Annotated in this window: 52 protein-coding genes and 1 riboswitch (2 of these 53 running past the window's edge); of the genes, 29 read left to right on the forward strand and 23 right to left on the reverse strand. The window is 62.9% G+C overall.

From position 1 onward, the window contains the following. From CIT25_RS09915 to CIT25_RS09940, 6 genes are all read right to left on the reverse strand, one after another. Window positions 1–482, reverse strand: the 5' portion of a protein-coding gene (locus CIT25_RS09915; protein WP_158302535.1) for an outer membrane protein. 193 nt of this gene lie to the left of the window's left edge; 482 of the gene's 675 nt are visible here — the first part of the coding sequence; its start codon is at window positions 480–482; the stop codon falls past the left edge of the window. Between the two features lie 346 nt (window positions 483–828). Next, complete coding sequence (locus CIT25_RS09920) at window positions 829–1215, reverse strand: hypothetical protein (protein WP_095484377.1); 387 nt, start codon at window positions 1213–1215, stop codon at window positions 829–831. A gap of 84 nt (window positions 1216–1299) precedes the next feature. Then, entirely contained in the window at window positions 1300–2280 is a 981-nt protein-coding gene (locus CIT25_RS09925; protein WP_095484378.1) for a 2-hydroxyacid dehydrogenase, read from the reverse strand. After that, window positions 2277–3299, reverse strand: coding sequence for a LacI family DNA-binding transcriptional regulator (locus CIT25_RS09930; RefSeq protein ID WP_095484379.1), 1023 nt, complete (start codon window positions 3297–3299; stop codon window positions 2277–2279). Before CIT25_RS09930 ends, CIT25_RS09925 begins: the two co-directional genes overlap by 4 nt. A 69-nt stretch (window positions 3300–3368) precedes the next feature. Then, the gene (locus tag CIT25_RS09935; protein ID WP_164547055.1) at window positions 3369–4253 is read right to left on the reverse strand and encodes a DMT family transporter; all 885 of its coding nucleotides are present in this window, start codon (window positions 4251–4253) and stop codon (window positions 3369–3371) included. A gap of 151 nt (window positions 4254–4404) precedes the next feature. Then, the gene (locus tag CIT25_RS09940; RefSeq protein ID WP_095484381.1) at window positions 4405–4812 is read right to left on the reverse strand and encodes a DUF2000 family protein; all 408 of its coding nucleotides are present in this window, start codon (window positions 4810–4812) and stop codon (window positions 4405–4407) included. Between the two features lie 32 nt (window positions 4813–4844). Here CIT25_RS09940 and CIT25_RS09945 point away from each other — a divergent pair, with 32 nt between their 5' ends. Next, window positions 4845–5723: an AraC family transcriptional regulator gene (locus CIT25_RS09945; protein WP_095484382.1), complete on the forward strand. Its 879-nt coding sequence runs from the start codon at window positions 4845–4847 to the stop codon at window positions 5721–5723. 16 nt (window positions 5724–5739) lie between these two features. Here CIT25_RS09945 and CIT25_RS09950 read toward each other — a convergent pair whose 3' ends face one another. Together CIT25_RS09950 and CIT25_RS09955 are read right to left on the reverse strand one after the other, a co-directional pair. Then, a complete protein-coding gene (locus CIT25_RS09950; protein WP_095484383.1) occupies window positions 5740–6210 on the reverse strand; it encodes a MarR family winged helix-turn-helix transcriptional regulator in 471 nt (156 codons plus the stop codon). A 220-nt stretch (window positions 6211–6430) separates the two neighbouring features. Then, a complete protein-coding gene (locus CIT25_RS09955; protein ID WP_095484384.1) occupies window positions 6431–7162 on the reverse strand; it encodes an intradiol ring-cleavage dioxygenase in 732 nt (243 codons plus the stop codon). A gap of 175 nt (window positions 7163–7337) precedes the next feature. Here CIT25_RS09955 and CIT25_RS09960 point away from each other — a divergent pair, with 175 nt between their 5' ends. Both CIT25_RS09960 and CIT25_RS09965 read left to right on the forward strand, forming a co-directional pair. After that, window positions 7338–8396, forward strand: a complete 1059-nt coding sequence (locus tag CIT25_RS09960) for a CobW family GTP-binding protein (protein ID WP_095484385.1) — start codon at window positions 7338–7340, stop codon at window positions 8394–8396. A 260-nt stretch (window positions 8397–8656) separates the two neighbouring features. Next, entirely contained in the window at window positions 8657–9631 is a 975-nt protein-coding gene (locus CIT25_RS09965) for a WD40 repeat domain-containing protein (RefSeq protein ID WP_095484386.1), read from the forward strand. A gap of 13 nt (window positions 9632–9644) precedes the next feature. Here CIT25_RS09965 and CIT25_RS09970 read toward each other — a convergent pair whose 3' ends face one another. Further along, complete coding sequence (locus tag CIT25_RS09970; RefSeq protein ID WP_095485051.1) at window positions 9645–10097, reverse strand: hypothetical protein; 453 nt, start codon at window positions 10095–10097, stop codon at window positions 9645–9647. A gap of 167 nt (window positions 10098–10264) precedes the next feature. On the opposite strand from CIT25_RS09970, the gene CIT25_RS09975 reads away from it, so the two are divergent. The 3 genes from CIT25_RS09975 (at window position 10265) to CIT25_RS09985 (ending at window position 13893) form a co-directional block, all read left to right on the forward strand. Continuing rightward, on the forward strand, window positions 10265–11647 hold the full coding sequence (locus CIT25_RS09975) for an aspartate aminotransferase family protein (RefSeq protein WP_095484387.1): 1383 nt from the start codon (window positions 10265–10267) through the stop codon (window positions 11645–11647). A gap of 13 nt (window positions 11648–11660) precedes the next feature. Further along, window positions 11661–13082, forward strand: coding sequence for a glutamine synthetase family protein (locus CIT25_RS09980; protein WP_095484388.1), 1422 nt, complete (start codon window positions 11661–11663; stop codon window positions 13080–13082). 85 nt (window positions 13083–13167) lie between these two features. Further along, entirely contained in the window at window positions 13168–13893 is a 726-nt protein-coding gene (locus tag CIT25_RS09985; protein ID WP_280953363.1) for a UdgX family uracil-DNA binding protein, read from the forward strand. 2 nt (window positions 13894–13895) lie between these two features. Here the strand turns inward: CIT25_RS09985 and CIT25_RS09990 are convergent, their stop codons facing one another. The 4 genes from CIT25_RS09990 to CIT25_RS10005 all read right to left on the reverse strand — a co-directional run bounded on the left by CIT25_RS09990 (window position 13896) and on the right by CIT25_RS10005 (window position 18452). Next, complete coding sequence (locus CIT25_RS09990; RefSeq protein WP_095484390.1) at window positions 13896–15161, reverse strand: glycerate kinase type-2 family protein; 1266 nt, start codon at window positions 15159–15161, stop codon at window positions 13896–13898. A 175-nt stretch (window positions 15162–15336) separates the two neighbouring features. Beyond that, the gene (locus CIT25_RS09995; RefSeq protein WP_095484391.1) at window positions 15337–15843 is read right to left on the reverse strand and encodes a heme-degrading domain-containing protein; all 507 of its coding nucleotides are present in this window, start codon (window positions 15841–15843) and stop codon (window positions 15337–15339) included. Between the two features lie 75 nt (window positions 15844–15918). Continuing rightward, window positions 15919–17232: a guanine deaminase gene (guaD, locus tag CIT25_RS10000; protein ID WP_095484392.1), complete on the reverse strand. Its 1314-nt coding sequence runs from the start codon at window positions 17230–17232 to the stop codon at window positions 15919–15921. A gap of 2 nt (window positions 17233–17234) precedes the next feature. Further along, window positions 17235–18452 (reverse strand): urate hydroxylase PuuD, encoded by a 1218-nt coding sequence (locus CIT25_RS10005; protein ID WP_095484393.1) that lies wholly within the window; start codon window positions 18450–18452, stop codon window positions 17235–17237. A 140-nt stretch (window positions 18453–18592) separates the two neighbouring features. Here CIT25_RS10005 and CIT25_RS10010 point away from each other — a divergent pair, with 140 nt between their 5' ends. From CIT25_RS10010 to CIT25_RS10020, 3 genes are all read left to right on the forward strand, one after another. Beyond that, the gene (locus CIT25_RS10010) at window positions 18593–19513 is read left to right on the forward strand and encodes a LysR family transcriptional regulator (RefSeq protein WP_095484394.1); all 921 of its coding nucleotides are present in this window, start codon (window positions 18593–18595) and stop codon (window positions 19511–19513) included. A gap of 76 nt (window positions 19514–19589) precedes the next feature. Then, on the forward strand, window positions 19590–20606 hold the full coding sequence (locus CIT25_RS10015; protein WP_095484395.1) for an LLM class flavin-dependent oxidoreductase: 1017 nt from the start codon (window positions 19590–19592) through the stop codon (window positions 20604–20606). Beyond that, window positions 20603–21874, forward strand: a complete 1272-nt coding sequence (locus tag CIT25_RS10020; RefSeq protein WP_095484396.1) for an LLM class flavin-dependent oxidoreductase — start codon at window positions 20603–20605, stop codon at window positions 21872–21874. Before CIT25_RS10015 ends, CIT25_RS10020 begins: the two co-directional genes overlap by 4 nt. 58 nt (window positions 21875–21932) lie before the next feature. Here CIT25_RS10020 and xdhC read toward each other — a convergent pair whose 3' ends face one another. The 4 genes from xdhC to uraH all read right to left on the reverse strand — a co-directional run bounded on the left by xdhC (window position 21933) and on the right by uraH (window position 27210). Then, the gene (gene xdhC, locus CIT25_RS10025) at window positions 21933–22928 is read right to left on the reverse strand and encodes a xanthine dehydrogenase accessory protein XdhC (protein WP_095485052.1); all 996 of its coding nucleotides are present in this window, start codon (window positions 22926–22928) and stop codon (window positions 21933–21935) included. 74 nt (window positions 22929–23002) lie between these two features. Beyond that, window positions 23003–25351 carry a xanthine dehydrogenase molybdopterin binding subunit gene (gene xdhB / locus CIT25_RS10030; RefSeq protein ID WP_095484397.1) on the reverse strand — a complete coding sequence of 783 codons (2349 nt, stop codon included), beginning with the start codon at window positions 25349–25351 and terminating at the stop codon, window positions 23003–23005. After that, the gene (xdhA, locus tag CIT25_RS10035; protein ID WP_095484398.1) at window positions 25351–26832 is read right to left on the reverse strand and encodes a xanthine dehydrogenase small subunit; all 1482 of its coding nucleotides are present in this window, start codon (window positions 26830–26832) and stop codon (window positions 25351–25353) included. Before xdhA ends, xdhB begins: the two co-directional genes overlap by 1 nt. 3 nt (window positions 26833–26835) lie before the next feature. After that, window positions 26836–27210, reverse strand: coding sequence for a hydroxyisourate hydrolase (gene uraH, locus CIT25_RS10040; RefSeq protein ID WP_095485053.1), 375 nt, complete (start codon window positions 27208–27210; stop codon window positions 26836–26838). Window positions 27211–27403: 193 nt separating this feature from the next. Here uraH and puuE point away from each other — a divergent pair, with 193 nt between their 5' ends. The 10 genes from puuE (at window position 27404) to CIT25_RS10090 (ending at window position 38948) form a co-directional block, all read left to right on the forward strand. After that, the gene (puuE, locus tag CIT25_RS10045) at window positions 27404–28834 is read left to right on the forward strand and encodes an allantoinase PuuE (protein WP_095484399.1); all 1431 of its coding nucleotides are present in this window, start codon (window positions 27404–27406) and stop codon (window positions 28832–28834) included. A 32-nt stretch (window positions 28835–28866) separates the two neighbouring features. Next, window positions 28867–29730 (forward strand): bifunctional allantoicase/(S)-ureidoglycine aminohydrolase, encoded by an 864-nt coding sequence (locus CIT25_RS10050; protein ID WP_095485054.1) that lies wholly within the window; start codon window positions 28867–28869, stop codon window positions 29728–29730. Then, window positions 29727–30230 (forward strand): ureidoglycolate lyase, encoded by a 504-nt coding sequence (locus CIT25_RS10055; RefSeq protein WP_095484400.1) that lies wholly within the window; start codon window positions 29727–29729, stop codon window positions 30228–30230. Before CIT25_RS10050 ends, CIT25_RS10055 begins: the two co-directional genes overlap by 4 nt. Continuing rightward, on the forward strand, window positions 30230–30823 hold the full coding sequence (locus tag CIT25_RS10060) for a nucleoside deaminase (RefSeq protein ID WP_095484401.1): 594 nt from the start codon (window positions 30230–30232) through the stop codon (window positions 30821–30823). The genes CIT25_RS10055 and CIT25_RS10060 overlap by 1 nt, the downstream gene beginning before the upstream one ends. Before the next feature lie 83 nt (window positions 30824–30906). Beyond that, window positions 30907–32892 (forward strand): CocE/NonD family hydrolase, encoded by a 1986-nt coding sequence (locus tag CIT25_RS10065; protein WP_095484402.1) that lies wholly within the window; start codon window positions 30907–30909, stop codon window positions 32890–32892. A 156-nt stretch (window positions 32893–33048) separates the two neighbouring features. Next, the gene (locus tag CIT25_RS10070) at window positions 33049–34638 is read left to right on the forward strand and encodes an ABC transporter substrate-binding protein (RefSeq protein WP_095484403.1); all 1590 of its coding nucleotides are present in this window, start codon (window positions 33049–33051) and stop codon (window positions 34636–34638) included. Between the two features lie 16 nt (window positions 34639–34654). Then, window positions 34655–35614, forward strand: a complete 960-nt coding sequence (locus tag CIT25_RS10075) for an ABC transporter permease (RefSeq protein WP_095484404.1) — start codon at window positions 34655–34657, stop codon at window positions 35612–35614. A 10-nt stretch (window positions 35615–35624) separates the two neighbouring features. Further along, a complete protein-coding gene (locus tag CIT25_RS10080; RefSeq protein ID WP_095484405.1) occupies window positions 35625–36449 on the forward strand; it encodes an ABC transporter permease in 825 nt (274 codons plus the stop codon). Then, on the forward strand, window positions 36449–38101 hold the full coding sequence (locus CIT25_RS10085) for an ABC transporter ATP-binding protein (protein ID WP_095484406.1): 1653 nt from the start codon (window positions 36449–36451) through the stop codon (window positions 38099–38101). Before CIT25_RS10080 ends, CIT25_RS10085 begins: the two co-directional genes overlap by 1 nt. Before the next feature lie 7 nt (window positions 38102–38108). Beyond that, window positions 38109–38948: an alkaline phosphatase family protein gene (locus CIT25_RS10090; RefSeq protein WP_095484407.1), complete on the forward strand. Its 840-nt coding sequence runs from the start codon at window positions 38109–38111 to the stop codon at window positions 38946–38948. Between the two features lie 64 nt (window positions 38949–39012). On the opposite strand, the gene CIT25_RS10095 is transcribed toward CIT25_RS10090, so the two are convergent. Then, window positions 39013–40017, reverse strand: a complete 1005-nt coding sequence (locus CIT25_RS10095) for a zinc-dependent alcohol dehydrogenase family protein (protein WP_095484408.1) — start codon at window positions 40015–40017, stop codon at window positions 39013–39015. A 486-nt stretch (window positions 40018–40503) separates the two neighbouring features. On the opposite strand from CIT25_RS10095, the gene CIT25_RS10100 reads away from it, so the two are divergent. The 3 genes from CIT25_RS10100 to CIT25_RS10110 are packed head-to-tail and all read left to right on the forward strand — an operon-like array spanning window position 40504 to window position 43197. Next, entirely contained in the window at window positions 40504–41070 is a 567-nt protein-coding gene (locus tag CIT25_RS10100) for a sigma-70 family RNA polymerase sigma factor (RefSeq protein WP_095485055.1), read from the forward strand. Then, window positions 41067–41735, forward strand: coding sequence for an anti-sigma factor (locus CIT25_RS10105; protein ID WP_095484409.1), 669 nt, complete (start codon window positions 41067–41069; stop codon window positions 41733–41735). The genes CIT25_RS10100 and CIT25_RS10105 overlap by 4 nt, the downstream gene beginning before the upstream one ends. Further along, a complete protein-coding gene (locus tag CIT25_RS10110) occupies window positions 41725–43197 on the forward strand; it encodes a S8 family serine peptidase (RefSeq protein ID WP_095484410.1) in 1473 nt (490 codons plus the stop codon). Before CIT25_RS10105 ends, CIT25_RS10110 begins: the two co-directional genes overlap by 11 nt. Window positions 43198–43472: 275 nt before the next feature. Here CIT25_RS10110 and CIT25_RS10115 read toward each other — a convergent pair whose 3' ends face one another. Both CIT25_RS10115 and CIT25_RS10120 read right to left on the reverse strand, forming a co-directional pair. Continuing rightward, window positions 43473–44363, reverse strand: coding sequence for an ankyrin repeat domain-containing protein (locus tag CIT25_RS10115; RefSeq protein WP_095484411.1), 891 nt, complete (start codon window positions 44361–44363; stop codon window positions 43473–43475). 255 nt (window positions 44364–44618) lie between these two features. After that, window positions 44619–45641 (reverse strand): substrate-binding domain-containing protein, encoded by a 1023-nt coding sequence (locus CIT25_RS10120; protein WP_095484412.1) that lies wholly within the window; start codon window positions 45639–45641, stop codon window positions 44619–44621. Window positions 45642–46006: 365 nt separating this feature from the next. Between CIT25_RS10120 and CIT25_RS10125 the strand changes: the two genes are divergently transcribed. From CIT25_RS10125 to CIT25_RS10145, 5 genes are all read left to right on the forward strand, one after another. Continuing rightward, on the forward strand, window positions 46007–47362 hold the full coding sequence (locus tag CIT25_RS10125; protein WP_095484413.1) for an ABC transporter substrate-binding protein: 1356 nt from the start codon (window positions 46007–46009) through the stop codon (window positions 47360–47362). A gap of 241 nt (window positions 47363–47603) precedes the next feature. After that, window positions 47604–48617 (forward strand): carbohydrate ABC transporter permease, encoded by a 1014-nt coding sequence (locus CIT25_RS10130; protein ID WP_095484414.1) that lies wholly within the window; start codon window positions 47604–47606, stop codon window positions 48615–48617. A 1-nt stretch (window position 48618) separates the two neighbouring features. Further along, window positions 48619–49773 carry a carbohydrate ABC transporter permease gene (locus CIT25_RS10135; protein WP_095484415.1) on the forward strand — a complete coding sequence of 385 codons (1155 nt, stop codon included), beginning with the start codon at window positions 48619–48621 and terminating at the stop codon, window positions 49771–49773. Window positions 49774–49777: 4 nt separating this feature from the next. After that, window positions 49778–51442 (forward strand): beta-galactosidase BglA, encoded by a 1665-nt coding sequence (gene bglA, locus CIT25_RS10140; RefSeq protein ID WP_095485056.1) that lies wholly within the window; start codon window positions 49778–49780, stop codon window positions 51440–51442. Between the two features lie 25 nt (window positions 51443–51467). Beyond that, window positions 51468–52580, forward strand: coding sequence for an ABC transporter ATP-binding protein (locus CIT25_RS10145; protein WP_095484416.1), 1113 nt, complete (start codon window positions 51468–51470; stop codon window positions 52578–52580). Between the two features lie 198 nt (window positions 52581–52778). Here CIT25_RS10145 and CIT25_RS10150 read toward each other — a convergent pair whose 3' ends face one another. The 3 genes from CIT25_RS10150 to CIT25_RS10160 form a co-directional block, all read right to left on the reverse strand. Next, window positions 52779–53015 carry a DUF680 domain-containing protein gene (locus CIT25_RS10150; RefSeq protein ID WP_095484417.1) on the reverse strand — a complete coding sequence of 79 codons (237 nt, stop codon included), beginning with the start codon at window positions 53013–53015 and terminating at the stop codon, window positions 52779–52781. 72 nt (window positions 53016–53087) lie between these two features. Further along, entirely contained in the window at window positions 53088–53309 is a 222-nt protein-coding gene (locus CIT25_RS10155; protein ID WP_095484418.1) for a DUF680 domain-containing protein, read from the reverse strand. Window positions 53310–53436: 127 nt separating this feature from the next. Next, window positions 53437–53640 (reverse strand): DUF680 domain-containing protein, encoded by a 204-nt coding sequence (locus tag CIT25_RS10160; RefSeq protein WP_095484419.1) that lies wholly within the window; start codon window positions 53638–53640, stop codon window positions 53437–53439. A 508-nt stretch (window positions 53641–54148) separates the two neighbouring features. Then, window positions 54149–54350, forward strand: a riboswitch (cobalamin riboswitch). A 214-nt stretch (window positions 54351–54564) separates the two neighbouring features. On the opposite strand from CIT25_RS10160, the gene CIT25_RS10165 reads away from it, so the two are divergent. Both CIT25_RS10165 and CIT25_RS10170 read left to right on the forward strand, forming a co-directional pair. Then, window positions 54565–55812 carry an aromatic ring-hydroxylating oxygenase subunit alpha gene (locus CIT25_RS10165; protein ID WP_095484420.1) on the forward strand — a complete coding sequence of 416 codons (1248 nt, stop codon included), beginning with the start codon at window positions 54565–54567 and terminating at the stop codon, window positions 55810–55812. A gap of 24 nt (window positions 55813–55836) precedes the next feature. Continuing rightward, on the forward strand, window positions 55837–56744 hold the 5' portion of the coding sequence (locus CIT25_RS10170; RefSeq protein ID WP_095485057.1) for an FAD-binding oxidoreductase. Its footprint extends 193 nt past the window's final position; the window shows 908 of its 1101 coding nt (coding positions 1–908); the start codon lies at window positions 55837–55839; its stop codon lies beyond the right edge, outside the window.

Consider the following 56744-nt stretch of genomic DNA (forward strand, 5'->3'; position numbering starts at 1 on the left):
GAAGAACTGTCAGTCGTTGTGCCATCGTCATATTTGGTGTCGAAGTGAGCAACCGCGAGACCGCCCGTGGCGTACAGGAGGGCCGGTCCCATCGCGTAGCCGAGACGCGCCCGCAGCGAACCCTGAACGTCGATATCGGTTTTGATCTTGCCGGCAAAGGTCGAATCAACGGAGCCACTCGCTCCCGAGGCTTCGATATCGGCTTCAACACCGAGAACGATCGAATTGAAGGCCTGATTATAGCCGATGTGAATACCGCCTATCACTCCGTCAGTTTTCCAGGAGTCAGCCCAGTCGGAAAAACTGGGGTCCAAGATATCCACGTCGTGACTATCGACGTCGCCCCAGCCGTACCCCAGTTGTGCACCCACATAGAAGCCGCTCCATTCGTAGCCCACCGGAGCCGCGGCAATCGAGTCAGCAGCAAAAGCGCTGCCCGAAACGGCCAAGAGAATAGTCGATGCGAGTAGGATCGATTTCACGTAAGTGCCCCCTAATTGAATGGGGCATAACGATCGCGCTTCGGTTGCAATGCAAGCGCTTACGTGTCCTGAAGCTTCTTTCTAACCTGGCGTTGCAGAAAGGCCACGCTTTTCTGCCGAATGCCGCTCTCCGGCTAGGCCTTTGATGCTCACCTACACGGTTTCCGCCATCGGGATCAGCAGCCGGCGGTCGACTAGCTTGGCCCGAAGCTGCAGATCGAGGCGGCCGCCACCGACGGCACGATCGTCACAGTCGGAGAGCGTCTCGGCAAAGATACTCCGCGCCTTCGGCGATGTGGTACACTAACAAGCTATGGCAAAATCGGGCGCGCTGCCGCGGAATAGTTCAGTTGCTGGCCGCCAGCGACATCAGCGGCAGGGCCGGTGCGTAGGATTCATAACCGTCGCCGTCGGCGATGGCGAAAGTGACGATCGGGTCGATGCCGTTCGCGCTGAAGGCGATCGTGTCGTCATCCTGCTCACGCCAGAATTTCGCGCGCTCGATGCCGGGTAAAATCCGGCGGCAGTTCGCAGCGACCGTCAGCAGCGACAGGCCATCGGAAATTTCGGCACCGCGCTTGACCGCGCAGGACGCTTCGTCGCCATTGGCCACCAGCTTGTAGCTGCCGGACGGCGGCGTTGGCTCACTGGCTGCTTCGCCACCACCGCCGCGAAGCAGCTGAACGCTACCGAACAGCGCGGCGGCCGCCATCAATGCGGCAAGTGCTTTCATCCTGTATTCTCTGCTTATTTGGCGAGAGATACAGAATGATTTCAAAGCGTTAAGCCGACGTTAATAAATATGAAAGGTCACCGCTCAGCTCTGCGCCTTTACCTTTTCCGTCTCCGGCACCGGCGTCAGCGCCTTTCCCCGGGAAAACCAGGAAACCAGATTGTCGACGCACAGATCGGCCATGGCGCGGCGGGTATGTTCCGAGGCCGAGCCGACATGCGGCAAAAGCGAGGTGTTGGGGGCGGCGAGCAGCGCCTGCGGCACGTTCGGCTCGTCGGCGAAGACGTCGAGCCCAGCAGCGGCGATGGTGCCGTCGGCAAGGGCTGCGGCAAGGGCTGCCTCGTCCACCGTGCTGCCACGGCCGATGTTCACGAAGACGCCGTCAGCGCCCAACGCCGACAGGATCTCGGCGTTGACCGCTTTTTCGGTCGAGGCGCCGCCGGGCGCTACCGAGATCAGCGTGTCGACCGCCTCGGCAAGGCCTTTCAGGGTCTGGTGATAGTCGTAGGGCAGGCCTTCGACTTGGCGCCGGTTGTGGTAGGCGATCGGCAGGCCAAAGGCCTCCAGCCGCCGGGCAATGGCGAGACCGATGCGGCCCATGCCGAAGATGCCAACGCTGCGGCCGCGCAAGGTCAGCCGGCTTAGCGGATAGTTGCCTTTGCGCTTCCAACTGCCGTCGCGCAGCCAGGTCTCGGCGCGTGGCAGATCGCGGACGGTGTTGATCAGCAGCCCGAGCGCCGTGTCGGCGACCTCCTCGGTCAGCACGTCAGGCGTGTTGGTCACCATGATGCCGCGCTGCGCGGCGTGACGGACATCGACCGAATCATAGCCGACACCGAAATTGGCGATGATCTCGAGGTTCGGCAACGCATCCATCAGTGCGGCATTTATGCCGCCAAAGGCGGCAATGCCGCGCACCGAGCGGCGCAGCTCATCGGTGACCAGTGACGCATCGGGCCGTTCGATCCCCACGCGGCTAAACGTCCGGTCGATGCGACCGACCGCGTGGTCGTTGAATTGGCCCGGCACCAGAATGGCGACTGTTTGCTGTTCGGCTTCTGTCATGCACGTTCCACCGGTTTGCCGGTCGACTGGCGCACATGCAGTTCGGGCTTGATCAGTTCCTGCGACGGCCGCACCATCTGCCCATTGAGCTTGTCGAGCAGCGCGCTGGCGGCGCGGCGACCGACCTCGCGCTGGCCGTTCCAGACGGTGGTCAGCGCCGGCGTCGCGATCGCGGCCTCCTCGAGATCGTCATAGCCGGTGACGGATATGTCAATGCCCGGCACCAGCCCGGCGCGCGCGATGCCGTTCATCAGGCCGATGGCGACGAGGTCGTTCCAGCAGCAGGCCGCGGTAGGCTTGTCCTTCAGCGCCAGGAACTGCCCAGCGGCTTCGAAGCCGGCCTGCTTGGTGCGCGGACCGGCGATGCGCCAGGACGGCCTGACCTCCAGCCCGGCCGCCTCCATGGCATTGACATAGCCTTGGTAGCGGTCGCGGCCGGTCGAGGTCTGGTCGGTGCCCCCGACCATGGCGATGCGCTTGTGCCCGAGCGAGATCAGATGGTTGGTGGCAAGCGCGGTGCCGTAGGCATCGTCGCCGCGAAACACCGGCACGTCGGCGCCTTCGACGGTGCGCGCGATCAGCACCGCCGGCAAGCCGTTTTCCTCGGCCATCAGGATGTCTTCGGGCGGCGTGCCGATGGCCGGCGACATGATGACGCCGTCGGCGCCGAGTTGCAAAAGCGTGTCGATGAAGGTGCGCTGCTTTTCGAGCTGGTCGTAATGGTTCGACAGGATGAAGGTCTGCCGGCTGCGATCGAGCTCGCTTTCGATCGAGCGCAGTATCTCGGCGAAGAAGGGATTCATGATGTCGTGAACGACAACGCCGACGATGCCCGAGCGCGAGGTGCGCAGGCTGGCGGCGCGGCGATTGTAGATATAGCCGATGGCGCGGGCATGTTCTTTGATGCGGTCACGGGTGGTTCCGGCGACCAGCGGGCTGTCGCGCAGGGCTAGCGAAACCGTGGCCGTGGACACGCTGAGCGCGTCCGCGATCGTTGAAAGCTTGATCTTCTGTGCCAGCGCTCTTCGCTCCCCGAGCTTCTTTAAACTGTTTAAAGGCGGGCTCTTATGCCATCGATCGGGAGCAAATCAAAGTTTTTTTGCCAGCGCTTCCATCTCGACGTCGAGGGCGGCGCGATTGCGCACGCGGAGCCTGTGCTCGCGATGGACGATGTAAAGGCCGCTGGCGACGATGACGGCCGCGCCGACGAGCGTCCACCGATCGGGGAACTGGTTGAAGACAATCCAGCCGGCAATGATCATCCAGATCATCTGCGAATAGGGATAGGGGGCCAGTGCCGTGGTGGTGGCGAGACGATAGGCCTGAACCAGGAGCCAGTGGCCGATTGCGCCGAAGACGCCAAGCATCAGCAAGATGAACCAGTGCCAGCCATCCTGCGGCAGGGAGAGCGAAAACGGCAGCATCGGCAGGAGCAGCACGGCGGGCGCCAGCGCCGAAAAGAGGATGAGGCTCTCCGAGGTTTCCGTGGCCGACATGCGCCGCGTCATGATGACGTAGAAACAGTTCGACAGCATCGAGCCTAGCGCGAAGAGGTGGCCAAGGCCAAAGACGCCAACGCCCGGCCGGGTGATGATGAGGACGCCGATGAAGCCGCTCAGGATCGCCAGCCAGCGCCGCCAGCCGGCCCATTCGCCGAGCAGCGGACCGGCGAGTGCTGTGATCACCATCGGTGCGAAGAAGTAAATCGAGGTGGTTTCGGCCAGTTGCAGGGTCCGCAGCGCCATGACGTTGCAAATGGTCGATCCGAACAGGAAGGCGCCGCGCAGGATATGCGCTGGCAAATTGTTGGCGCGAAAGCGCGCCGGCTCGCGCCATCCGCGGAGAAAGATACCGACAAGCACGACGTGGACGGCGAAGCGAGCCCAGGCGACGATCAACGCCGAGACCCCGGCCAGGACAAGATATTTGCTGCTGGTGTCCAGAAAGGTAAAAAACACATAGACCGAAAGCATGCAAAGGATCGCCGCCGGAGGCGTCGCGCTTTCGTCTTGTGTTGGGGGAGCAGTCAATTTCGGGCCGGATAGTGAGGTAGAGCCCACCTTTGCGGGAATTGCCACCTGCCGGCAAGCCAAAAAGACCGACTACGATTTTCGGGCCGATGCGCTAGGGATGCATACGGGCGCCCTTGGTGATCTTGTCGACAAGCTTCTTTTCGGCGCGCAGCGCGATGCCGACGACCTTGGCGTCGTCGGGCGCGAATTCGGCAAAGACGGCGCGGTTGGCGGCATCGTGTCCAGTCGAAAACATTTCGTCGACGTAGAGCGAAGTTGTCACGCCGCGGTCCAGCGCCCGCCGGTGGATCGCACTAAGCGTCGGGCGGTCGGCCGAAAGCACGATGACCGGCTGGATCGAGAGCGGGTTATAAATATTGCCGGCGCGGTCGCGATAGGGTTCGCCGATGATTTCTGTATACTGCGCGACGATGCCGCTGGTCAGGAAGGCCGTGACATTGAGCTTTTGCCAGACGGGAAGATCGTCCTGCAGCACGATTGCAAACTTGGTGTCGAACATGAGACATTCGCCATTGGTTCGTGGATGAAGCGATGCCACACGATTTAGCGGGCGAGGCCTTTCAGGGTCTTGGACGTTTGTGCGTTGACGTGGCTGAAAACTGCGTCATCTCGGCCCCCGATTCGGTCGGCATGGAGCGTATCGAGGCACGGTTCCACGGCAGCGCCTTCGATCTCCATCGTCACGATACCTACGCGATCGGCGTGACGCTGCATGGCGTGCAGACCTTCCGCTATCGCGGCGCGACGCATCACAGCCTGCCCGGCCAGATTATCGTGCTGCATCCCGACGAATTGCACGACGGCGGTGCCGGCACCGAAGACGGCCTGCGTTACAGGATGCTTTATCTGGAGCCGTCCGTCGTGCTGGACTGCCTCGATACGGTCGGCGCACCGCTGCCTTTCGTCAGGGATGCCGTGGTGACGGATCCAGCTTTCCGCATGAGGCTGCTTTCGGCGCTGGGGCCTTTGGACCAGAAGCTGGACGATCTTTTTGTCGCCGACTTCATTGCGCAGCTGATGCAAAGCCTAACACGGCATGCAGGCCTGCCGGCGAAGCCGATCCCGAGGACAGCGTGGCGGGCAGCCAGCCTGGCACGCGACTATCTGGAAGAAAATGTTTTCCGTATCGTCCGTTCCGAGGAGCTGGAGGCGATCACCGGGCTGGATCGCTACGCCCTATCGCGGCATTTCCGTGCGGCCTTCTCCACCAGCCCGCATCGCTTTCTCTTGATGCGCCGACTTCAACGAGCACGCCGCATGATCGAGGCGAGCGAGCCATTGGCGCAGATCGCAATAGCGGCCGGTTTCAGCGACCAAAGTCATTTCAACAGGCACTTCAAGAAGGCGTTCGGTGTCACGCCGGGCCGCTGGTCGGCATTGGTCCATGGGTCGTCGGCAGCAGCTGCCTGATGCCGTCAGCCGCGGATCATTCGTCGGCGTCGATCTCATCATCGACGAGAACCATCTCTCCATTCGAGAGGTTCGCCTCGACGCGGGCGAGCAGCTTGAACAGCGCCTTCTGGTCCTTTTTGTCGAGACCTTTCAGCGCCTGCTTCTCGGTCTTCTTCACCGATTTCTCGATGGCGTGAATGATTTCGCGGCCGGTGTCGGTCAGGAAGATATGGGCCTGGCGGGCATCGGCGGCCGAGGCGCGCTTTTCCAGGAAACCCTGCGCCTGAAGCCGGTTGATGGTCTTGGTGATGGTCGGCGGGCGAACACCGAGGCGGCCGGCAAGATTGCCGGGCGTCTGCCCGTCCTCGCGATCGAGCGCCAGCATGATCTGGTCCTGGCCGGCATAAAAGCCGTGCCCTAGGAGCCGCGCCGCCAGCGCAGTACGTGCCAGCCGCGCCGCCGAATGCAGCCGGCTCATTGTCGCAGTTTTGTCCGCCTTGGCCATGGTCATCCCTCTTCGGCCGAACCGGTGCGGACAGCATAGAGGCAGCCGCCCGGTTGGCAATCGACGATCAAAAAGATCCGGCTCTGCAAAACAGCTTTGCCGGCAAGCAATGCGATGTCCGCCGTGGCTAATGCCAGATGTTTATTTCAGTTAGATGACAAACGACTTTTCAGTGCAGGTGGGAGCTTTCCGCAGGAGCGCCGCACACACGAAACGAGACTCAATCAGCCTTTACCGCGACGATCATCAACGCCTGGTAGGCGTCCGCCACCTCACGCAGCGCCGCCTGCGACAGCGGCCCGGCGCGCCGGGCGATACCGTCCCTGGCATTCAGCGTATCCCGTCTGCCGGACCGGTCGGTGTAGGGCGCGACAGTGGTGAATATCTGCTCGCTCAGGCTGTCGGGGAAAAACAGCTGGCCGGTCATCACCGAATTGTCGTTGGGGAAGACCTTGAAGTGGATGTGGGTGGTGCGGCCGCGATACCAGCCGGGATAAATGGTGGCGAAGGAAACGATGCCGGTGTCGTCCGTCTTTTGCCAGCCGCGCAGAAAACTCTGGCCTGACGTGTCGACATCCTGGTCGTCACCTTGTCCACGATAGCCCGAATAATGCCCTTGCGCATCGCAATGCCAGATGTCGACGCGCGCGCCGGGAAGCGGCCGGCAGCCCGCGTCGACCACCTGCAGCCGTACATTGAGGGCAATGCCCGCTTTGCCTTCGGTGATATCGGCGCGCCGGAGCTTCGGGTCGAAATAGAACGGTCCCTCGGTCGCTTCCGGCGTGATCGCGCAAACGCCGGCACCGCTATCGAACAGGGCAAGTCCGGCATAGGGCGAGGCCTGCTGAGCCAGCACGATGCCCGGCAGAAAGACGCCGCCGCCCGCGCTGACGGCGATGAGGCCGAGCGCCTGACGCCGGTTCAATGGAAATGAGGACGGTTTGTCGGACATCCGGCGCCTCTTTCATTCTGTCGAGCAACTCACCTTGTTCTTATCTAGGCAGTGAGGCCAGCCCGCACTAATGAAAGTTCGGCAATGTTGGCGCCTGTTTGGCCCATTGGTTTGCTGCGTGCAAAAGCAAGGCGCACATCCTATATGGAGCCAACAATCCTTTTCGAGGCCCAACATGAGCGATGCACAGACGACGCAGATCCCCGTAACCGTTCTCACCGGCTATCTCGGCGCCGGCAAGACGACACTGCTCAACCGCATCCTTTCGGAAAACCACGGCAAGCGCTACGCCGTCATCGTCAATGAATTCGGCGAGATCGGCATCGACAACGAGCTGATCGTGGAATCCGACGAGGAAATCTACGAGATGAACAATGGCTGCGTCTGCTGCACGGTGCGCGGCGACCTGATTCGCGTCGTCGAGGGCCTGATGCGCCGGCCGGGCCGTTTCGACGCCATCGTGATCGAGACGACCGGCCTCGCCGATCCGGTGCCGGTGGCGCAGACCTTCTTCATGGACGACGATGTGCGCTCCAAGACCAGGCTCGACGCAGTGGTGGCGCTGGTCGACGCCAAGCACCTGCCGTTGCGGCTGAAGGATTCCCGCGAAGCCGAGGACCAGATCGCCTTTGCCGATGTCGTCGTGCTCAACAAGACCGATCTCGTCACGCCGGAGGAACTGAGCAAGGTCGAGGCGACGATCCGCGCGATCAACCCGGCGGCCAGGATCCATCGCACCACACGCGCCGGCCTGGCGTTGTCGGAAGTGCTCGACCGCGGCGCCTTCGATCTCTCGCGGGCGCTGGAGAACGACCCGCATTTCCTCGAGGCGCATGACGACCATGACCACGACCATCATGACCATGACGGCCATCATCACCATGATCATGACGGGCATGACCACCATCATCACGCGCACCCGTCCGATATTCATGACGTGACGGTGCAATCGGTGTCGTTGCGCGGCGGCGAGATGGACCCGAAGAAATTCTTCCCGTGGATCGAGAAGATCACCCAGATGGAAGGCCCGAACATCCTGCGGCTGAAAGGCATCATCGCGCTCAAGGGCGATGATGAGCGCTATGTCATCCAGGGCGTGCACATGATCATCGAGGGCGACCACCAGCGCGCCTGGAAGGACGGCGAGAAGCACGAGAGCCGGCTGGTGTTCATCGGCCGCGAGCTCGATGCCGAGCGGCTGAAGAAGAGTTTTGACGCCTGCCAGGCCGCTTGATTTCCAAACCTTATAACGATAGCGCTGGCCCTTCTTCCTTCTCCCCTTGTGGGAGAAGGTGGCCGAGCGAAGCTCGGTCGGATGAAGGGTGTTCCAGCTTGGCACTGACGGCGTTTCGTCCAGCACCCCTCAACCGTCTTGGCGCTGCGCGCCAATCCACCTTCTCCCACAAGGGGAGAAGGTCGCGTCGCACCTAGCCACGCTAACGATTCCTCTGCGGCGGCAAGGCGACCACAACGATCTCTAATGGAACAGCTCGCATGCCCACAGTCGCCCCGCTTGATCTCGATGGCCATTGCATCGCCGCCGTCTTCCTTGACGACGTGCCGCACTTTGCCCTGGCCGACGGCGCCATCCATCGGCTCGACCATGGCCACAAGACTGTGCAGGCCAATGACGGCTTGCTCGCGGCCTTCCACGACGCGGCCAACGACCGGCTGATCACCGGCGGCGAGGACGGCAAGGTCTTTGCCGTCACCGCAGGCGGCAATGCGGCGGAACTGGCAAGCGCCGGCAAAAAATGGATCACCAGCGTTGCCGCCGGGCCGCAAGGTGCTGTCGCCTATGCCTCGGGCAAGATCGCCTTCGTGCGTTTCGCCGACGGCAAGACCAGGGAATTTGCGCATCCGCGTTCGGTCGAGGGGCTAGCGTTCTCGCCCAAGGGGATGCGCTTTGGCGTTGCCCGCTACAATGGCGCGACGCTGCATTTCCCGGCGGCCGACGGCAAGCCTGTCGAGCTCGAATGGGCCGGCGCCCACACCGGCATCACCTTCTCGCCGGACGGCGCCTTCCTCGTCACCACCATGCAGGAGAACGCGCTGCATGGCTGGAAGCTGGCCGACGGCAAGCACATGCGCATGAGCGGCTATCCCGGCAAGGTCAAAAGCCTGTCGTGGAGCGCCAAGGGAAAATGGCTGGCGAGTTCCGGCGCACCGGCAGCGATCGTTTGGCCGTTTTCGGGCAAGGACGGGCCGATGGGCAAAGCGCCGCTGGAGCTCGGCACGCGCGGTAACGCCATGGTGACCTCAGTGGCCTGCCATCCGAGCCAGGATGTCGTCGCCGTCGGCTATGATGACGGCATGGTGATGGCCGTGCGCTTCACCGACGCCAAGGAAGTGCTGCTGCGCCGGCCGGGCAAGGGCGCCATCACCTCGATGATGTGGGACAGGCAAGAGCGGCGCGTCGCCTTCGGCAGTGCGGCCGGCGACTGCGGCGTTATCGATATTTCGGCATAACTAGCCGGGAGTTCTACTCGGCCCCGCAGGAGACCTTGCCGGTCAATTCGACAGGCTTGCCGTCTTTGTCCGCGGCAGCCGTGCCGTCATAGATCGCGAGCGAATAGCGCCCGTCATAAACGCCTTCTTCGCTGACCTTGGTCAAGATCGTCAGTTCGACTGAGCTATAGGTGTTTGCGACCTCGTGCTCGCGATAGACGAGCAGCCGCAGTTCCTTGCCGTCGAGCCAGTATTGCGTGAGGTTGGAATCCTCGAACACGCTCTTGCGCAGACCGTCGTCAACGGGCCTACCAAGAATTTCGAGGTCGCCGCGAAAATTGAAGGTCGGCCCGCCCATGCCTCTGGTGACGCCAGCTTCGACCTCGAATTTCACCGCGGCATCCTCGGTGGAGCACCAGATGCCGCCGGTGGCGAAGGCCGTGCCGGCCGACAGCAGCAGCGTTGTTACACAGAAGATCGTCCGCATCTTTTCTCCCCCAAGCCACATACCCACCCGCATTGATGCTGGAGGATGCCCTGAGGTCAAGCGCCAGTCCTCTTCTATCGTGGCCGCTGAACCAATGCAGGGCGGCCGCGCGGCCAATTGCGGTTCCGGATGCCGATTGGCTAGAGTGACGTACGAGAGGGGCCTTCATGCATACAATCGACCATTCAAAGACATCCATCGGCGGCATCAGCACTGCCCGCATCGCCGATCTGCGCGAGACCGAGGCCGAAGCCTTCCGCAAGGCACGGCCGAAATCGGCAGCGAAGGCCGGCAATGGTCTGCCGGGCTTCTTCGGCGGCGTGCCGATGCACTGGATGAACGACTGGCCGACGCCGTTCCCGATCCTGGTCGGCAGCGCAAAGGGCGCCACCATCACCGATATCGACGGCAACAGGCTCGACGATTTCTGCCTCGGCGATACCGGCTCGATGTTCGGCCATTCGCCGCCGCCGGTCGCCCGCGCCATCCGCCGGCAGGCTGGACGCGGCCTCACCTACATGCTGCCTTCGGAGGATGCACTCGCCATCGGCCCGCTGCTGAAACAGCGCTTCGGCCTGCCTTTCTGGCAGATCGCGACGACGGCGACCGATGCCAACCGCTTTGCGCTGCGCGTTGCCCGCGCCATCACCGGCCGGGAAAAGATCCTGGTCTTCAACGGCTGCTATCACGGCTCGGTCGACGAGACGATGGTGCGGCTGGTCGACGGCAGACCGATCAACCGGCCGGGACTGGCCGGCGAATTTCGCGACCTGACCCGGGCAACCGATGTCATCGAGTTCAATGATGTGCCGGCGCTTGAGGCCGCGCTCCGGGACGGGGATATCGCCTGCGTCATCACCGAGCCGGTGCTGACCAACTCCTGCATGGTGCTACCCGATCCCGGCTTCCACGAAGCGCTGCGACGTCTCACCCGCGCGGCCGGCACCCTGCTTCTGATCGACGAGACGCACACGATCTCGACCGGTCCCGGCGGCTATACGGCGAAACACGGCTTGGAGCCGGACCTGTTCGTGCTCGGCAAGCCGATCGCCGGCGGTGTGCCGGCCAGCGTGTGGGGCATGAGCGAAAACGTCGCCGCGCGCTATGCTGCCTATAATAGCCAGAAACAGCCCGGTTATTCCGGCATGGGCACGACGCTCTCGGCCAATCCGCTGCAATTCGCGGCGATGCGCGCCACGCTGGAAGAAGTGATGACCGAAGAGAACTATGACCATATGGACCATCTGGCGCGGCGGCTCGACGCCGGGCTGACCGCCGTCATCGACCGCTACCGCCTGCCCTGGCATGTTGCCCGAGTCGGCGCACGCGTCGAGTTCATCTGCGCGCCTGGCCCGCTGAGGAATGGCGGCGAGGCGGAAACAGCGCACGCGCCGGAGCTCGAAGCGGCGATCCATGTCGCGCTAGTCAATCACGGCGTGCTGATCGCGCCGTTCCACAACATGATGCTGATCTCGCCGGCGACGAGTGCTGCCCAGGTCAACCGCCTGATCACCGCCTTCGGTGCGGTTGCGGCAAGGCTCGCGGCATGAGACAAGCTTGCGTATGAGAGAAGCGCACAAGCAAACTTTGAACGCTATCATCGCCTCCCCTTCGGGCTCGACGCCCGCTGAGGCGCAAACCTTTCTCGATGCCCATCCCGAGATCGAAGCGTTCGACATAGTGCTGACCGACGCCAATGGCGTCGGCCGTGGCAAGATCGTGCGCCGGCATGAACTGATGAGCATCTTCGAGGGCGGCCGGCACATGCCGATATCCATCCTCGGCCTCGACATTACCGGCGAGGACGTTCACGAGACCGGGCTGATCTGGACGACCGGCGACGGCGACCTGCGGGCATGGCCGATCCCCGGCACGCTGGTGCCGCTGTTCGGCACACAGCCGCCGCGCGGCCAGGTGCTGATGGCGATGTATCATCTCGATGGTCAGCCCATGTCGTCTGATCCACGGCTGGCGCTGGCGAGGCAGGTGGAGATACTGGCGGCCAAGGGCCTGCATCCAGCCGGCGCCTTCGAGCTCGAATTCTTCCTCCTCGCCAATGAGCGTGACGCCGACGGCAAGGTGCGACCGGCGAACGCGGTGCTCGACGGCCGCCGCTCGGCCAAGACCGAGGTCTATTCCGTCGACCATCTGCACGGCATGGAGCCGCTATTTTCCGACATCTACGCCGCGGCCAAGGTGCAAGGCATCCCGGCCGAGACGGTCATTTCCGAATATGCGCCCGGCCAGTACGAGCTGACGCTGAATTATCGCCAGGATGTGATGCGGGCGGCCGACGATCTCGTCATGCTGAAGCGGCTGGTGCGGGCACAGGCGCGCCGCCACGGCGTCACCGCTTGCTTCATGGCCAAGCCGATCGAGAAGTATGCCGGCTCCGGCATGCATTTCCATGTCTCGCTGCAGGACAAGGCCGGCAAGAACGTCTTCGCTGAAGCCAGCGGCGAGACCTGGTCCTTGCCGCTGCTGCGCGGACTGGGCGGCCTCATCCAGACCATGGCCGAATCGATGCTGGTGTTCGCACCGCACGCCAATTCATGGCGTCGCTTCGTCTCGCAATCCTATGCCCCAGTGGCGCCGACCTGGGGCGTCAACAACCGCTCGGTGGCGCTGCGCGTGCCGGCAGGCGATGCGAAAAACCGGCGCATCGAGCACCGGCCGTCGGGCGTCGACGCAAACCCCTATCTGGTCGCCGCAACCGTGCTGGCCGGCATCACCAGGGGTCTCGACGAAGGACTCGACCCCGGCCCCGAAACCACCGGCAATGGCTACGAATCGGCAATCACGCGCACGACCATGCCGGTAGACTGGCGCGCCGCGATCGAGGCCGCTCGCGCGTCGACGTTCCTCAAAGGAGCGTTGGGCGAAGACCTGCACCGGACATTCGTTGCGATCAAGCAATCCGAATATCTGCGCGTGGCGCGCACCGTCAGCGAGTTGGATTATCATCTCTATCTGCATGAGGTGTGAGGATCGCATCGCCGGTCATTCTCCCGGCGAAAGCCGGGTCCGAGCTATTTGAAGGAACCTTTCCGGGGCTTCGCTCATTCCGCATCTGATCGCAGCAGCGGACAAGGCCGCATCAGCCATGATCGCCAGGATGCAGACAAATCCCGCGCCACGCCACGCCAAGGTGCAGGCAAGACGCTGGCCCAAGCCTGAATTGCCTGAGACGGCGGAAGCGGACGGCGCAAGCACCATTCCCGAACTCAGCGAAGTGGCGAAAGCCTGCCGCCGCTGTTCGCTGTGGCGCAATGCGACACAGACTGTGTTCGGCGAAGGCCCTGACAAGGCCAAGGTGATTTTCGTCGGTGAACAGCCCGGCGACCAGGAGGATCTGGCCGGCAAACCTTTCGTCGGGCCTGCTGGCAAGGTCTTCGACGCAATCCTGGACGAAGCCGGCGTCGACCGGCTGAAAGTCTATGTCACCAACGCGGTCAAGCATTTCAAATTCGAGCCGCGCGGCAAGCGGCGCATCCACTCCAAGCCGAACGCCGGCGAGGTGCAGGCCTGCCGCTGGTGGCTCGACAAAGAGCTCGATCTGGTAAAACCCAATCTGGCTGTGGCGCTCGGCGCAACGGCGGCGCAGTCACTGCTCGGCAAAGTCGTGCCGATCATGAAGATGCGCGGCGCGGTCGTGGAGCGCGAGGATGGCCTGCGTGTGTTCGTCACGATCCATCCGTCCTTCATCCTGCGTATCCGCGAGCCGGCGGACAAACAGGCCGAACGCGAGCGGTTCCTGAAGGATATGAAGGCGGTGAAGACGCTGATGGCCGCCTGAACCTACCTGATCAGTATCGCCCGGAGATCATTGACGTTCGTCCCGGTCGGGCCGGGCACGAAAAGATCGCCAATAGCATTGAATGCCGTCCAGGCATTGTTGCCGGCAAGCATCGCCTTGGCATCGACGCCTGCCTCCCGCATCCGCGCCACAGTCGAACCGTCGGCAAAGGCGCCGGCATTGTCTTCCGAACCGTCGATGCCGTCGGTATCGGCGGCCAGTGCATGGATGCCATCCATGCCGCTGATGCCTATGGCGAAGGCGAGCAGAAACTCGCTGTTGCGGCCGCCCTTGCCTTTTGTGCGCACGGTCACTGTCGTCTCGCCGCCCGACAGGATCAGCACCGGCTTTGGGAAAGGCCGGTTGCGCGTCGCAACTTCACGCGCGATCGCGGCGTGGACACCGCTGACCTCGCGCGCTTCGCCCTCGATGGAGTCGGAGAGGATGACCGCCTCGATGCCTTGGCGCCTGGCTTCGGCCGCAGCCGCCTCCAGCGATACGCCGGCCGAGGCGATCAGATGCACTTCATTGCGCGAAAAACGCGGATCGTCGGCGCGCGGCGCCTCTGCGGCCGGCGAATTGATATGCGCCATCACCGCGGCCGGCAGTCTCATGTCATAGGCGGCGATCGACGCCAATGCGTCTTCGCGGCTGCCGGAATCGGGAACGGTCGGGCCGGAAGCGACCAGCGCCGGATTGTCGCCCGGAATGTCGGAGACGACCAGCGACACCACCTTGGCGGGATATGCTGCCGCCGCCAGCCTGCCGCCCTTGATCGTGGATACATGCTTGCGGATGGTGTTCATTGCGGCGATCGGCGCGCCGGAGGCAAGTAGCGCCTCGTTGACGGCGATCTCGTCGGCCAGCGTCAGACCTCCAGCAGGCGACGGCAGCAGCGCCGAGCCGCCGCCCGAGATAAGCGCCACGACCAGATCGTCCGCGGTCAGCCCCTGCACCTTTTCGAGCAGCCGGCGCGAGGCTTCGAGGCCGGCGGCGTCCGGCACCGGATGCGCCGCCTCGATGATCTCAATGCGCTGGCAGGTCGCGCCATAGCCGTAGCGGGTGACGACCAGCCCTTCGATCGGCCTGTCCCATACTTTTTCGAATGCCGCCGCCATCTGCGCCGAGCCTTTTCCGGCGCCGATGACGATGGTGCGGCCTTTCGGCATTGCTGGCAGATGATCCCTGATGGTCCTCTGAGGATCGGCAGCGGTAACGGCGGCATTGAAGATCGATATGAGGAAGGGTTTCGGGTCGAGCACGGTCATACTGCGCCGGCACCAACGTCGATGCAGTTTTCCCACCGCTGCCGCTGCCCCTCATCCTTACCCTCTCCCCGTATAGAGACGGGGAGAGGGGGTCGCCAGCGTTGGAGCGCTTCCCTTCTCCCCGTCACTATGCGGGGAGAAGGTGCCGGCAGGCGGATGAGGGGCGCCGCCAACGTCAAGATTTTGCTTCCGGCGGCAACGCAAGCTCGCGCGCATCGATACCTAGGTGGGCGCAAAGCGCATCGACGACGACGCCGTGATCCTCGCGCTCCGGCAAGCCCGAGACCGCGATCACACCGATCACGCCGGCACCTTTGACCGTTATGGGAAAGCCGCCACCGGCCAGCACATAGTCTGATATGTCGAGCCCCTCACCGGGTTTGAAGCTGCGGTCGGGACGCTGCTGCTCCAGCACCATGCGGTAGGTGCTTCTCAAAAACCGGCGCACGACGTTGGTCTTGCGCCGCGCCCAGTCCGGATTGGAGGCATTCGAGCCTGGCATCGCTGCATAGAACAGCGGCCGGTCGAAGGTCCTGATGTCGACGATGATCGGCAGGTCTTCGGCTAGCGCCCGGTCGCGGATCGCCGAGCCGATCTTGAAGGCGACAGCCTCGTCGAAGATGGGGAAGACAAGCGTGGCTTCCTGTTTCTTGATCAGAGCGATGTCGTCCGCAACGGCCATGTCGTTCCCCTGTCAACTTCGCTGCAGGCTTTGACCGATGGCTGCCGCCCGGTCAAGACGGAACGTGCGGGATAGCTAAACCGCCATATCGCTCTTCGCCGCCCGCCCGGCGACATAGACTTCGCGCACGGCGCGGTCGTCGCCGAGCGTCTGCAGCATAAACAATTCCTCCGCCAGCGTGTCCGCCGTCTCCATCCGCAGCCGCATCGCCGGCGTGGCGCGGGCGTCGAGCACGATGATATCGGCATCGCTGCCTTGGTCCAGCGTGCCGATTCTTTCCACGACCGACAGCGCCTCGGCATTGCCGCGGGTGAGCTGCCAGAACGACTGGAACGGGTTGAGTTTTTCGCCGTTCAGCGCGATCACCTTGTAGCCCTCGTCCATGGTGCGCAGCATCGAGTAATTGGTGCCGCCGCCGACATCGGTGGCGGCCGCGATGCGGAGAGCTTTGTCTCGCGTGCGGTAGCGCTGATAATCGAACAGGCCCGAGCCGAGAAACAGGTTCGAGGTCGGGCAGAACACCACCACCGAGCCTGAATCCGAAAGCGAATCCGCCTCGCGTTCCGACAGATGAATGCAGTGGCCGAACAAGCTTTTGCGCCCGAGCAGCCCGTAGTGCTCGTAGACGTCGGTATAGTCGCGCGCCTTTGGATGGAGCTGCAGCGTAAAGGCAATCTCGGCGTGGTTTTCCGACAGGTGCGTCTGCATGTGCAGATCAGGATATTCGCGGCAGAGCGCGCCCGCCATTTCCAACTGCTCATGCGACGAGGTGATGGCGAAGCGCGGCGTGATGGCATAATGCTGGCGTCCCTTGCCGTGCCAATCGGCGATCAGCGCCTTGCTATCGTCATAAGCCGATTGCGCTGTATCGAGCACACCCTCCGGCGCGTTACGGTCCATCATCACCTTGCCGGCGATGTTGAGCATGTTGCGGTCATGCGACTCGGCGAAGAACGCTTCGGCGGACTCCCTGTGGACCGAGCAATAGGCGGCGACTGTCGTCGTGCCGTGACGCACCACCTCATCGAGAAACAGCCTGGCAATGCGGCGGCCATGCTGGGCGTTCTGGAATTTGGTTTCCTCAGGAAAAGTATAGGTGTTCAGCCAGTCGAGCAGTTCCGCGCCATGGGAGGCGATGACCTGCATCTGCGGAAAATGCGCATGCGCGTCGATGAAGCCCGGCAGCAGCAGATGTGGGCGGTGATCGATCTTTTTTGCGCCTTCATCAGCCTTTTTCTCGACCTCGGCATAGGTGCCGGCGGCTGCGATCCTGCCGTCGCGGATCAGCAGGCCGCCGTCCTCCTCGTAGCGCCAGGCGGGATGGTCGTCGACGGTCTCAGGCCAGCGCAGAAAGGACAGTGTGCGGCCGCGCAGGAGTGGGCTGATCATGCTTATTTCTCCGCCTCCTCGAACCATGCCACCAGCAGTGCCCGTTCCTTGTCGGTAATCTGCGTGACGTTGGCGGGCGGCATGGCGTGGCTGCGGCCGGCCTGCAGGTAGATCTCGCGGGCTTGCTCGGCGATATCGGCGTCCGTGTCGAGCATCACACCTTTTGGCGCGTGATAGATGCCCTCGTAGGACGGCTCCTGCGCATGACACATCGAGCAGCGGCCAAGCACTGTGTCGCGCACGGCGGGAAAATGCGCCGAGGCGACATAGATTTGTGCCGCCGAGGACGCCTTGGCTTCGCCGGTCAGCACTTTCGGCACCGTCGACAGCCACATGATGACGACGAACAGGACGGCGGCAGCCAGCCAAGTCCAGGTCGGGTTGCCCTTGCGCGCATGCATGGTGTTGAAATAATGCCGGATCAGCACGCCGATGATGAACACCAGCGAGGCGATCACCCAGTTGAACTCAGTGCCGAAGGCCAGCGGGTAGTGGTTCGACAGCATGAGGAACAAAACAGGCAGGGTCAGGTAATTGTTGTGCAGCGAGCGCTGCTTGGCGATCTTGCCGTATTTCGGGTCGGGCTTGCGGCCGGCTATCAGGTCGGCGACGACGATCTTCTGGTTCGGGATGATGACCATGAAGACGTTGGCCGACATGATCGTCGCTGTGATGGCGCCAAGATGCAGGAAGGCGGCGCGGCCGGTGAACAAATGGGTAAGACCCCAGGCGATGAACACCAGCACGGCGTAGAGCACCAGCATCAGGCCGGTGTCGCTTTTGCCGAGCGGCGAGCGGCACAAGAGATCATAGACCACCCAGCCGACGCCGATCGTCGCCAGCGACAGCAAGATGCCTGTAGGCACCGACATGGCGAGGACATTGGGATCGATCAGGAACAGGTCCGCCCCGGCATAGTAGACGACGCACAGCATGGCGAAGCCCGACAGCCAGGTGGCGTAGGATTCCCATTTGAACCAAGTCAGGTGCTCAGGCATCTCGGCCGGCGCCACCAGATATTTCTGCACGTGATAGAAGCCGCCGCCATGCACCTGCCATTCCTCGCCGAAGGCGCCGGCGGGCATGCCCGGACGCTGGCGCAGGCCGAGATCGAGCGCGACGAAATAGAAGGATGAGCCGATCCAGGCGATGCCGGTGACGACATGCAGCCAACGCACGGCGAAGCTCAGCCAGTCCCAGAAAATCGCGAAATCCATCATTGAAAGGTCGTCCCTGCCGATTGGGTGACTTTACGGGCTGGAGCGCAAACGGAAAGGGCCGAGCTGCACGATGACTTTCAAAAAAAATTGGAAAATACTAGGCTCGTTACACGCAGCTGCATGAGAGCCCCGAAACCCGCATGGCCTACCTCGACAACATCGCCGTCTTCGTCCGCGTCGTCGAACTCGGCAATTTGTCGGCGGCGGGCCGCGACATGCGCATCTCGCCGGCGGTCGCCTCCAACCGCATCAAGGAGCTCGAGAAGCATCTTGGTGTCAGGCTGTTCAACCGCACGACCCGGCAGCTGATGCCGACCGAGCACGGCACCGTGTTCTACTCCGGCGCCAAGCAGGTGCTGGAGGCGGTCACCGAGGCGGAGGCTGCGGTCAGCGCCTTATCCGGCCAGCCGCGCGGCACCATAAAAGTGACAGCGCCGCTCGGCCTCGGCCGCCGGCTGGTGGCGTCGGGCATCCCCGATTTCCACGACAAATATCCTGATATCGAGGTTCGGTTGAGACTTTCAGACCACAATGTCGACATTATGAAGGAAGGCATCGACGTCGCCTTCCGGCTGGGCATCATCGAAGATTCCAGCCTCAGGATGCGCGGCATCATGGAGTGCGAACGGGTGCTGGTGGCGGCACCGAAGTATCTGGAGGCGCGTGGCGAGCCGACCGAGCCGCAGGAATTGATCGGCAAGAAGCACGACTGCCTGATGCTGCGCTATTCCGGCGCGCGCGAATACGTCTGGACGCTGCAGACGGCCGACGGCCCGCGGAAATTCGAAGTGCACGGACCCTATGACACGGACGATGGCGACGTGCTGACCGGCTGGGCGCTGTCCGGCCGCGGCATCATCAACAAGCCGCGATTCGAGGTCGAGCCGTTCATCCGCGACCAGCGGCTGAAGGTGATCCTGTCCGACACGCCGCCGACGCCGGTGCAGTTCGCCGCCGTCTATCCGCACAAGAAGCTGCAGGACCCGAAGGTGCGGCTGTTGCTCGACTTCATGGCCGAGCGCTGTCAGCGGCTGATCAAGGATATTCTGGCCGGCAAATGATGCGTGGCTGGCCGGTTGCTTTCCGTCCAGCTGGTGAAGATAATTCCTGCGGAATCTCACTCACCAGGGAAGACCGATGGCCGACGGCGCCACAATGCATCTTGCCGTTTCACTGGTTCCGGAAGCCGCGCCTTCCCATCCGTCCGACGCCGGCCCGGATTTCAGCCTTCTGGCCCGGTTCGTGCAAAAGGCCGAAGCAGCCGGCTTGGACATGGTGGTTCTTGCCGATTCCGAGCTGGTTGCACGCGGCGACGCGCCGAACCGGCAAGTGCCCTTCGAAGCGACTACCCTGCTGGCGGCGCTGGCGACGGTGACCAGCAGGATCGGCCTCGTCGCCGCGGCCTCGACCGTCGCGCATCAACCCTACAATCTGGCGCGCCGTTTTGCCTCGCTCGACATCATCAGCCACGGCCGCGCCGGCTGGAACGCTAGCATGGTCCCCAATCCGCGCGAGGCAGCCAATTTCAGCCGGCCAGAGGGGTTTTCCGGCGACGACTTCCGCCGACGTGCGGAGGAATTCATCGGCATCGTGCAGGGCTTGTGGCAAGGTTGGGATACGGATGCCCTGCTGTTCGACAAAAGCGGCGGCCGCTTCTTCGATCCCGAAAAGATGCACCTGCTCGACCACAAGGGAGAGTTTTTCTCTGTGCGCGGACCGCTGAACGTTGCACGCTCGCCGCAGGATATGCCGGTGCTCGTCATGTCTGGCCTGTCGGAGGCTGACATGGACATCGCCGCCCGCTTCGCCGATGTCATCCTGCTTGACGAGCCAGCGGGCGCGAACGCTGATGATCTGAAGCGCCGCGCGCTTGCGGTCGGGCGCAGTCCGGACGCGATAAAGGCGCTGATGAACGTCGCGCCTGGTGCTGAAACGGCCGCTGGGCCGGAGATTATCGCGGACAGGCTCGAAGAGCCCTTCCGATCAAAAAGCTGCGACGGTTTCAACATAGTCATGCCGCCGGTTGAGGCTGTGTTCGACGAGTTCGTCGACCTCGTGCTGCCGGAGCTTCGTCGCCGCGGCCTTCTTCGATCGGATTATCCCGGCGCGACGCTTCGCTCCGATCTCGGACTTGCTGGGAGAGATGAACTATGACCGCCCATCGACGTCAGATGAAGCTTGGCGCCTTTCTGTGGGCAACAGGCCACCATATCGCGGCCTGGCGCCATCCGCAGGCGCATGTGACGGCGGGTGTAGATATCGACCATTACATCCAGCTGGCGCGGACGGCGGAGGCGGCGAAGTTTGACATGATCTTCTGCGAGGACGCTGCCGGCGTGCGCGAGGCCAATGTCAATATCGCTAGCCAGACCTCGCGCTCGATCGGCTTCGAGCCGATCAGCCTGCTTTCGGCTCTCGCAGTCCAGACCAGCCACATCGGTCTCGTCTCCACGGCATCGACGAGCTACAACGAGCCTTACGGGCTGGCGCGGACCTTCTTGTCGCTCGACCATCTGAGCGGCGGCCGAGCCGGCTGGAACCTGGTTACCTCCGCCAGCCACATCGAAGCCGCCAATTTCGGCTCGACCGGCCTGCGCCCGCACGCCGATCGCTATGAGCGCGCGCGTGAATTCGCCGAAGTCGTCACCGGACTTTGGCACGGCAAGCTCGATGGGGCTTCCGGATCCGGTCACGACGGCCAGAGCTTTTCGGTTCGCGACCCGCTCAACCTGCCGCGCTCCCCCCAGGGCGCGCCAGTGATGGTTCAGGCCGGCGCCTCGGACGTTGGCCGGGACCTTGCCGCCCGCACCGCCGACGTCGTGTTCACAGCGGCGCAGACATTCGAGGAGGCGAAATCCTTCTACGAGGATCTCAAGGGTCGCCTGGCGACCTATGGGCGCGAGCCTGATGATATCAAGATCATGCCGGGCGTCGCACCGATCGTGGCGGCAACCGAGGCTGAAGCGCAGGAAAAATACGAGGAATTGCAGGAGTTGATCCCCGACGATGTCGGCATCGCGCTGCTTTCCAGCTATCTCAGCATTTCCGATCTGTGGCGCTATCCCATCGATGGACCATTGCCGGAGCTGCCGGCCAGCGAAGGCATGCAGAGCCGGCAAGCTCTCGTCGTCGATCAGTCGCGCCGGGACAAGCTCTCCATTCGCCAGCTTGCGCGCCACTTCGCCGGCGCGCGCGGCCACTGGCGCGTCGTCGGCACGCCGGCTCAGATCGCCGACGAGCTCGAGGCACGCTTCGAGGGCGGCGCCGCTGACGGCTTCAACGTCATGCCGTCCTGGTTTCCCGGTGAACTCGATGCCTTTGCCGCGCTCGTCGTGCCGGAATTGCAGCGGCGCGGCCTGTTCCGCACGGAGTACGAAGGCCGCACCTTGCGCGACCATCTGGGCCTGAAGCGGCCGATCTGAGCAGCACGCTATGGAAGCGCGCCTGCACGAAAAATGCAGCTCGGCAGTATGTTAGCCGTCAGCCGGCCATCGCCTTGCCACGAGAGGCGGGGTGCGGAGCCGCTGGTGCGACGGCGTGAGCGGCCAGCGCCGTCATGATCTCGGCCGCCGCCAAGGCCGCAATCACTTGCGGTCGCTTGTCCTTGACCGTTTCGCCGCCGATCGGCGAGACGAGGCGAGCAAATTCCGCCTCGCTGCCGTCCGCCGACTTCAGGAACCAGCTCCTGAATGTCGCCTTTTTGGTCTTCGAGCCGATCATGCCGACATAGGCGGCATCCCGGCGCTTCAGCGCCTCAGTGGCGATCAGGAAATCCAGCGCGTGGTCGTGGGTAAGAATGACGAAGGCGCTCCCGGCCGGAGCCTCGCGCACCATCGCCTCCGGCATAGGCGTCAGGCTCGTTTCGATCGTGTCCGGCATGCCATCCAGCGCCTCGGCCCGCGTCTCGACAACGGCGACACGCACCGGCAGCAAGGCCACCGCCGATGCCAGCGCCTGGCCGACATGACCGCCGCCGAAGATGTAGACATGCGCCAACTGCGCCTCCTCGGCTTCCGCCGCCGCAACCAGCTCTTGCGCCAGCGCAGCATCGACCAGCCGGATCAGCACCTCGACCCTGCCGCCGCAGCATTGGCCGATTTCCGGTCCGAGCGGGATGTCGAGGGTGGCTCGGATATCCCTCCCCCTTGAGGGGAGGGTGGCGGCGAAGCCGCCGGGTGGGGTCGCCGCGGCAGTGCTCGACATTTTTTTAGGTCGCGCGCTCCCTCTACCGACCCCCTCTGGCCGCTCCGCGGCCATCTCCCCCTCAAGGGGGGAGAAAAGCATCTGCCGCGCCTTGTCGATCGCCATATATTCGAGTTGGCCGCCGCCGATCGTGCCAAAAATCGCCGCGATCGAGACGAGCATGAAGGCGCCCTTCTCGCGTGGCGTCGAGCCTTTTGTTCCGGCCACCTCGACCAGGGCCACCCGGCCGGCGCGCGCAAGAAAGGCTTTCAAGCTTTGCACTTTCGCGTTCATCATTCGCATTCCCTATCGGGAAATATAGAGTTTTCGGCCTGAATTGCACGCTTTCTGGGATTCCGAGGCAGGGTTCACGTGCCGGCCTTGGCCTCACCCTTCAGCCGTTCGATCGCCATCAGCACCCGCTCCGGTGTCGCCGGTGGGTCGAGGCGCGGACAGATCCGGTGGTCGGCAACGCTCGCCACCGCATCCGACAGCGCATGCAGCACCGATATGCCGAGCGGGAGCGGCGGCTCGCCGACCGCCTTGGAGCGGTGGACCGTCGGCTCGCTCGCTTCCGGCCAATCGGCCAAAGTCACGTTGAATATCTTCGGCCGGTCCGAGGCCAAGGGGATTTTGTAGGTCGACGGTGCGTGGGTGCGCAGCCGGCCTTTATCGTCCCACCACAGTTCCTCCGTCGTCAGCCAGCCCATGCCCTGGATGAAGCCGCCCTCGACCTGGCCGAGGTCGATGGCGCGGTTCAGCGAGCGGCCGGTCTCGTGCAGTATGTCGGTGCGCTCAACCATGTATTCGCCGGTCAGCGTGTCGACCGAGACTTCCGAGCACGAGGCGCCATAGGCGAAATAGTAGAAGGGACGGCCCTCGCCCTTGTCACGATCCCAGTGGATTTTCGGCGTCTTGTAGAAGCCCGCCGCAGAAAGCTGGATGCGGGCCATGTAGGCCTGCCTGACGAGGTCGGCGAAGGCGATCTCCTGATTGCCGATGCGCACCCGGTTGGGCAGGAACAGCACCTGGTCGCGCGGCACCTGATATTTTTCGGCGGCGAAATTGGTCAGCCGCTCCTTGATCTGCCGGGCTGCGTTCTGCGCCGCCATGCCGTTGAGATCGGAGCCGGACGATGCGGCGGTCGCCGAGGTGTTCGGGACCTTGCCGGTCGTCGTTGCGGTGATCTTGACCTGGTCGAGGTCGATCTGGAATTCTTCCGCGACCACCTGCGCCACCTTGACGTAGAGGCCCTGCCCCATTTCGGTGCCGCCGTGGTTCAGATGCACCGACCCATCGGTGTAGACATGCACCAGCGCGCCGGCCTGGTTGTAGTGCGTTGCGGTGAACGAGATGCCGAACTTGACCGGCGTCAGCGCCAATCCACGCTTGATGAAGCGACTGTTGGCGTTGAAGGCACGAACCGTGCGGCGGCGCCTCGCATAGTCGCAACTCGACTCCAGCTCGGCGACGATGCGGTGGATGATGTTGTCCTCGACCGTCTGGTGGTACGGCGTGACGTTGCGGTCGCTGGTGCCATAAAAGTTCTTCTTGCGAATCTCCAGCGGGTCCTTGCCGACGGCAAAGGCGACCTCTTCGATGACACGCTCGGCGCCGACCATGCCTTGCGGCCCGCCGAAGCCTCGGAAGGCGGTGTTCGACACGGTGTTGGTGTAGAGCGGCGCCGATTGCGCGTGCACCGCCGGCCAGAAATAAGTGTTGTCGCAATGGAACAGCGCGCGGTCGGTCACCGGGCCGGACAGGTCCGCCGAAAAGCCACAGCGCGCCGCGAACATGAAATCGACACCGAGGATATTGCCCTCGTCGTCAAAGCCAACCTCGTAGTCGACCAGAAAGTCGTGGCGCTTGCCGGTGGCGATCATGTCGTCGTCGCGGTCGGGCCGGATTTTGACGGCACGATGGTGTTTCTTCGCGGCGATAGCGGCCAATACGGCAAACTGGTTGCCTTGCGTTTCCTTGCCGCCGAAGCCGCCGCCCATGCGGCGGATCTCGACCGTGACGGCATGGCTCGGCACGCCGAGCGCATGGCTGACCATGTGCTGGATTTCGCTGGGATGCTGGGTCGAGGAATAAATCGTGACGTCCTGGTCCTCGCCGGGAATGGCCATGGCGATCTGGCCTTCGAGATAAAAATGATCCTGCCCGCCGATGCGCATTTTTCCCTTCAGCCGGCGCGGCGCCGCTTTTATCGAGGCGGCGGCATCGCCACGCTTCAAGGTCAGCGGCGGCGTGACCAGCTTGTCCTTGCGGGGATCAAGTGCACCGATGTCGGTGACGAAGGACAATTCCTTGTATTCGACCTTGGCCAGCCTTGTGGCGCGGCGCGCCTGCTCGCGCGTTTCGGCGATGACGCAGAAGATCGGCTGGCCGAAGAACTGCACCTTGCCGTCGGCCAGCACCGGCTCGTCGTGACGGCCGGTCGGCGAAATGTCGTTTTCACCCGGCACGTCGCTCGCCGTCAGCACATCGACGACGCCGGGGGCTGCGCGCACCGCCGACAGGTCCATGCTGGTGATGGTGGCGTGCGTGGCCGTCGAAAGCCCAAGGCAGCCATGCAGCGTGCCGGCTGATTCCGGCATGTCGTCGATATAGACGGCCGTGCCGCGGACATGCTTGTGCGCGGAATCATGGCGCTGGTCGGTGGCAACGCCACCGGAGATTTTTTGCGCCTTGAGGTTTGGGGCATGTTTGGTCATCACGCCGTCTCGTATCTTGAAACCTGGATCGGCGCCTTGGTGCCGCTGGTCTCGGCAAAGAAGCGCAACAGCAGGTTCCGTGCCGCCAACGCCCGGTATTCGGCGCTCGCTCGCATGTCGGTCAGCGGGGTGAAATCCCTGGCGTATTCGGCCATCGCCGCCTCGACTGTCGCCTCGGTCCAAGGCTTGCCGAGCAACGCCTTTTCCACGCCGAAAGCCCGTTTGGGCGTTGCCGCCATGCCGCCATAAGCGATACGCACCTCCGCCACCGTGCCATCCCTGGCCAGCGTCAGCAGGAACGCGCCAAGTGCTGCGGTGATGTCCTCGTCACGGCGCTTGGTGATCTTGTAGACGGCGAATTTGGTGTCTCTGCCTGGCACCGGGACATGCACGGCCTCGACGAATTCGCCCAGCTGCCGGTCCTGCTTGCCATAGGCGATAAAAAAATCTTCGAGCGGGATGGTCCGCCGCTTGTTGCCGCGGCGCAGCGTCAGCCGCGCACCAAGTGCGATCAGCGGCGGCGGCGTGTCGCCGATCGGCGAGCCGTTGGCGATGTTGCCGCCGATCGTGCCCATATTGCGCACCTGGTCGCCGCCGATGCGATCGAACAGCGGGCCGAGCGCCGGGACGCGTTTCGCCAGCGTCGAGAAAGCCTCGGTATAGGTGACGCCGGCGCCGATCGAGATGACGCCCTTGTCCTCGGAGGTCCCGCACAGACCGTCGAGATTGCCGATGAAAATCGCCGGCGCAATATCGCGCATATGCTTGGTTACCCAAAGGCCGACATCGGTCGAACCGGCAACGATGGTGGCGCCCGGCTCCTTGTCGAGCACGGCAGCGAGATCGTCGGCATTGGCCGGCACGACCAGCCGCTGCTTACCGGCGCCGATCTCGATGCGCGCACCGTCTTTTATGGCCGCAAGCTTCTCGGCGATCGCCTTGCGCTCTGCTGCCAGCGGGTCCTTTGCCGCCTTGCCGTAGCTGGAGATGGCACGTGCGGCGCGAACGATCGCCTCGTAGCCGGTGCAACGGCAGAGATTGCCCTGCAGTGCCTTTTCGATGGCCGCATCCGACGGCTCCGGCGACCGCATCCACAGGGCGTAAAGCGACATGACGAAGCCCGGCGTGCAGAAGCCGCATTGCGAGCCGTGGAAATCGACCATCGCCTGCTGCACGGGATGCAGCCTATCGCCGTCACCGCGCAGATGCTCGACGGTCACGATATGAGTGCCATCGAGCGAGCCGAGGAAGCGGATGCAGGCATTGACGCTTTCATAGACCAGCCGGCCGGCTGAGAGCCTTCCGACCAGCACGGTGCAGGCACCGCAATCGCCTTCGGCGCAGCCTTCCTTGGTGCCGCGCAGCGAGCGCTCGAGCCGTAGCCAGTCGAGCAAGGTCTCGTCGGGCGCAACCTTGGTCAGCGCAACGTGCTCGCCATTGAGGATGAAGCGTATCTCATTGCGTGTCTTGAGCCCGGCCATGTATCAGCTCCCGCGATAGGTCGAATAGCCGTAAGGCGATATGAGCAGTGGCACATGATAGTGCACCGGCTCGGCCATGCCGAAGCGGATCGGCACGCTGTCGAGGAAGGCCGGATCCGGCAGCCTCAATCCCTGCCGGCGCAGATAGTCGCCGGCCGCGAAGACCAGCTCGTATTCGCCGGTGCGGAATTCCGCGTTGGCAAGCAGCGGCGCGTCACAGCGGCCGTCGGCATTGGTGACCGCCGTCTTCAGATGCGTCCGCATGTCGCCGTTGATGCTGTAAAGCTCGATCGACAGGCCTGCCGCCGGCCTGCCGGTCGCGGTGTCGAGGACATGGGTCGTCAGACGTCCGCCTTCGGCTTTCGACGTTTCCGCCACTGGCTGCTCCCATTCCCGGTACAGTCGAACATGCCCGGTACCGTCGAACATGTTTGACGAATTGTGCGCCAATTAAAGGCGATGCATAAGTTCCGGTCGAGCGGAGTGCTGCAAAAACACTTTCAAAAATTTCGGGGGAATGCGCAAGCGGCCCTTTCGACTATCCTGATCACACCATCCGGCAGGAGCGACAATGCGTTACGAACGAGACATGCGTGGCTACGGCGCCAATCCGCCGGATCCGAAATGGCCTGGCGGGGCGCATGTGGCGGTGCAGTTCGTCGTCAATTACGAGGAAGGTGGCGAGAACTGCGTCCTGCATGGCGACAAGGCTTCGGAAGCTTTCCTCTCCGAGATCGTCGGCGCCGCGCCCTGGCTTGGCCAGCGCCATTGGAATATGGAATCGATCTACGAATATGGCGCGCGCGCCGGCTTCTGGCGATTGCTGCGCCTGTTCACCGAGGCTGAGGTGCCGGTCACCTGCTACGGCGTCGCCACAGCGCTGGCGCGTTCGCCCGACCAGGTCGCGGCGATGCAGGAGGCCGGCTGGGAGATCGCCTCGCACGGGCTGAAATGGATCGACTATCGCGACCATGCGCCGGAAGACGAGCGCCGCGACATGGAAGCGGCGATCCAGCTACACTACGAGGTGACCGGGGCACGGCCGACCGGCTGGTACACCGGCCGCACGTCGATCAACACTGTGCGGCTGGCGGCGGAAGAAGGCGGCTTCGACTATGTGTCGGACACCTATGACGACGAACTGCCTTACTGGTTCGAGCATGATGGGCCGGACGGGTCGACAAAGCCGCAACTCATCATCCCCTACACGCTCGACGCCAACGACATGCGCTTCGCGACGCCGCAAGGCTTCAACTCGGGCGACCAGTTCTTCGCCTATCTCAGGGACAGTTTCGACACGCTCTATGCCGAGGGGAAGCTAGGGCGGCCGCGCATGATGAATATCGGCCTGCACTGCCGTCTCGTCGGCCGGCCGGGCCGGGTCGCGGCGCTCAAGCGCTTTGTCGACTACGTCAAATCGCACGACAAGGTATGGCTGGCGCGGCGCATCGACATCGCCAGGCACTGGCAGGAGACCCATCCGTTCCGGCGGCCGGCGCTGCGCCCGTCGAAAATGGAGTTCGAGGCCTTCGTCCAGGCATTCGGTGGGATGTTCGAGCATTCGCCGTGGATCGCCGAACGCGCCTACGAGTTGGAGCTCGGCCCGGCGCATGACAGCGCCGGCGGCCTCCATAATGCACTGTGTCGTGTCTTTCGCGGCGCCAGCGAGGCCGAGCGGCTCTCCGTGCTCAACGCCCACCCCGACCTTGCCGGCAAATTGGCGCAGGCCAAGCGGCTGACGGCGGAATCGGCCAGAGAGCAGGCTTCAGCCGGGCTCGACGCACTGACCGATAAGGAGCGCGAGCTGTTCTCAAAACTCAATGCCGCCTACGTCACGTCCTTTGGCTTTCCCTTCATCATCGCGGTGAAAGGCAAGACCAAGGTGGAAATCCTGGCGGAGTTCGAGGCGCGCAGCGGCAACACCCGCGGCGTCGAATTCGACACCGCTTGCAAACAGGTCGAGCGCATCGCGCTGCTTCGCCTCAAGGACTTACTTCCGTAATGGGCTTTGGCTCCCGCAATAGGCTTGAACTCATGGATACGATCAAGATGGCCGACCGAACCTATTACGCGCCGCATGGCGGCCACCCCGGCCAGAGCGAGCTGCTGACCGGCCGGGCCGTCTTCACCGAGGCCTATGCAGTCATTCCCCGAGGCGTGATGCAGGACATCGTCACCAGCGCCTTGCCGTTCTGGGACAAAACCCGAGTCTGGGTGCTGTCGCGCCCATTGTCCGGCTTCGCCGAGACGTTCTCGCAATATATCGTCGAGGTCGCGCCCGGCGGCGGCAGCGACCGGCCGGAACCGGATGCCGGCGCCGAGGGCGTCTTGTTCGTGGTCGAGGGCGAGCTGAGCGTCTTGCTGGCTGGCGAGAAACATGTCCTGCAGCCGGGTGGCTTTGCTTTCCTGCCGCCGGCCAGCGGATGGACCGTTCGCAACGAGAGCGATGAAGCTGTCCGCTTCCACTGGATCCGCAAGGCTTACGAAGCCGTCGAAGGCATCGATCCGCCGCAGGCCTTCTTCGCCAACGAACGGAACATTGCGCCGACGCCCATGCCGGGCACCGAAGGCAGATGGGCGACAACACGCTTCGTCGATCCTGAAGACATGCGCCACGATATGCATATCACCCTCGTCACGCTCGAGCCGGGCGCGGTTATCCCCTTTGCCGAGACCCATGTGATGGAGCACGGGCTCTATGTACTGGAAGGCAAGGCGGTCTATCGGCTCAACCAGGACTGGGTCGAGGTCGAGGCCGGCGACTATATGTGGCTGCGCGCCTTCTGTCCGCAGGCCTGCTATGCCGGCGGTCCGGGCCAGTTCCGATACTTGCTCTACAAGGACGTCAACCGGCACGCCAAGCTTGGCGGCGCCGGCATCGCGAAGCGCGTGCCATGAGCCGCATTGTCGCCCGGCCGCTGACCCGCGAGAACTTCGCCGAATTCGGCGACGTCATCGACATGGGCGGCGATAACCACTATCCGATCAACGGCGGCAAGGCCGAGCGTTATCACGACCTCGCCACGGCCCAAGCGCTGGGGCCGAATGCGCGCGTGCTGATCTCCATGGTGCGGGGCACGCCTTACGATTTTCCGCTGAAGCTCACCATGGTCGAGCGTCACCCGTTCGGCAGCCAGGCTTTCATCCCGCTGTCGCCACGGCCGTTCCTGGTCATCGTCTGCCATGATGGCGACGAAGGTCCAGGCGAGCCGCACGCCTTCATCACCGCGCCCGGGCAAGGCGTCAACTATCCGCGCAATCTGTGGCACGGCGTGCTGACGCCGATCGGCGAGGCCCAGGATTTTCTCGTCGTCGACCGCGGTGGCGACGGCTCCAACCTCGAAGAGTGCCATTTCTCGCACGCTTACGAGATCGATCTCCCCGACGGGAGCCAGTGATGGCTGACATTTCGCTGATCGACCGCCTGCTCGACGTCATCGAGCATGATATCGTGCCGAAGACGGCCGAAGGCGTCGCCCACGGCAATAAGCTGTTCGGCGCGGCGATCCTGAGAAAGGATGACCGCTCGCTGGTGCTCGCCGAAACCAACAACGAGACGGAGAATCCGCTCTGGCATGGCGAAGTGCACTGCCTGAAGCGATTCTATGAAATGCCGAAGGCCGAGCGCGTCGACACCAAGGACGCCATCTTCCTCGCCACGCACGAACCCTGCTCGCTCTGCCTGTCGGCGATCACCTGGACCGGCTTCGATAATTTCTACTATTTGTTCAGCCACGAGGATTCGCGCGACAGCTTCGCCATTCCGCACGATTTGAAAATCCTGAAGGAGGTCTTCACCCTCGACCCCGGCGGCTACAATGCCGAGAACGCCTATTGGAAGAGCTTTTCGATCCGCAAATTGGTGCGGTCACTGCCCGAGGCCGAGCGCCTGCGGCTGGAAACGCGGATCGGCACCATTTCGGCGCGCTATGACGAACTGTCCAGCGCTTACCAGGCGAGCAAGACCGAGAACGACATTCCGTTGAGTTGACGCGGATTGACCAGCCGAATTCGTTGGCTGGCCCACGACGCGGCAGGCTTGGGCTCCATCATGCAGTCACCTAGGAGCCCAGCATGAAAACCGTCACTGAATTTCCCCGCAAGGTCGTCGAATTTCCGGATATGGGGATCGTCATGCCGGATGGCTGCCGGCTGTCGGCGCGAGTGTGGATGCCCGACGACGCCAGCGACGATCCGGTGCCGGCGATCCTTGAGCATCTGCCTTACCGCAAGCGCGACAGCACGATCTTTCGCGATCAGCTGACGCATCCCTATTTCGCCGGCCACGGCTACGCCTCGATCCGCGTCGACATGCGCGGCAATGGCGATTCCGAAGGGCTTATGGACGACGAATATTCCGAGCAGGAACTGCAGGACGCCTGTGATGTGATCGCCTGGGCGGCGGCCCAGCCCTGGTGCAACGGCAAAGTCGGCATGATGGGCATCTCCTGGGGCGGCTTCAACTGCCTGCAGACAGCAGCCAAGCAGCCGCCGGCGCTGAAGGCGGTGATCAGTCTCTGCTCGACCGTCGACCGCTATGCCGATGACATCCACTACAAGGGCGGCTGCCTGTTGATCGAGAATTTCGGCTGGGCCTCGACCATGCTGTCCTATTCGTCGCGACCGCCGGACCCGCTGCTGGCCGGCGACAACAGATGGCGCGACCTGTGGCTGACCCGGCTGGAGAACCAGCCCTTCCTGGCGCCGCTGTGGCTGAGGCACCAGCACCGCGACGCCTATTGGAAGCGCGGCTCGATCTGCGAGGACTATTCCGCCATTAAAGCCGCAGTGCTGTCGATCGGCGGCTGGCACGACGGCTATCGCAACACCATTTCCCATCTCGCCGCCAATATCGAGGCGCCGGTCAAGGGCATCGTCGGCCCCTGGATCCACAAGTACCCGCACTACGCAGCACCGAAACCAGCGATCGGCTTCCTGCAGGAGGCCTTGCGCTGGTGGGACCGCTGGCTAAAGGGCATCGACACCGGCGTCGAGGCCGACCCGGCCTACCGCGCCTATGTGATGGACAGCGTGCGCCCCGCGCGCTGGCATCCGGAGCGGCCGGGCCGCTGGGTCGCTGAATCGGTATGGCCGTCGCCCGAAATCGAGACACGTGAGATCGAACTGATCCCGGAAGGCGCCAAGGCTGCAATCGTGGCTTCGCCACAAAGCTGCGGCCTCGCCGGTGGCGAATATTTCCCCTTCACCTTCGGGCCGGAATTGCCCGGCGACCAGCGCCCCGACGATGCATTATCGGTGTGTTTCGACCAGCCGGTGCTAACAGAGGCGATCGACATTGTCGGCGCGCCGGAAGTACTGGTCAGGGTTTCGTCCGACCGGCCTCAAGCGAACATCGCGATCCGGCTGTGCGACGTGCATCCCGACGGCGCGTCGGAGCTGATGTCCTATGGCGTGCTCAACCTGACGCATCGCAACTCGCACGAATTCCCCGAGGCGCTGGTGCCGGGCGAAACCGTCAGCGCCCGTGTGGTGCTCGACCAGTGCGCCTATCGCGTGCCATCAGGCCACCGCCTGCGTATCGCCGTTTCGAACGCCTATTGGCCGATGATCTGGCCATCGCCGGAACCGGTCCGGCTCGACCTGTCGGCGGCAACACTGAAGCTGCCGTTGCGCCCGCTGGCGCAACGCGACGAAGTCACGTTCCCCCCGCCCGAGGCCGCCGCGCCCTGGGCAACCGAAACGGTCCGCGCCGCCAATTCCGAACGTCATGTCGACCGCGACGAGAAGACCGGAATCGTCACGCTTTCCATCGTCGACGATTTCGGCGAGGTGCGCGACCTGGAGCATGGCCTTGCCAATGGCAGCATCGCGAGTGAGACATGGGCGATCCATCCGGACAATCCACTGTCGGCGTCGGGCAAGACGCACTGGACGCAGACGCTGTCGCGAAATGGATGGTCGGTGCGCACCGAAACATCAGCCGAAATGCGGTCCGACGCGCAAAGCTTCATGGTAAGCGCCAGAATCGAAGCCTATGAAGGCGAGAAACTGGTTTTCGAGCGCTCTTTCGAAGAGAAAATCCCGCGCGCGCTGCTTTGAGCGCTTATGCGGATTGGTCCAATTGCGACGTACGATTTACGCCACGGCATGTCGCATTCGGTCTTGCTTACAGCGTTCCCTTGCGGTCATTATTCTCCTCACAAGAAATGATAAAAAACGACCACAAGGTCGAACCAACAGAGTGAGGAACTCAACATGTCGAACGAACTGGAATTTCTCAGCCGGCGCGTCGCGTCCGGCAAACTGAGCCGTCGTGATTTTCTCGGCCGGGCGGCAGCGCTCGGCGTCACCGCGACCTTCGCCAACTCGCTGCTTTCAAGTGCGGCGCGCGCCGCGGGTCCGGTCAAGGGCGGCACGCTGAAGGCCGGCCTGGTCGGCGGCGAGTCCACCAACAGCCTCGATCCGGCCCTGTTCATGACCCAGGTGCCGTTCGCCTTCGGCAAGATGTGGGGCGAACTGATCGTCGAGCTTTCCCCGGAAGGCAATCTCGAGAACCGCATCGCCGAGGAGATCGGCTCGTCGGACGACGCCAAGGTCTGGACGCTGAAGATCCGCGACGGCGTCGAATTCCACAATGGCAAGACGGTGACCGCCGAGGACGTGGCCGCCACGCTCGAACGCCATTCGGACGAGAAGTCGAAGTCGGGCGCGCTCGGCTACATGAAAGGCATCGAGAGCATCAAGGCCAGCGGCAAGGAAGTCGTGCTGACGCTGAAGGAAGCCAATGCCGACCTGCCCTATCTGCTCAGCGATTACCATTTGATCATCCAGCCCAATGGCGGCAAGGACAAGGCCGACGCCGGCATCTCGGCCGGACCCTACAAGATCACCACCAACGAACCCGGCGTGCGCCATGGCGGCGAGCGGTTCGCCAATTACTGGCAGGCCGACAAGATGGGCCATGCCGACCAGATCGAGATCATCGTCATCAACGACGCCACGGCGCGCACTTCTGCCTTGCAGGGCGGCCAGGTCAACATGATCAACCGCGTCGAGCCGAAGATCGTCGACCTGATCAAGCGGCTGCCCGGCGTTACCATCCGCAACCATGCGGGTCCTGGCCACTACGTCTTCATCATGCATTGCAACACGGCGCCGTTCGACAACAACGATTTGCGCATGGCGCTGAAGCTGGCGATCGACCGCGAGGAGATGCTCGACAAGATCCTCAGAGGCTATGGCTCGCTCGGCAACGACTTTCCGATCAACTCGGCCTATCCGCTGTTTTCCGAGGACATCGAGCAGCGCAAATACGATCCCGACAAGGCAAAGTTCCACTACAAGAAGTCGGGCCATGACGGCGCCGTCCTGCTCAGGACATCGGACGTCGCCTTCCCAGGCGCAGTCGACGCCTCGCAACTGTTCCAGCAGAGCGCGGCCAAGGCCGGCATCACGCTGGAGATCAAGCGCGAGCCGGGCGACGGCTACTGGTCGGAAGTATGGAACAAGCAGCCCTTCTGCGCCTCCTACTGGGGCGGACGCTCGACGCAAGACCAGATGTATTCGACTGCTTACCTGTCGACGGCCGACTGGAACGACACGCGTTTCAAGCGTCCCGATTTCGACAAGATGGTGCTGGCGGCGCGTGCCGAGCTCGACGAAGCCAAGCGCAAGGCGATGTATCGCGACATGGCGATGCTCGTCCGCGACGAAGGTGGCCTGATCCTGCCGATGTTCAACCAGTTCATCGACGCGACGGGCGCCAAGGTCGCCGGCTGGGTCGACGATCCGCATCAGGAGCTGATGAACGGGTACGCTCTGGCAAAGTGCTGGCTCGAAGCCTGAGCCCGGCCTTGCGGATATGTCCTCACCCATCGTGAAACTGGTGGCCCAGCGCATTGCGCTGGGCATTCTCCTGCTGTTGGCCGTATCGGTCCTGATCTTCGCCGGCACCCAGATCCTGCCCGGCGACGTCGCGCAAGCCATCCTCGGACAGTCGGCGACACCGGAGTCGCTCGCCAATCTGCGCGAGCAGCTCGGCCTCAACGATCCGGCCTTTATCCGCTATTTCCGCTGGCTCGGCGGCGTCGTGACCGGCGATCTCGGCACCGCCATGTCAAGCGGGCAGGATATTGCGACGTCGATCAAGGGGCGGTTGTGGAACACGCTGTTCCTCGCCTTCTGGGCGGCGGTCGTGGCCGTGCCGCTGGCGATCATCCTCGGACTGATCGCAGTGCGTTACCGCAATGGCTGGGTCGACAAGCTGATCTCCGGACTGGCGCTTGCTTCGACGTCGTTTCCCGAATTCTTCATCGGTTACGTGCTCGTCTATTTCTTTGCCGTGAAATACCAGATCTTCCCCGGCATCTCGACGGTCTATGACGGAATGCCGTTCGGCGAGCGCATGCAGGCGATCATGCTGCCGGCGGCGGCACTGACGCTGGTGGTGCTCGCCCACATGATGCGCATGACGCGCGCCGCGATCCTCAACGTCATGCAGTCGGCGTATGTGGAAACCGCCGAGCTCAAGGGGCTTTCGGCATTCGCCGTCATTCGCAGGCATGCCTTCCCCAATGCGATTGCGCCGATCATCAACGTCGTCATGCTCAACCTCGCCTACCTGATCGTCGGCGTCGTCGTCGTCGAAGTGATCTTCGTCTATCCGGGCATGGGCCAATATCTCGTCGACCACGTCACCAAGCGTGACGTGCCGGTGGTGCAGGCGGTCGGCCTGATCTTCGCCGCCGTTTATATCAGCCTGAACATCGTTGCGGACATAGCGGCGATCGTCGCCAATCCGCGTCTCAGACACCCGAAATAGGGGAGAGGGCATGCTCGACATAAAACGCATCCCCATCCCTGCGCTGATCGGCCTGGTGCTGACGGCATTGTTCGTGCTGGCGGCGATCTTCGCGCCGTGGATCGCGCCGTACGGCAATGGCGAGATCGTCGGCGACGTCTGGGCACCGATGTCGGCGACACATTGGCTGGGCACCGACAATCTCGGCCGCGACCTCCTTTCGCGCATGATCTACGGCGCCCGCGTCACGCTGTTCATCGCGGTGCTGGCCACCGCCCTGTCCTTCTCGCTCGGCGCCATCCTCGGCTTCTCGGCGGCGGTTTTCGGCGGCTGGTTCGACACGCTTATGTCGCGCCTTGTCGATCTCCTGATGTCAATTCCGACGCTGATCATGGGCCTCGTCGTGCTGTCCGTGCTGCCAACCAATCTGGTGACGCTGATCCTGGTCATGGGCATCCTCGACTCGACCCGCGTTTACCGCCTGTCGCGGGCAGTCGCCGTCGACATCAACGTCATGGATTTCGTCGAGGCGGCCAAGCTGCGCGGCGAAGGCAGCATGTGGATCATTTTCCGCGAAATCCTGCCCAACGCGTTGTCGCCGCTGGTTTCGGAACTTGGCCTGCGCTTCATCTATGCCGTGCTGTTCCTGTCGACGCTGTCCTTCCTCGGGCTCGGCGTGCAGCCGCCTAGCGCCGACTGGGGCGGCATGGTCAAGGAAAACAAGGATGGCATCGTCTTCGGCATCGCGGCGGCGCTCATCCCTGCGGCGGCGATCGCCATGCTGGCGATTTCAGTCAATCTGGTCGCCGACTGGGTGCTCAACCGCACGACAAGCCTGAAGGGAGGGCGCGGGTGATGGCTGACCAGCGAGCAAAGTCCGTGCTGCTCGATATCCGCAATCTGCGCATCGAGGCCACGGTGTTCCCGCCAGGCGAGCCGCCCAAGAACATCGTGCTTGTCCACGACGTCTCACTGACGCTCGAGAAGGGCAAGGTGCTCGGCCTGATCGGCGAGTCCGGCGCCGGCAAGTCGACCATCGGCCTGTCCTCGATGGGCTATGGCCGCGGCGGCGTCCGCATCACCGGCGGCGAGGTCATCCTGAACGGCCGCGACATCCTGAAGGGCGGCAAGGAGGGCTTTCGCAAGCTGCGCGGCCGCGAGGTCTGCTATGTCGCGCAATCGGCCGCGGCGGCCTTCAACCCGGCGCACAGGCTGATGGACCAGGTGGTCGAGGCGACGCTGCTGCACGGCACGGCGACACGGGCCGCGGCCGAGAAGCGCGCCGTCGCACTGTTCAAGAAGCTCAGCCTGCCGAACCCCGAAAGCATAGGCGAGCGGTTTCCGCACCAGGTGTCGGGCGGCCAGCTGCAGCGCGTGATGACGGCGATGGCGCTCTGTTCCGAGCCCGACCTGATCGTCTTCGACGAGCCGACCACGGCGCTCGACGTGACGACGCAGATCGACGTGCTGGCGGCGATCAAGGACGCCATCCGCGACACCCATGTCGCGGCGCTCTACATCACCCACGACCTTGCCGTCGTCGCCCAGGTCTCGGACGAGATCATGGTGCTGCGCCACGGCCGGCTGGTCGAATGGGGCGGCACCCGTCAGATCATCAAGGAACCGCGCCAGGAATACACCAATGCGCTGGTCTCGGTGCATGAGATCGAGCACCAGGAACAGAAGCCCGGCACGACGCCGTTCCTGTCTGTCAAGAACATCACCGCCGCCTATGGCCGCAGTCACATCAAGGTGCTGAAGAACGTCTCGGTCGACATCTATCCAGGCCAGACGCTGGCGGTGGTCGGCGAGTCCGGCTCGGGCAAGTCGACGCTGGCGCGCGCCGTCACCGGCCTGTTGCCGCCCGAACAAGGCACCGTCACCTTCGACGGACGTCCACTCGCCAACCGGCTTGCCGACCGGCCGAAGGAGGATCTGCGCCAATTGCAGATGATCTACCAGATGGCCGACGTGGCGATGAATCCGCGCCAGACCGTCGGAACCATCATCGGCCGGCCGCTCGAATTCTATTTCGGTCTGCGTGGAAGGCAACGTGACGCCCGCGTCGCCGAGCTGCTCGACAAGATCGAGATGGGCAAGGGCTTCGTCGACCGCTACCCGGCCGAGCTTTCCGGTGGCCAAAAGCAGCGCGTCTGCATTGCCCGCTCGCTTGCCGCCAAGCCTAAGCTGATCATCTGCGACGAGGTCACCTCGGCGCTCGACCCACTGGTGGCCCACGGCATCCTGAAGCTGCTGCTCGAGCTGCAGAAAGAGGAAAACGTCGCCTATCTGTTCATCACCCACGACCTCGCCACGGTGAAGTCGATCGCCGATTCGATCGCGGTGATGTATCGCGGCGAGGTGGTGCGCTACGGCGCGAAGAGCCAGGTGCTGGCGCCGCCCTTCGACGACTATACAGACCTTCTCTTGTCCTCGGTGCCCGAAATGGAGATCGGCTGGCTGGAGAAGGCGATCAAGGGACGGCGCATGGCAAGCGCCGGGAATTAGACACCCGGTGGCGTTGAATACAAAACTTCTGCTCATCATCCTCGACGGCGTGCCTTACCGCAATTGGCGCCGGCTGATGGGCAATCTCGAAGGCTGGGTGCAATCGGGCGAAGCGCGTGTCTGGAAGATGCGCTCCGTTCTGCCGTCGACCTCAGCCTGCTGCTATGCGTCGATCCATACCGGCGTGGCACCGCAAGTGCATGGCATCCTGACCAACGAGAGCCGGTTCCGCGTCAAGCAACCGGATATATTTTCGGAGGTCAGCAAGGCCGGCGGCAAGACCGGCGCGGTCACTCATTCCTACTGGTCCGAATTCTTCCGGGCCTATCCGTTCGATCTGGTCGAGGACATGGAGTTCGACGAGCCCGGCGGGCCGATCACGCATGGCCGGTTCCACACCATGACCGGCTACAACGCCCGCAACCAGATGACGCCGAGCGACGTCGACCTGTTCGCGACGCTGACCATGCTGACCAGGCGCCACCGCATCGACTACGGCATCCTGCACACCTGCACGCTGGACTCGATGGGCCACCGCTTCGGCCATGACTGCCATGAGATGGATCACGCCGTCTATGCGATGGACGGCATGCTCGCAGCCTTCCTGCCGCGCTGGCGGGAAGCCGGCTACGAGGTCATCGTCACAGCCGATCACGGCCAGACCGATCGCGGCCATCATGGCGGCCATGACGACGAGATGCAGGATTTTGCTCTGTATTATTTCGGACAGGGCGAGGGGCCGGAGGCCGGCACGCTGTTAGACCAGTTGCAGCTTGCGCCGACCGTGCTTGCCCGCCTCGGCGTGCCGGTGCCTGCGACGATGAAGGCCACGCCGTTCCTCGACTGAATGAATGCTGGCCCTCTCTCCTGCAGGCGCCGTGGCGCGATAGGGCAGCGACGCATATGTCGTATCAAAGTTCGAGACAAACCTTGCCAAAGTGCTTTTGGGATTCGTAGTACTTGAAGGCATTGGCGATCTCCTGCAGCGGAAAACCGCGGTCGATAGCTGGCTTCAAACGGTTGGCCTCGATGGCACGAATCATGTCTTCCTGGTCTGCCCTGCTGCCAATAGAAATTCCGCTGATCCTAATCTGATTGGAAAACAGGGCCGGGATCGAAACTTGTCCGGCAAAGCCAGTCAGGACGCCGATCAGGGCGATGTGGCCGCCCATCCTGCAAGCTGTTATCGACTGCGCCAACGTGCCCGGCCCGCCAACCTCGATCACGTGATCGACGCCGCGTCCGTCCGTCAAAATCCTTACCTTCTGGCCCCAATCCGGCACTGCCTTGTAATTGACGACAATGTCGGCTCCAAACCGCTTCAGCTTTTCCAGCTTTTCCTCCGATGAAGAGGTGGCAATAACGCGAGCGCCCGCAATTTTTGCGAATTGCAGCGCGAACAGCGATACACTTCCCGTGCCAAGGACCAGCACCGTATCACCGGGCTTCACCTGGCCGCACACCATCAGGGCTTTCCAGGCGGTAACGCCGGCACAGGTAAGCGTTGCCGCCTCCATATGCGTGAAGTCTGCCGGTGCCCTTGTGAAGGCATGCCAGGGCATGCACACATATTCGCGAGCATAGCCGTCAACATCATCTCCCAATTCGCCCGTCTTATTGGCTGGCGTCGGTTCGCCGGCCAGCCAATGGGGCCAATAGGTGCTGACGACGGCATCTCCGGCCTTGAATTGTTGGACATCGTCTGAGGCCGCAATCACTTGTCCAGCGCCATCGGACAGCGGGATTCGGCCATCGGCGCACGGTTTGTTTCCCAGCGCCACCATGCTGTCGTGGAAATTCAACGAACACGCTCGTATCCTGACAAGCAACTCACCCGGCCCTGGTTTCGGACAATCTTCCTCGACCAGCTTGAGATTTTCCAAGCCTCCCGGCGCTTTCAGCCTAATCAGTCTCATGGAAAGGTCCTTCCGATCGCGCAAGGCTTCATGCGCCTCACCAGTCGCATGGACGATTGACCGCGTCGAACACCGCCATCGGCGACTGATCCACGAGTCGCGGCCGAAAAGCTGTTGTTGGTCATGACTTTCACTTCTTCAGAGGGTTGCGGTTTGCGATCGGGACCTTAGTCGCCCGGCAGCGGACCGGTGAGTTACAAACCTGTCGGGAATCCCCTGTGCGGCGGCGTCGTCCAATGACGCTCCGCCCGAGGCTGAACGACTGCACCTTGAGCCGCCTAGTGGCCGCCATCATGGCGAGCCTGACGGCTGCCTTTTGCTTGGTGCCCCTGACTGAGACTGACCCCTAAAAACGGGGGGCAACGGTATACTCTGGCAACCTTTCCGCTCTTCGGTTAGCCTCCGCAAAAATCCGGGCGGAAAGCGGTGAACCTTTTTGGGCCGATCGGCGACAGAGCAGACAGGAGCCAGGCGGCTCGACCGGCCATGACGGCAGCGACGGAAACCGACCGCGCGCTTGTCAGCCGGGTCGCGAAGGGCGACCGTGCCGCCGTGCGGCTCCTGTTCATGCGCCACCACGCGCGGGTCTACCGCTTCGTGGTGCGCCAGACGGGATCGGAAATGATGGCCGATGATATCGCCAACGAGGTGTTTCTCGAACTCTGGCGCCAGGCGCCAGGCTTCGAGGGGCGCTCGGAAGTCTCGACATGGCTGCTCGGCATCGCCCGCTTCAAGGCGCTGTCGTCGCTGCGCAAGAAGAAGGAAGACCGGATCGACGACGATGACGCGGCCCAGGTCCCAGACAGCGCCGACACGCCGGAAGTCGTCACCATGAAGGAAGACAAGGGCGCCGCTTTGCGGCGCTTCGTCGATGCCTTGCCGGAAGAGCACCGCACGGTGATCGACCTTGCCTATTACCACGGACAGTCGGTGACCGAGATCGGGGAGGTGCTCGGCATCCCGGTTGCTACCGTCAAGACCCGGATGTTCTACGCCCGCAAGAAACTCGGCGAGGCGCTCAAGGCCGCCGGTTACGACAGGGGGTGGCCATGAGCGCCGCTGAAAAGATGTCGCGCCGCGATGAAATGGAAACGCTGCTGCCGTTCTATCTGAACGGCTCGCTGGAAGGCTCGGAACTCGAAGCCGTCGAGGAATGGCTGGCTTCCGATCCGGCGGCGCTTGCCGCACTCGGCGAGGCCGAAGCCGAATTCTCCAGCACCGCTGCATCCAATGAGGCGATCCGCCCGCCGGCCGATGCGCTCGGCCGCTTCACCCGGGCGCTCGACGCCGAAGCCGGCCCCGTGCGCGCGCCGGCGACATCGTCCTGGCTGGCGCAGGTGTGGGGCCGCTTCATGGCGGTGCCGGCCGGCGTCGCCTGGGCTGCGGCGGCAGCACTGCTTGCCCTCGTCATGGTGCAATCGGTTGTTCAGCCAGGCGGCAAGGACGGCGATTTCGAAATTGCCGGCCAACAAGGCGATCTGACGAAAATGCCGTTCGCGCTGGTGACGTTCAAGCCGGATGCGAAGATGGCCGACATTGTCGCTTTTCTTGGCGAACACCAGCTGAAGATTGCCGGCGGGCCGACCGCCGACGGTGTCTTCCGCCTTGGCATCCCGGCCGCAACCGCAGCCGATTATCAAAAAGTGCTTGCTCTTATTGCCGCCCAGCCTTTCGCGGAGGCTGTGGTCGAGGGAAGGAGACCGGTTGATGGCGGCTAGGGCGGTCATTGGGTTTGCGGCGCTCCTTGTGGCGGCGATGACGCTCGCCGCCGCGCCCGCTTTGGCGCAGACCAATGATCCAAACCTCACCCAGACGGAAATCGACTGCCTCAACCGGGCGACGGCGGCGGCCGACTGTATCGAGGACGATACAAGAGACGGCAGCGGCGAAAAGCCCGGCGCTGGTTCCGCCGCGACAAATGCGGTCGTTCTTCCTGCGCTGATCGTTGACCTGTTTCCCAACCCGGTCGGCGGCGGCCAAGCTCCGCTGCCGACGCCCGATCCACGCCGCAATCCGGCCGGTCGGGCACTGCCGCCGCAGGCCGCCGGTGCGCCTGCGATACAGGCCGCCGCGACGGGCGGTCCGATCGTTTCGCCCAGCGATCTCGTCGCGGCCGAGCCGCCGCGCGCCGTCATCGGTGATTTCGTGCCCGACGAGGTGCTGGTGACGGTAGACGGCGACGCCGTCCAGCAGATCGCCGCCTCATTTGGCCTCGAGGTGCGCTCGCAGCGCCAGTCTCTGCTGCTCGGCACCACGCTGGTGCGCTTCGGCATTCCCGATGGCCGACCGGTCGGCGTCGTGCTGGCGCAGCTTGCCGCCGACGGCCGCACCATGCGGCGCGAGCCCAACCATATCTACTCGCTGCAACAGGCAGCCAGCATCGTCAATTATGCCTTCGAGCGCATCGCGCTGGATTCGAAAGCGGCCAGCGGCGAGAATGTGCGCGTCGCCGTCATCGACACCGCCATCGACGATGCCAATCCAGCACTCTCCGGCGTCATCGTCGATCAGTTCGACGCCATGCCCGATGTGCCGATCGAGGCGCGCGATCATGGCACCTCGATCGACGGCCTGATCGCCGGCGTCGGCGCGCTCAAAGGCATGGCGCCGGGCGCGAAAATCTACCATGCCCGAGCTTTCGAGGGCGGCAAGTCGACCATGGACATCATCCTGTCGGCGCTCGACTGGGCGGCAAGCCAAGATGTTCGCATCATCAATATGAGCTTCGTCGGACCGAAGAACGACCTGCTCGGCATCGCCTGCCGCAATGCTCGCGCCTTGGGCATCGTGCTGGTCGCCGCCGCCGGCAACAACGGGCCGAAGGCGCCCTACGGCTACCCCGCCGCCTTCGACGGCGTCATCGCGGTGACGGCCACTGATGCCAAGGACGGGCTGATGCAGCAGGCTAATCGTGGCGCCTACGTCTTCCTCTCCGCTCCTGGCGTCGAGATGGTGGCGCCGAGCGGCGCCGGCTCGGATGTGGTCACCGGCACCTCATTTGCCGCAGCCATTGTGACCGGCGCGATCGCCAATCTGTTGCATGCCGCGCCCGATCGTTCCGCCGACTGGGTCGAGAAGGCATTGGCCGGCACGGCCAAGGATCTCGGCCCCAAGGGACGAGACAATGATTTCGGCTATGGTCTGCTGGACACCAAGGCGGCCGCGGCAGCGAAGGAATAGGCGTAGGCTTAAACGCTTCTGCTTTTATGCACATCGAAACTCAATCACTGGCTGCCACCAGCGCCCGAGATTGGTGGAACTTAGACGTTCGAGCTGACTGCCGGATCGGCTTGGCCATGCCAAAACCCGTCAAATAGTTCGAAAACTGGCTAGTTCGTTTCATTGGCGGCTGATGCCCGCTGGGCAAGTGGCCCTTTTAGGGTCACCAGAGGTGCTACTTGAGCAAATCTAGCCGACGCAGGTCCGTAGCAGCACTTGCGCAAGAGATCATCGGTTCAGGGCAGCGGGATCGGCTTGTCACTGAGTGTGCGCAAGTAGGCGATCATGTTGACCCGTTCGGTCTCGTCCGGGACACCGGGAGTCTCCATCTTGACGCCCGGCGTGGTGAGCATGGGCTCGAAGAGAAATCTGTTCAGGTCCTCGTACGTCCATACACCCTCCCAGCCCAGCAAGGCCTCGGAGTAACGCATATCTGCCATGGATGCCTTGTCGCGGCCGACGACGCTCCACAAGTTCGGTCCTATTTTGTTCCCTCCCTGTGGCTCGGCTTCGTGGCAAGTAGTACACCGGCGGGTGTATTCGGTTCGGCCTTTCTCGACATCGGCAGAAGCCAACTTCATTGATATTGGCGCTGGCGTTGGCAAGACGACGCCATGCGCCAAGAGATAGTCGGCAATTTCGCGTTGCCCCCTGTTTTTTGCCAGATGGAGCGGCGTCTTGCCGTGCATTGCCTTCGCATTCACGTCCGCTCCGGCCTCGACCAGTGCCTTCACGCAGTCGAAACAATCGAGAGTGACGGCGACATGAAGGGCGAATTCGCCATCACGATCGGAATTTGGATCCGCGTCCCGCTCTAGCAACAGGTTTAACAGATCGATCTTGCCTGTTCCGACAGCCGCCATCAGTGCGGGACCACCAGTCGTCTGGGCGTTGACGTCCGCACCACGTTCTATGAGCAGTTTTGCCGCTTCGATGTGGCCCATAAAGACCGCGAGATAGAGCGGCGTTGCGCTTCCATCACTCTCATCTACATCAGCGCCCGCATCGAGCGCTGCTGTGATCGCCGCGACATCGCCCTCCATGGCGGCATCGTGGATGGCGGCGGCTTGCGATACAATCGGAATGTGCAAAAGCAGCAGTGGAATGAGAAGCAAGGACACGCGCATTTGGCATCTCCCAAGGCAAACCGCAGTAAGCGTCACGGTTTCAAGACGGCAAAAGTATACCACGAATGCCTGATCGCAACCACGCCCACCGATGGCTCAATGGTGACAGCCCTTGAAAGAAAGACCGGCCATGTCCTTACTAGCCGTCTGGTAACGGGCCCAACGGTGCCATCCGAGGTCAACTTGCGCCGTCGCGCAAGTGACGTGGATGACTGGATCGAACTCGTCGCTCAGAATGATTTGGCTTCGACCCCCCTAACCCGGCGCGCCGGCGACCGATCCCCTGATCACCAGATCGACCGGCCAGACTTCGCCGCGGGCGCCCTCCTCCAGGCCGGAAATCCGCGCCGCCAGGCGCTCGGCGACGCGGGCGCCGGCCAGGCGGATCGACGAACGCGTCGTCGACAACGGCACCGAAAAATTCTCCGGCTTCAGCCAGGCGAAGACGTCGTCATGGGCGATCAGCGACAGGTCGCCCGGGATGGTCAGGCCGAGATCGCGCACCGCGCGCACGACGCCGAGCGCCATGATCAGGCTGGAGCAGGCGATCGCTGTCGGCGCATCGCTCTGCTCGAGCAACCGTCTGGCGGCGCGGTAGCCGTTCTCCTCGGTCATGGCGAGGGAACAGACATGGCCTTCGCCAAGCACCAGACCGCTCGCTGCCAATGCCCGGCGCACGCCACGCTCGCGGTGGATGGCGAAAGTCTCGCGGTCGTCGCCGTTGATCAGCGCCAACCGCCGGTGACCGAGCTGGACGAGCAGCCGTGCCGCCTCGTGGAAGGCACCCTCATTATCGATGTCGGTGAAAGGGTAGTCGAAATCGAGCCCTTCGCTGCGGCCATGGACGATAAACGGGATGCCGAGCGTGTTGACCAGCGCCACCCGCCGGTCGGCCGGCTTCGGCGAGGAGATGTAGACGGCGTCGACCTGCCGGTTGGCGACAATACGCCGGTAGGTCGTCTCCTGGTCGTCGGCATCGGCCGGGGACAGCGCCAGGTCGAGTTCATGCGAACGGGCATAGTCGCCGAGACCGGACAGGAATTCGACGAAATGCGGGTCGATGTCGACGGCCGTGCCGGTCGGCAAGACATAACCGATCATCCCGGTCTTGCCGGTGGCCAGCCGGCGCGCGCTCGGGTTGGGTCGGTAGCCGTGGCGCTTGGCTGCGTCGATCACCCGCCGGCGCGTTTCCTCATTGACTTCCGGGTAGCCGTTCAGCGCGCGGCTTACCGTTGTCTGCGAAAGCGCCAGCATGTGGGAGAGCTGTTTGAGGTTCACCGGAGGCCTCCAAGCCTCAAAGCGCTTTAACTATGGATCGGCCTAGCCGCTACGGGCAGCCCTACCTGATGCAAAGACCATAAGCACCGTTTCCGACCAGTTTGAAGCAAAATATGCTGCCGCAGCGCCAAAAAAGCATGCTGCAGCGCACTTTAGTTGCTCTTATATCGCGAAAATTAAATCGATTAGCACGCGACCCCTCTTGACTCCTGATCGATTCAGTGGCGTGATCGAAAAGACCAAAGCGCTTTGGAAGACTCTTCGAAAGGTTGCGGTTCCTTTCCGACTGAGTCACAGTCCTGCAGCGTCGGCGGACGGAATGGAGGTTCCGTCCGAGTGTTTGTCACCACTGGGAGGGAATACCGATGAAGAAAATGCTTCTGCTGAGCGCCGCCTTTGTCGCGCTCGCCCTGGGCGCGCCGGCGCAAGCCGAACTGAAATTCAAGCCGGGCGAAGATCCCCGCTTCAACTGGGCGAATTACGAAGACCTCAAGAAAGTCGACCTCAAGGGCGAGACGCTGTCGATCTTCGGGCCATGGCGCGGCGAGGACGAGGGGCTCATCCGCACCGTTCTCGACTATTTCTCGGAAGCCACCGGCGCCGAGATCAAATACTCCTCGTCGGAAAATTACGAACAGCAGATCGTCATCGACACGCAGGCCGGCAGCCCGCCCAACATTGCCGTGCTGCCGCAGCCGGGCCTGATCCAGGACCTGGCGTCCAAGGGCCTGCTGACGCCGCTCGGCGACGACACCGCCAACTGGATCAAGGACAATTACGGCGCCGGCCAGTCATGGGTCGATCTCGGCACCTTCAACGACAAGGACGGCAAGCCGGGCTTCTTCGCCTTTCCCTACAAGGCCGACGTGAAATCGCTGGTCTGGTACTCGCCTGACAATTTCGAGGAAGCCGACTACGAGGTGCCGAAGACGCAGGAAGAACTCGCCGAGCTCGAAAAGAAGATCATCGCCGACGGCGGCACGCCATGGTGCATCGGGCTCGGTTCGGGCGGCGCCACCGGCTGGCCGGCGACCGACTGGGTCGAGGACATCATGCTGCGCACCCAGACGCCCGAAACTTACGACAAGTGGGTGAAGAACGAAATTCCGTTCAACGATCCCGCGGTGGTCAATGCCATCGACATTTTCGGCAAGATCGCGACCGACGACAAAATGGTCGACGGCGGCGCCAAGGCGGTTGCCGCGACCGACTTCCGCGACAGCCCGAAAGGCCTCTTCTCGGTGCCGCCGAAGTGCTATCTGCATCATCAGGCGTCATTCATCCCGACCTTCTTTCCGGAAGGCACAGAGATCGGCCAGGATGCCGACTTCTTCTACTTCCCACCTTACGCCTCTAAGCCTGACCTCGGCACCCCGGTGCTCGGCGCCGGCACGCTGGCCATGATCACTAAAGATAGCAAGGGTGCCCGCGCGTTCATCGAATTCCTGAAGATGCCGCTCGCCCATGAGATTTGGATGGCCCAGGGCGGTTTCGTGACGCCGCTCAAATCGGTCAACAAGGATGCCTATGCCAGCGACGCGCTGAAGAAGCAGGGCGAAATCCTTGCCGAAGCCTCAACCTTCCGCTTCGACGGATCCGACCTGATGCCGGGCAAGATCGGCGCCGGCGCCTTCTGGACCGGCATGATCGATCTTGTCGGCGGCAAGTCCGCGCAGGATGTCGCCACCGACATCCAGAAGAGCTGGGACGCGATCAAGTAGGCGTCCCCGGCTGAACGTGCGGACTACCGATCCTGAATGGATCCGGGCCTCAATGGCCCGGATCCGACCGGCGGCCCGCGCCGCACCGATTGTCACGAGTACAACGACATTCCAGCTTGGAGTGCGATCAGCAATGGTGGAAACCGGTTTGCGTTCGATCGCTCTCAACAACTGAATCGGCCCATGATCCCGTCGCCAAAGCCATTCTCGACTGGCGGATCATGCGCAGAGGGAGGGACCCGTGGCGGCTCAGATTTTCTCGGCCATAACAGTCATCATCGTCGGCGTCGGCGGCTGCGTCGCCTATTTCTGGGGCGCCAACAAGCTGGTGGACATCATCTTCCCGTCGCGTGGCGTCGCAGGTGCTGCGGCCATCGACAATTTGCGCCGGCAGGGGATGATCCGGCCGTGGCTGTTCGTCGGCCCGGCCATGATCATCCTCACCATCTATTTGATCTACCCGGTGGTGGAGACGCTCAGGCTGTCGTTCCTCGATCGCGGCGGCGCCAACTTCGTCGGCTTCGCCAACTATGAATGGGCGCTCGGCGACCGCGAGTTCCGCACCTCCATCCTCAACAACATCATCTGGCTGGCGGTCGTGCCCGCCGCCTGCACCTTCCTCGGGCTGATCATCGCCGTCCTCACCGACAAGATCTGGTGGGGCACCATCGCCAAGAGCCTCATCTTCCTGCCGCTGGCCATCTCCTTCGTCGGCGCCAGCGTCATCTGGAAATTCATCTATGAGTATAGAGGCGCCGGCCAGACGCAGATCGGCTTGCTCAACGCCATCATCCAGTATTTCGGCGGCCAGCCGCAGGTCTGGATATCGCTGCCGTTCTGGAACAATTTCTTCCTGATGATCATCCTGATCTGGATCCAGACCGGCTTTGCCATGGTCATCCTGTCCTCAGCCTTGCGGGGGATTCCCGAAGAGACGCTGGAAGCGGCCGTCATCGACGGCGCCAATCCGTTCCAGATCTTCTGGAAGATCATGGTGCCGCAGATCTGGGGCACGATCGCCGTCGTCTGGACCACCATCACCATCCTGGTGCTGAAGGTGTTCGACATCGTGCTGACCATGACCAACGGCCAATGGAATAGCCAGGTGCTGGCCAATCTGATGTTCGACTGGATGTTCCGCGGCGGCGGTGATTTCGGCCGTGGCGCGACCATCGCCATCATCATCATGATCGCGGTCATTCCGATCATGGTCTGGAACATCCGCCAGGCGAACAAAGAGACGGGAGGACATTGAGATGGCCGTGGCGACCGGAAAGTCTTTTGCCAGCCGTTTCGGCGTCCATATCGCCGTCTTCATCTTCGTCGCGATCTGGACCATCCCGACCCTCGGCATTCTCGTCTCGTCGCTGCGCGACAAGGATCAGATCATCGCCTCGGGCTGGTGGAACTCGTTTGCCAGTTCCACCCAGACGGAAGCGGGCCGGCTGCCGCCCGCCTCGGCGCAAGTCGAGAAGGACGGCAAGTTCGTCCTCGAGGGCAACATCTTCGGCGAGGATGCGGCCCGCGACATCAGCGCCTTCGGCGTCAAGTCGGCGGCGCCGACGCAATATCCCGCCGGCACGACAGCCGATCTCGGCGACGGCGAGACCTTGCAGCTCAACGCCGACGGCAGTTTCGTCATGACCTCAACGAAGCCCTTCGAGGGCATGCGCGGCCAGCGCGTCTACTACGCCTCGTCGGCGCCGCCGAAGTTCACCACCGACAATTACAATACGGTGCTGTTTTCGGAGGGCATCGGCCGCTCGTTCATTAATTCGCTGACCGTCACCATCCCGGCGACTGTCATCCCGATCCTGATCGCGGCGTTCGCGGCCTATGCGCTGGCCTGGATGCGCTTTCCCGGCCGGGCATTGCTCATCGCGGTTATCATCGGCCTCCTGGTCGTGCCGCTGCAAATGTCGCTGATCCCGCTGCTGAAGCTCTACAACGGCGTCGGCAGCTTCTTCGGCGTGCCGTCGAAAACCTATCTCGGCATCTGGCTGGCGCATACCGGCTTCGGTCTGCCTTTCGCTATCTATCTCCTGAGAAGCTACATTGCCGGCCTGCCGCGCGAAATCATGGAATCGGCGCGCATCGACGGCGCCAGCGATTTCGAGATCTTCGTCAAGATCGTGCTGCCGCTGTCGTTCCCGGTGCTGGCCTCCTTCGCCATCTTCCAGTTTCTGTGGGTGTGGAACGACCTGCTGGTTGCGATGGTTTTCCTCGGCACTGAGGGCGACCAGATCGTGCTGACCGCCAAGCTCAATGCGTTGCTCGGCTCGCGCGGCGGCGACTGGGAGATCCTGACGACATCGGCTTTCATCACCATTGTCGTGCCGCTGATCGTGTTCTTCTCGCTGCAGCGCTATTTCGTCCGCGGGCTGCTCGCCGGCTCAGTGAAAGGTGGTTGAGATCATGCAATCCGCTGTGAAAGCGACGTTGAGCCCCGACCTCGCCGTCGGCCGCGACTGGTGGCGCGGTGCCGTGATCTACCAGATCTATCCGCGCAGCTATCAGGATTCGAACGGCGACGGCATCGGCGACCTCAGGGGCATCATCGCCAGGCTGCCCTATATCGCTGCGCTCGGCGTCGATGCCATCTGGATCTCGCCGTTCTTCAAATCACCGATGAAGGATTTCGGCTACGACGTGTCAGACTATTGCGACGTCGATCCGATGTTCGGCACGCTGGCCGATTTCGATGCCTTGACCGCCGAGTCGCACAGGCTCGGGCTCAAGGTGATGATCGACGAGGTGCTGTCGCATACGGCCGACATCCATCCGTGGTTTAGGGAAAGCCGCTCGAGCCGCACCAATCCCAAGGCAGACTGGTATGTCTGGGCCGACGCCAAGCCCGACGGCACGCCACCCAACAACTGGCTGTCAATCTTCGGCGGCTCTGCCTGGCAGTGGGACACCAGCCGCCAGCAATATTACCTGCATAATTTCCTGGCCGAGCAGCCCGATCTTAATTTCCACAGCCGCGCCGTCCAGGACGCGCTGCTCGATGTCACCCGCTTCTGGCTGGAGCGCGGCGTCGACGGTTTCCGCCTCGACACCATCAACTTCTATTTCCACAGCCAGGGCCTGGAGGACAATCCGCCGCTGCCGCCCGAAGAACGCAACGACCAGACTGCTCCTTCCGTCAACCCTTACAACTACCAGGATCACCTCTACGACAAGAGCCGCCCCGAAAACCTCGGCTTCCTCGAGCGCTTCCGCGCCCTGCTCGACGAATATCCGGCGACAGCGGCGGTCGGCGAAGTCGGCGATTCGCAACGCGGGCTGGAGGTGGTGGCGGCCTATACCGCCGGCGGCAAGCGCGTGCACATGTGTTATTCGTTCGACTTCCTGGCGCCCGAAAAAATCAGCGCGGCCAAGGTGCGTTCGGTGCTGGAAGCCTTCGGCAAGGTCGCCAGCGACGGCTGGTCGTGCTGGGCGTTCTCCAACCACGACGTGATGCGCACTGCCTCGCGCTGGGCGGCCGGCGAAGCCGACCAGACCGCCTATCTCAAGGTGATCTCGGCGCTGCTGATGTCGCTGCGCGGCTCGGTCTGCATCTATCAGGGCGAGGAGCTTGGTCTTGGCGAAGCGGAATTGCAATTCGAGGATCTGCGGGACCCCTACGGCATCCGCTTCTGGCCGGAATTCAAGGGCCGTGACGGCTGCCGCACGCCGATGGTCTGGGATGGCGCCGACAGCAATGGCGGCTTCTCCAAGGCAAAGCCATGGCTGCCCGTGCCCGCCAAGCACCTTTCGCAAGCGGTCGATGTGCAGCAGGGCGACGACAGCTCGCTGCTTGAACACTACCGGCGCTTTCTCGCCTTCCGCCGTTTGCATCCGGCGCTGGCCAAGGGCGATATCGACTTCATCGAAAGCGAGGGCGATACGGTCGCCTTCACGCGCCGCGATGGCAACGAGCAGATCGTCTGCGTCTTCAATCTCGGCAGCCGACCGGCGGAAGTCAATCTCGGCGGACGCTCGCTGCAGCCCTTGCCGGGGCACGGGTTTTCGGGACAGACTGGCGCCGGCTCTATCCGCCTCGGCGGCTACGGCGCCTGGTTCGGGCGCATCGACTGAGTTTGCAATTCACTGGAGGGAACCCATGGCCGATGTCACGCTAAGGCAAGTGAAGAAATCATACGGCAATCTCAACATTCTCCACGGTATCGACCTCGACATAAAGTCGGGCGAGTTCATCGTCTTCGTCGGCCCTTCGGGTTGCGGCAAGTCGACCTTGCTGCGGTCCATCGCCGGGCTTGAGGAAATCACCTCCGGGGAGCTCAAGATCGCCGGCGAGGTGGTCAACGACGTGCCGCCGTCGAAGCGGGGCATCGCCATGGTGTTCCAGTCCTATGCGCTCTATCCGCACATGACCGTCTACGACAACATGGCGTTCTCGATGAAAATCGGCAAGGAGAGCAAGGCCGAGATCGACAAGCGGGTGCGCCAAGCGGCGGAAATCCTGCAGCTGACCAAATATCTCGACCGCTTGCCCAAAGCGATGTCGGGCGGCCAGCGCCAGCGCGTCGCCATCGGCCGCGCCATCGTGCGCAACCCGAAGGTCTTCCTGTTCGACGAGCCGCTGTCGAACCTCGACGCGGCACTGCGCGTCGCCACCCGCATCGAGATCGCCAAGCTCAAGGAGTCGATGCCTGCCACAACAATGATCTACGTGACCCACGACCAGGTCGAGGCGATGACGCTGGCCGACCGCATCGTGGTGCTCAAGGACGGCCATATCGAGCAGGTCGGCACGCCGATGGAGCTCTACAAGAAACCCGGCAATCTGTTCGTCGCCCAGTTCATCGGCTCGCCGGCAATGAACATCCTGCCGGCGACGATCGACAAATCAGGCAACCCGACCATCGTCAGCCATGTCGGCGGGCGCAAGGCGACGGTGCCGATCGCCACGCCGGCCTCAGCGAAGGGCGCTTCGGTGAGCTTCGGCGTGCGGCCGGAGGATCTGATGATCGCTAGCGGCGCGGATTATCTTTTCGAGGGAACGGTGGATTATGTCGAGCAGCTCGGCGAGGTCCAGCTCGTCTATGTCGACATCGGCCGCGCCGACCTGCCGCTGGTGACCAAGCTGCCCGGGAATGTCGAGGTCAAGCGGGGTGCGACGCTGCGGTTGAGTGCCGATGCCGGCGACCTGCATATTTTCGATACCGACGGGCGGTCCTTCACGCTTCACGAAGCGGAAGCAAAGGCGGCCTGAGAACGGCAGCAAGACTGCCGGGTATAAGCAGTTTGGCGAAGCCAAAAACAAGAGCGGCGGGCAAAGCCCGCCGCTCTTGCGCGTTCAGGTCGCTGTTAGAGCGACGTGCGTCCAAGTGGACGCACAAAGTACGCTCTAACACTTTGAACCTACGCATCGTGCTTTCCGAAAATCGATTCCGATTTTCGGACCGATGCGCTAGCGGCCGAACAGGTTCCGGTCGCTGCCCTGCGGGGCGGACTTCTCTACGTCGCCCGACGAATTGAGCAGCTTGTAGACCGGCGAGCCGGTGTTGCGTACCGAAGACGTCTGCGTGTTGTCGACGTTGACGGTCGCCTGCTTGTTGATGTCGGTCCCGCCAACATTGTCGTTGTTGGCAAAGGCGCTGCCGGCAGCAAGCAAAAGCGCGGCGGCGGTAAGAACGATCTTCTTCATTTCAGTGCTCCTGGATTTTCGTATCCCATCAGCGCGGCAGGCAAATGCCGCCGCTGCTGTTGGAACTGGCTGTTAGTTGTTGCCGAAGAGGTTACGGTCGCTGCCGTGGACGGGTTTCTCGTCGGCCGGAACCGGATTCTGCGCCGAAGCGGAATTCTGAACCGAAGCCGTGTACGAGTTGTCGGCCGCAGCGGCCGGCTGGTTGGCGCCGTTCGATCCATAGTTGTCGCTACCGGCAAAAGCGCTGCCGGAGATGGCCAGAATGGCGGCGGTGGCAAGAACAATCTTCTTCATTTCCAATACTCCTGAATTTCTAAAGATCCCCAGCGGCGGACCTGCCGCCGCTCTGTCTTCTTGTTTGACCATGATCTTTTCCGAAAACCGGTTTCCACTTTTCGGGATCATGGTCTGGGATCAGCTGTTAGTTGTTACCGAAAAGGTTGCGGTCGGCGCCCTGGACGGCGGGCTTTTCAGCGTGAGCCGGCTTCTGAATGGAAGCCGTGTACGAGCTGTCGACCGCAGCGGTCGGCTGGTTGGCGCCGTTGGACCCATAATGGTCGCTGCCGGCAAAGGCGCTGCCGGTGATGGCCAGAACGGCGACGGCAGTAAGAGCAATCTTTTTCATTTTTGGTACTCCAGTATCTTAGTTTTCCGTCCGGCTAGCGGCGTGTCTTGGAAGGAATTCGCGTCGTTCGGACAGCCCCGATGTGGGAAGGCCATCCCGCAGATTCCAATCACGAAGTTGTTCCGTGTGGACCAAGAATCTACACCTTGAAATTGTACCAGACGCTTCTACAGGCGTTGCTTTATCTTTTATTTTCAATGGCTTATGCCAAAGTCGCCATTTGACGATTTGACGGATTGGCGGACCTGCGTTCACAGCGTCATGCACGCATTGTCAACAGAAACGAACCGTTCGGTTCGATTTTAGAAGCGGCTAATAGTCACTTTTGGAAACTGTTAACCTTCTTTGCCTCCGCCGCGGGTCGGAATTCGATGTCACGGCGGCCGACAATGGTGGCCGAAAAAATGGGTTTCAGCCCTGCAATTACCAACCTGCACGTTTCGCGGGCCGTGTCGCGCCGCATGGATACGATGTCGCTTTCATGCCGACAGTCAGCTGGCCGTCATGATTAGATGACGCCATCTCAGGTGCCGCTTGGTGACGACGAAGCGGAGAATTGGGAAGCCGGTCAAATCCCGGCGCTGCCCCCGCAACGGTGGTGGAGTTCAAGTCGCAACGGGAGACCACTGGGCCACAAGCCTGGGAAGGTGTCGCGACTGTCCGCAAGGACACTCCAGAGCCCGGAAACCAGCCCGAGGTGTCTAGACTCGACTGATCGCGGTGGGCGGTCAAGAGGTGGATGATGCATGTCTGGCCTGTCGCCGGCGTGCAAGCGATCCTTCCTCAATCACCACCAGTTCAGTCTTTGGAGCGACATGCGTCCATCTGGACGCATAAAGTACGCTCCAAGACTTTGAATTGCGCATCGTGCTTTCCGAAATCGATTCCGATTTCAGGCCGATGCGACGGCTATGAGGACAGGACATGGATTCGCGCAACGACATGCTGAGGCTCTTGCACGGCCGCAGGCAAGGCTATTCGCTCGAGCAGCCCTTCTACACCGATCCCGATTTCTTCAAGCTCGACATGGAGCTGATCTGGTATCGCGATTGGCTGTTCATCGGCCACGATTGCGAGTTGCCGAAGCCGGGCAGCTACATCACCGCCCAGATCGGCGACTATCCGGTCGTGCTGGTCCGCGACCAGCAAGGCAAGATCAATGCCTTTCACAATTCCTGCCGGCATCGCGGCAGCCGCGTCTGCAACGCCGACAAGGGCACGGCGGCAAAGCTCGTCTGCCCCTATCACCAGTGGACCTACGAGCTAGACGGCCGGCTCTTGTTCGCCCGCCAGATGGCGGACGGCTTCGACAAGCGCCAGTTCGGCCTCAAGCCGGTGGCTTGCGAAAGTGTCGGCGGCTACATCTTCATCTGCCTGGCCAAGGAGCCCGCCGATTTCGCGCCGATGCGCGCCATGATCGAGCCTTACCTGCTGCCGCACCGGCTGCGCGAGGCAAAGGTCGCCTTCGAATCGACCATCGTCGAGAAGGGCAATTGGAAGCTCGTCTGGGAGAACAACCGCGAGTGCTATCATTGCGCCGGCAATCATCCGGAACTGTGCAAGACATTCCCGGAAGCGCCGACCGTGACCGGCGTGCAGGGCGCCGACAGCGATCCTGAGATGCTGGCGCACTGGGCGAAATGCGAGGCGGCGGGCCTGCCGAGCAAATTCCGCATCGATCCGGCCGGGCAATACCGCGCCACCCGCGCACCGCTGCTGCGCGACGCTGTCAGCTATACGATGACGGGAAGACGCGCCGTGAAGAAGAACCTTTCCGACAGCGTTTCGATCGACCGTGTCGGCTCGCTGCTGCTCTATCACTATCCGACGACCTGGAACCACATCCTCGGCGATCATGCGGTCACCTTCCGCGTGTTGCCGATCAGCGCCACGGAAACCGCCGTGACAACCAAATGGCTCGTCCATAAGGACGCGGTCGAAGGCGTCGATTACGACCTTGCCGAACTCACCCATGTATGGACCGAGACCAACGACCAGGACCGCCGCATCGTCGAGGAAAACGCCTTCGGCATCCTGTCGCCGGCCTATGAGCCCGGCCCTTATTCGGAACTGCATGAGGGCGGCGTCATCCAGTTCGTCGAATGGTACGCCTCCTTCATCGGGCCGCGCCTAGCCGAGGACGGCCGGCCGGCATTGCGCAGCGTCGCCTGAGAGAAACGTGAAGAGATGAACGCAATGACGGACCTCGGGCTCTACCGCCATCTCGACGAAATGGCGCCCTGGAACGACCGGCTGCAGGTGCTGGAGGTGATCGGCGTCAGCGACGAGGCGCCTGACGTGAAGACCTTCACCTTCCGCTCCGACAACCAGACCTGGTTCCGCTATAAGCCGGGCCAATTCGTGACGCTGGAACTGCCGACCTCCGACGGCCCGCTGATGCGGACCTATACGCTGTCTTCCTCGCCGTCGCGGCCGTTCTCGATCGCGGTGACGGTGAAGGCGCAAGCCGGCAGTCTCGGCACGCGCTGGATGTTCGACAATCTGAAGCCCGGCGTTCACGTGAGGGCCTATGGTCCGACGGGTGACTTTTCGCTGCACAGCCATCCCGCGGCCAAGTATCTGTTCATTTCGGCCGGCTCCGGCGTGACGCCGATGATGTCGATGCTGCGCTGGCTGAACGACTGCGCGCCATGGACCGATGTCGGCTTCGTCAACTGCGCGCGAAAGCCCGAGGAGATCATCTTCCGCAAGGAGCTCGAACTGCTCGGCAGCCGCATGCCGGGTCTGACGCTTGGCTTCATGATCGAGGAACGGTCCAGCCGCGAGGGTTGGTTCGGCCATATGGGCCGGATCGACGCGATACGGCTGCCGCTGCTGGCGCCAGACTTCCGCGAGCGCGAAATCTTCTGCTGCGGCCCCGACCCGTTTATGCGTGCGGTGCGGCAGATGCTGGAGGCCACCGCCTTCGACATGGGCAACTATCATCAGGAGAGCTTTGCGGCCCCGATGGTGGAGGAAATACCGGCCCCGTTCGGTTCGCCGGCAGAGGGTGGGGTCGAAATACCTGCCGAAGCCGCAACGCCAATCCGCTTTTCGCTTTCGGATGTCGATGCCGACTGCGTTGCCGGCCAGACCGTGCTGCA

It is taken from the genome of Mesorhizobium mediterraneum (assembly GCF_002284565.1).
Classification (GTDB): domain Bacteria; phylum Pseudomonadota; class Alphaproteobacteria; order Rhizobiales; family Rhizobiaceae; genus Mesorhizobium; species Mesorhizobium mediterraneum.

Bases quoted from the DNA above. Each gene is read 5' to 3' on its own strand.
- CIT25_RS09920 (WP_095484377.1), bottom strand. From the start codon at position 1,215: ATGAAAGCACTTGCCGCATTGATGGCGGCCGCCGCGCTGTTCGGTAGC.
- CIT25_RS09925 (WP_095484378.1), bottom strand. From the start codon at position 2,280: ATGACAGAAGCCGAACAGCAAACAGTCGCCATTCTGGTGCCGGGCCAA.
- CIT25_RS09935 (WP_164547055.1), bottom strand. From the start codon at position 4,253: ATGCTTTCGGTCTATGTGTTTTTTACCTTTCTGGACACCAGCAGCAAA.
- CIT25_RS09940 (WP_095484381.1), bottom strand. From the start codon at position 4,812: ATGTTCGACACCAAGTTTGCAATCGTGCTGCAGGACGATCTTCCCGTC.
- CIT25_RS09945 (WP_095484382.1), top strand. From the start codon at position 4,845: ATGCCACACGATTTAGCGGGCGAGGCCTTTCAGGGTCTTGGACGTTTG.
- CIT25_RS09950 (WP_095484383.1), bottom strand. From the start codon at position 6,210: ATGGCCAAGGCGGACAAAACTGCGACAATGAGCCGGCTGCATTCGGCG.
- CIT25_RS09955 (WP_095484384.1), bottom strand. From the start codon at position 7,162: ATGTCCGACAAACCGTCCTCATTTCCATTGAACCGGCGTCAGGCGCTC.
- CIT25_RS09960 (WP_095484385.1), top strand. From the start codon at position 7,338: ATGAGCGATGCACAGACGACGCAGATCCCCGTAACCGTTCTCACCGGC.
- CIT25_RS09965 (WP_095484386.1), top strand. From the start codon at position 8,657: ATGCCCACAGTCGCCCCGCTTGATCTCGATGGCCATTGCATCGCCGCC.
- CIT25_RS09970 (WP_095485051.1), bottom strand. From the start codon at position 10,097: ATGCGGACGATCTTCTGTGTAACAACGCTGCTGCTGTCGGCCGGCACG.
- CIT25_RS09975 (WP_095484387.1), top strand. From the start codon at position 10,265: ATGCATACAATCGACCATTCAAAGACATCCATCGGCGGCATCAGCACT.
- CIT25_RS09980 (WP_095484388.1), top strand. From the start codon at position 11,661: ATGAGAGAAGCGCACAAGCAAACTTTGAACGCTATCATCGCCTCCCCT.
- CIT25_RS09990 (WP_095484390.1), bottom strand. From the start codon at position 15,161: ATGACCGTGCTCGACCCGAAACCCTTCCTCATATCGATCTTCAATGCC.
- CIT25_RS09995 (WP_095484391.1), bottom strand. From the start codon at position 15,843: ATGGCCGTTGCGGACGACATCGCTCTGATCAAGAAACAGGAAGCCACG.
- guaD (WP_095484392.1), bottom strand. From the start codon at position 17,232: ATGATCAGCCCACTCCTGCGCGGCCGCACACTGTCCTTTCTGCGCTGG.
- CIT25_RS10005 (WP_095484393.1), bottom strand. From the start codon at position 18,452: ATGATGGATTTCGCGATTTTCTGGGACTGGCTGAGCTTCGCCGTGCGT.
- CIT25_RS10010 (WP_095484394.1), top strand. From the start codon at position 18,593: ATGGCCTACCTCGACAACATCGCCGTCTTCGTCCGCGTCGTCGAACTC.
- CIT25_RS10015 (WP_095484395.1), top strand. From the start codon at position 19,590: ATGGCCGACGGCGCCACAATGCATCTTGCCGTTTCACTGGTTCCGGAA.
- CIT25_RS10020 (WP_095484396.1), top strand. From the start codon at position 20,603: ATGACCGCCCATCGACGTCAGATGAAGCTTGGCGCCTTTCTGTGGGCA.
- xdhC (WP_095485052.1), bottom strand. From the start codon at position 22,928: ATGAACGCGAAAGTGCAAAGCTTGAAAGCCTTTCTTGCGCGCGCCGGC.
- xdhB (WP_095484397.1), bottom strand. From the start codon at position 25,351: ATGACCAAACATGCCCCAAACCTCAAGGCGCAAAAAATCTCCGGTGGC.
- xdhA (WP_095484398.1), bottom strand. From the start codon at position 26,832: ATGGCCGGGCTCAAGACACGCAATGAGATACGCTTCATCCTCAATGGC.
- puuE (WP_095484399.1), top strand. From the start codon at position 27,404: ATGCGTTACGAACGAGACATGCGTGGCTACGGCGCCAATCCGCCGGAT.
- CIT25_RS10050 (WP_095485054.1), top strand. From the start codon at position 28,867: ATGGATACGATCAAGATGGCCGACCGAACCTATTACGCGCCGCATGGC.
- CIT25_RS10055 (WP_095484400.1), top strand. From the start codon at position 29,727: ATGAGCCGCATTGTCGCCCGGCCGCTGACCCGCGAGAACTTCGCCGAA.
- CIT25_RS10060 (WP_095484401.1), top strand. From the start codon at position 30,230: ATGGCTGACATTTCGCTGATCGACCGCCTGCTCGACGTCATCGAGCAT.
- CIT25_RS10065 (WP_095484402.1), top strand. From the start codon at position 30,907: ATGAAAACCGTCACTGAATTTCCCCGCAAGGTCGTCGAATTTCCGGAT.
- CIT25_RS10070 (WP_095484403.1), top strand. From the start codon at position 33,049: ATGTCGAACGAACTGGAATTTCTCAGCCGGCGCGTCGCGTCCGGCAAA.
- CIT25_RS10075 (WP_095484404.1), top strand. From the start codon at position 34,655: ATGTCCTCACCCATCGTGAAACTGGTGGCCCAGCGCATTGCGCTGGGC.
- CIT25_RS10080 (WP_095484405.1), top strand. From the start codon at position 35,625: ATGCTCGACATAAAACGCATCCCCATCCCTGCGCTGATCGGCCTGGTG.
- CIT25_RS10085 (WP_095484406.1), top strand. From the start codon at position 36,449: ATGGCTGACCAGCGAGCAAAGTCCGTGCTGCTCGATATCCGCAATCTG.
- CIT25_RS10095 (WP_095484408.1), bottom strand. From the start codon at position 40,017: ATGAGACTGATTAGGCTGAAAGCGCCGGGAGGCTTGGAAAATCTCAAG.
- CIT25_RS10100 (WP_095485055.1), top strand. From the start codon at position 40,504: ATGACGGCAGCGACGGAAACCGACCGCGCGCTTGTCAGCCGGGTCGCG.
- CIT25_RS10105 (WP_095484409.1), top strand. From the start codon at position 41,067: ATGAGCGCCGCTGAAAAGATGTCGCGCCGCGATGAAATGGAAACGCTG.
- CIT25_RS10110 (WP_095484410.1), top strand. From the start codon at position 41,725: ATGGCGGCTAGGGCGGTCATTGGGTTTGCGGCGCTCCTTGTGGCGGCG.
- CIT25_RS10115 (WP_095484411.1), bottom strand. From the start codon at position 44,363: ATGCGCGTGTCCTTGCTTCTCATTCCACTGCTGCTTTTGCACATTCCG.
- CIT25_RS10125 (WP_095484413.1), top strand. From the start codon at position 46,007: ATGAAGAAAATGCTTCTGCTGAGCGCCGCCTTTGTCGCGCTCGCCCTG.
- CIT25_RS10135 (WP_095484415.1), top strand. From the start codon at position 48,619: ATGGCCGTGGCGACCGGAAAGTCTTTTGCCAGCCGTTTCGGCGTCCAT.
- bglA (WP_095485056.1), top strand. From the start codon at position 49,778: ATGCAATCCGCTGTGAAAGCGACGTTGAGCCCCGACCTCGCCGTCGGC.
- CIT25_RS10145 (WP_095484416.1), top strand. From the start codon at position 51,468: ATGGCCGATGTCACGCTAAGGCAAGTGAAGAAATCATACGGCAATCTC.
- CIT25_RS10150 (WP_095484417.1), bottom strand. From the start codon at position 53,015: ATGAAGAAGATCGTTCTTACCGCCGCCGCGCTTTTGCTTGCTGCCGGC.
- CIT25_RS10155 (WP_095484418.1), bottom strand. From the start codon at position 53,309: ATGAAGAAGATTGTTCTTGCCACCGCCGCCATTCTGGCCATCTCCGGC.
- CIT25_RS10160 (WP_095484419.1), bottom strand. From the start codon at position 53,640: ATGAAAAAGATTGCTCTTACTGCCGTCGCCGTTCTGGCCATCACCGGC.
- CIT25_RS10165 (WP_095484420.1), top strand. From the start codon at position 54,565: ATGGATTCGCGCAACGACATGCTGAGGCTCTTGCACGGCCGCAGGCAA.